Here is a 56,943-nt window from a genome sequence, read left to right on the forward strand (position 1 = left end):
CCTGATCGAGCTTGAAACCTTGCGGATAGCGGAAGCTATCGGATAAACCCTTCTTTTTGAAGCGAGGGAAATCGGCGCGTTTGGCGAAGAAGTTAGTGTAGGCTCGCTCCAGATCTTTTAGCGTTTGCTGCAAGGGTTGGGAGGGCGTTTCGGCAAGCCAAGCGGTTGAGTCTTCCGACTTCCATTGGGTGAGCTGTTTACACAGCTCCGCATAGCCGAGCTTCTTCTCGCCCTGTTCAAAGCGCTCCTGCTGCAACGCCAGCGCCTTGTTGAACACGAAACGGCATGAACCAGCGAAGCGGCGCATTCGCAGCTGTTGCTGGCCGTCTGGCCGAAGTTCATATTTGAAGGCTTGAAGTCGTTGCATGGCCATAATATACTTTGGTCTATGAGCAAAATCAATGACATTAGAACTGGCAGACACTGCGTTTTCTCTATGCATGTTCATTTGGTCTTTGTGACGAAATATCGCAGAAGAGTATTCGACAATGCCGCCATCGACCGCCTTAGAGAGCTGTTCTCCAAGATCTGCGCTGACTTTGAGGCAGAGCTAAAAGAGATGGATGGAGAGGTTGATCATGTTCACCTGCTGGTGAATTACCCGCCAAAAGTGGCAGTATCGGCGCTGGTGAACAGCCTAAAAGGGGCATCCAGTCGGGTGCTGCGAAAAGAGCGGCCAGACATCGCCGCCAAGTTCTACTACAAGGGCATGTTGTGGTCGCCATCTTACTTTGCATCGAGTTGTGGCGGCGCTCCGATAGAGATCATCCGGCAGTACATCGAGCAACAGCAAACACCTCATTAACCATGGAACGGCTACGCCATTCACACCTTATATCCCCGCCATGAATGACGGGGCTTTACGGTGCTTTTGGGTAAAGAGAGGGGGAGAGGTGACAAATGGTGCCTGACGACGGGGTGAAGCATGTTCAGGGCAGGTCAGCTCGCCCTCATCGGGAAAGCGGGCGTCGTCATTGTCACCAAAATGTGTGATTTGTGGTCAACCTCTTAAAAGATATGGCGAATTTGCCAATGGCACCGCGCTGTCGCTGGCCGATGCCTATGTTAGGATAAGGTTCGCCATTTTTCTGGCGCGCATTATTGTGTCACGGCCATGCACTGCATGGCGTGCTGCGCCGCATTCGGGGTTGGCCCGAAAGGGCGCTGGTTTCCTTCACCACAGATTCAGGAATATTGACCTTTGACAGGATGCATTTCATCCCTGCTGGCAGGGCGTTCACTGTCCGGCCCTGCGTTTCGCCGCGGCCTGCGGGTACTGGGGGTGGGCCTGTTGCTGTCGCTGCTGGCTTCGCCCGCGTTTGCCGCCAAGCTCACCTATCAGGTCAAGGGGTTGAAAGGGGAGAACAAAGATAACGTTGAAGCCTATCTCAATGCCCTGCCAGTCTATCAGGAGCGGCAATACCGCCCGGCCCGCGCCAAAATCACCGAGAGCGTGCAAAAGGCGCTGCAGGTTTATGGCTACTACCAGCCGAAAATCACCCTGAGTCGCGACAAGAAAACCCCGTCCAAAGTGGTGATTGAGGTGGACAAGGGGGAGCCGGTTATCGTCTCCCGCCTCGATATTCTGCTGGAGGGGGATGCGGGCAGCGACGAGCTCTACAGCGCCTTGCTGGACAAGTTGCCCCTCAAAGAGGGCGAGCCCCTCAATCACGCCAAATATGAATCCATCAAGGCGGATCTGGGCAGTCTCGGGCTGGCCCGCGGTTACTTTGATGCCAAGCTGAGCAAGAGTCAGGTCAAGGTGTTCCCGGACAAGGGGACGGCGGAGATCTTTATTCTGTTCGAATCGGGCCATCGCTACCGTTTTGGCGAGATCCGCTACGATGCCACCCCCGAAGCGCTTCACCTTATTCGCCCGCTTATCAACATCAAGAGCGGCGACCCCTATCTCGCCATCCGTCTGGCCGAGATGTCGCAGGATGTCTCCTCCACCAAGCTGTTCCGTCAGGTAGATATCAAGCCGGTATTGAGCGAGGCGAGCAACTATCGGGTTCCCATCGTGGTGACGCTGGATAACCGGGTCGATCACGAAATCGAGACCGGTATCGGTTATGCCACCGACGTAGGCCCGCGGATGAGTGCCACCTGGGAGAAGCCCTGGGTCAACCGCTATGGTCATCGTCTGTTTGCCACCGCCAAGGTGTCGGCGCCGGAGGCAGAGCTCAGCTTCGACTATCAGATCCCGGTGGGCAACCCGCTGCGGGACTACTACTCCATCCAGACCGGCTACCAGTACAAGGACAACAACGATACCCGCTCCGATCTCACCACTATCGGTGTGCACCGCTGGACGCGGCGGCCGGAGAGCTGGGATCGGGACGTCTTTATCCGGCTGGAGAACGAGATCTATACCCAGGGCGCCGACGAGGGGAACAGCTTGCTGCTGATCCCCGGGGTCTCTTGGTCCCGACTGCGGGTGCGCGGCACCCTGGTGCCCGACTGGGGGGATCGCCAGCAGCTGACGCTGGAGTTCTCCGATCCCAGATGGGGTTCCGACATCAGCTTTATGCGGGTGTGGGGGCGCAGCAAGTGGCTGCGTACCCTCGGCGATAACCACAGATTCCTGATGCGGGCCGAGCAGGGGGCCATCATAGGTGACAGCTTCTCGCTGGTGCCGCCGTCCTTGCGCTTCTTTACCGGTGGCGATCAGACGGTGCGCGGCTTTGGTTACGAGAGCATCTCCCCCACCGGGCCGGATGGCAAGCTGACCGGTGGTCGCTACACCAGCGTGGCCAGTCTGGAATACAACTACCGCTTCAGCGAGAAGTGGCTGGGGGCCATGTTTGTGGATGGCGGCACCTCCACCACCGATTACAGCGAGCCCTGGAAAATAGGTACCGGCGTCGGTGTGCGCTGGGTCACCCCCATCGGTCAGGTCAGGCTGGATCTGGCGGTCGGGGTATCGGAGGAGGACAAGCCCTTGCGGCTGCATTTCGCATTGGGGCCTGAATTATGATGTTGTCTAAACGCTTTTTTCTTTGGTCGCTGCGGCTGTATCTTGCGCGGGGGGCTGCATTGTGATCTGGCTAAAACGTATTTTTCTCTGGCTGATGGGGCTGGTGTTCCTGCTGCTCATCGGCGTCAGCCTGCTGGGCTTTACCCATCAGGGCAACAAGTGGTTGTGGCAACAGGCCAAGGGAGCGCTTCCTTCTCTTAAGGGGGAGCTGGTGGCGGGTCAGCTTGGCTATGGCTGGACCCTGGAAGGGGTGGGCTGGCAGGATGAGCTGGTGGATGTCACGGTGGATCGCGCCGTGCTCGACTGGGATCTCGGCAAGTTGCTGCAGGGCAAACTCTGGATCAAATCGCTTGAAGTGACTCATCCGGTGGTGAAGGTGGCCGACTCGGAGCCTGCCCCGGAAGAGCCTTCCGAACCCTTTGTCTGGCGCCCGCTGCCACTCAAAATTCAGGTCGACAGCCTCAAGGTGGCCGATCTCGATCTGGCAGTGCCCGGCGTGGCCGTGACGCTGGGGTCCCTCGATATCGGCGCCACCCTCAACCGCAAGGGGCTGATCGTGCGCGGCCCGGTGCTCGATAACCTGACGGTGACGCTGGATGACGCGGCACTCTCCAACACAGCCAAATCTGCCAAGCAGCCGGCCGCTAACGAGAAGCAAGCCGGTGCTGCGGTGGCGCACAACGACAAGGCCAGCGCCAAGACCCCCAAACAGGGCAACGGGGCGCCAGCTGCGAACACGGCAAAGGCAGCCCCCATTCTCCTGCCCGCCATTCACCTTCCTTTCCCCATCCAGCTGGAAGGGGTCAGCGCGACCCGGGTGCAATATAAGCAGGGCGAGCTGATTGAAGGGCTCGACAGGCTGCTGCTGTCGGCCACCGCCGTCGATGATCGCATCGAGGTGCGCGAGCTCTCGCTGCGCCACGCCATGGCCGATCTGGCGCTCAAGGGCCATATCCAGCTCAGTGATGACTACCCGCTGGCGGTGACGCTGGATGCCAAGGCCCGCAAGGGGCTGCTGGATGGCGAGTTGCAGGGTGAGCAGGCCACGCTGGCGCTGAGCGGTTCGGTCGGCAAGCTGGGGCTGGTGTTGTCGGCCAAGGGGCCGGTCGCCGCCAATCTCAAGGGCTCGCTGGCCGCCCTCGACCCGGATCTCCCTTTTGATGTGGCCCTCGACTGGAAGAGCCTCGGCTGGCCTCTTCACAAGCCTGCCAAAGATGAGCCGAGCTATCGGCTGGACAAAGGAAGCCTGACTGCCAAGGGCAAGCTCTCCGGCTACCAGTTTGCCCTCAATACCTCCGGCAAGGGGACCGATGTCCCCCCCTTCAAGCTTGCGCTGGACGGGAAGGGGGATCTGGAGCGGCTCAGCAAGATCGCCTTGCAGCTCAATGCCCTCAAGGGGGAATTGAAGCTCGATGGCAAGCTCGCCTGGAACAAGGGGATCGAGTGGCAGGGAACCACCCTGTTCAAGGGGATCAATCCGGCCGAGCTGCTGCCTGAGCTGAAAGGGACGCTGGCCGGTGAGCTGGAGAGCCGTTTCGTGATGAACGAAGCGGGCCACTGGGAGCTGAAACTGCCCAAGCTCAAGGTGGATGGCAAGCTCAACCAGTACCCGCTGGCCCTCAAGGGGGAGCTCAGCGGCAACGACAAGATGGAGTGGCAGATCCCGGCGCTCTCGCTGCAAAGTGGCCCGAACCAGTTGCAGGCCAAGGGCAGTATCAGCAGCGCCCAGTGGAGGCTTGATGCCAACCTGCAGGCTCCCCAGCTGGGGGGCATCTATCCCGGCCTGAAAGGGGATATCAAGGGGCAGGTGAAGGTCAGTGGCAATCAGCAGACGCCAAAAATCGATGCGGATCTCGCCTCCGAGCGGCTCTACTATGCCGGCACCGACCTGAAGGGCATTAGTCTCAAGGGCAATGTGGTGATCGGCGCCAAACCGGCCGGTGAGCTCGCGTTGTTGGTGGCGCAGCTGAAACAGGGCGAAACCAAGCTCAGCCAGCTGGCCCTGAACCTCAGCGGCGATATCAGTCAGCATCTGTTGACCCTGACCATGAAGGGTGACCCTGTTGCCGCCAACCTCAAACTGGGTGGCGGCGTGCGCGGGGATCACTGGCGCGGGGCGCTCTCCGAGTTGCGGCTGAAAACTCCGCTGCGCCGTTGGGACTTGAGCTCCCCCTGGGCACTGGATCTCGATCTGCCGCGTCAGCGGCTGGCGATGGGGGATCTTTGCCTCGGCTCCCAGGGGGCCAGCCTCTGCGTCAAGGGGAGTCAGGTCTCCGCTGCCCAGGGCACCCTGGAGTTTGCCCTGAGCGAGTTTGATCTCAAGCGGCTACGCCCCTGGTTGCCGGACAACTTCCGCTGGCAGGCGATGCTCACGGCCGATGGGCGTGCCAGCTGGCGTGGCAATCAGCCTACCTTGCATGCGGTGGTGCGTACCACGCCGGGCACTTTTGTGGCCGATGGCCTCAAGACCGACTATCAGCAGCTGGCTCTGGCCCTTGATTTCGAGCGGCAGCAGGCGGCCATTCGCCTCGATTTTGCCTCCAAACAGATCGGCAATATCGATACCGATCTGCTGATCAAGGAGCCCGCCGGTCGCGGTCTGCTCGGTGGTCAGCTCAAGTTTGATGATCTCAAGCTCAATACCTTTGCGCCGCTCATCCCTGAGGTGCGCTCCCTGCAAGGGATCATCTCCGCCGATGCCCGCTTCGACGGCACCCTGGGGGCGCCCCTGCTGTTTGGCCAGCTCAACCTGCGTGACGGTGAAGTGCAGACCCACTCCGACATGGTGACCCTGACCAAGCTGGTGACCCGCCTCAAGATCGAAGGCAACCGCGCCGAGCTCGATGGCTCCATGCTGGTGGGCAAGGGACCGCTGGCGTTGGGCGGCTGGCTCAGCTGGGCCAAGATGCCGGTCAGCGGCAGCCTCACCATTCAGGGTAAGGATCTGGAGGCGCAATATCCGGGCATGGGCCGGGTCAGAGTCTCTCCCGATATCGCGGTGTCGCTGGGTGAGGAGACCCGCATTACCGGTCAGGTGGATATTCCCTGGGCACGTATTCTGGTCAAGAGCCTGCCGGATTCGGCGGTGGCGGTCTCAGACGATGTGACCGTGGTCTATGACGATCTGCCCCCTGCTCCCAAGCAGGCAAGTCTGCCGCTGGCGATGAAGGTGGCGATCCGCCTTGGCAACGATGTGAAGCTTGATGCCATGGGGTTGAAGACCGATGTCTCCGGTGGCCTCAATATCCGTCAGGATCCCGAGAAGCCGCTGGCAGGCAACGGCCAGCTGGTGCTGACCAACGGCCGCTTCAAGGCTTACGGTCAGAACCTCATCATCAAGGAGGGGCGGATCCTCTTCTCCGGTCCGCTGGATCGGCCGTTCCTCAACATCGAGGCCAACCGGGATCCCGATACCATAGAAGGTCAGGTGACGGTCGGGGTGCGGGTGACCGGCCCTGCCAGCAAGCCGGAGATCACTGTCTACTCCGAGCCGCAGATGGCGCAGTCGGAACAGCTCTCCTATCTGCTGCGCGGCAAAGGGTTGCAGACCGGCGGTGAGGATGGCGGTTTCAACGGTCTGCTGGTGGCCGGTGCGGTGAGTCAGGCCAACGGTGTGGTGTCGAGTATCGGCGAGTCGCTCGGGATGAGCGATGTCTCCCTCGATACGGCGGGCAGTGGCGACAACACCCAGGTGACGCTGTCGGCCTATCTGCTGCCGGGCTTGCAGTTCCAGTACGGGGTCGGGGTTTTCAGCCCCATCGCCGAATTCAAGCTGCGCTACGAGGTATTGCCACGGCTCTATCTGCAGGCGATGAGCGGGGTGGCTCAGGCGGTCGATATCTTCTATCGCTTTACTCTGTAACGCTTCATCCCGTAACAGGGCTGATATGAACGTAAACGGGAGGCGCACGCCTCCCGTTTTTTTATTGCGCGATCGGTAGCAGACAAACGGCGATAAGGGACTGGAGTGCAGAGGAATAACGGATTGGGCAGACCAGAAATGCGAAAACCCGGCGCTAGGCCGGGTTTTCTGAATGATGGTGGAGGGAGAAGGATTCGAACCTTCGAAGGCAGAGCCGTCAGATTTACAGTCTGATCCCTTTGGCCGCTCGGGAACCCCTCCACGGGGTATTGCTTTCAACTTGTCGCACTTGAAATGGTGGAGGGAGAAGGATTCGAACCTTCGAAGGCAGAGCCGTCAGATTTACAGTCTGATCCCTTTGGCCGCTCGGGAACCCCTCCACAAGTACGAGGCGCATACTAACAGATCTTCCGGTTTTGTGAACCCCCAAGCAGGATTTTTCCATTAAAAGAATTGGATTTGTGGCCGATAACCAGTGAAATCGCCATTTTCGAGAGTTATCTCATGCTGCCCAGTTCAATCCGTAATCACCTGCTCGTCGATGAGGGCCAGTTGGGGCAGCGCCTCAACCGTGACCTGCAGCATGGCGATCGGGCGGATTTCCGGTTGCATCTGGCCCTGCTGACCGATGCGGTGGAGGAGCAGCCCTGGTTTGATGCCAAACCGGCGGCCACTCCCCAGAGCCGTGACTGGCGTCTGCACTTTGACCTGAGACCGGCAGAGGTGCTGGTGGCTGAAGGGGTTGGGAGTGACTGCAGTGCCATCAATGAGCGGTTGCAACAGGGGGGAAGCATGGTGGATGTGCGGCTCTGGCTGGCGCTGCAAACATCGCCGCTGGCGGTCAAACAACCGCTGCTGGATGAGGCTGTCTACGATAACCTGTCGCCGCTGGCGCGGGAGCGGTTGCAAGGAAAGCTGGCCGATATGCCGAGGCAGGAAGATCCGCTGGTATTGCTGCCGATCCTCGACCGTTTGCAAGAGGGGGTGGATACCCGGTTGCACTGGCTCAGTTGATGGCGCCTGTTCACTGGTGTAATGCTGTGCTTGTCGGCAAATCACAGGCAACAAAAAGGCGGGTGACCCCGCCTTTATGCTCTTTGAAATTTTTAGCCTTGCGGCATGCTATCAAGCGTCAGCTTCATCCGGTTGCGGCTGCTCTTTGAGCGCGGCATTGGCACGACGGGCAATTGGCTTTTCGGTGTGACGGTTGAGTTGGCGCTCCAGTTTTTGCCCCAGTTCGTTGATGGCGGCGTAGAGATCCTCATGCTCTGCCTGGGCAAACAGTTTGCCGTTGGGGATGCCAGCACTGGCTTCGACAGTGAACATCAGACGCTCTTTGGAAACAATCACATGGGGTGTGATGAGAGGCACCTGAAGACGTTCGAGCTTTTCAAAACGGGATTCGATGCGCTCGCGGATAGCCGGGGTGATGTCGATGATTTTGCTGGTAATTTCGATTTTCATATTGGCCCCCTTCGGGTCGACTTGCTTGTGTCTTCACCTTCAGATTACTCATTGGTAAAGATTGAAATGTGATCTATGTCACATAACCTTCCCTTGGCTATTCAGCAACTTATAAATTGTGATCTTTTCCGGTTTCGTGCCAAAAACAGCTTGAGCTCCATGAAACTGGCAGGCAGTATGACGGGAATAGGATCGTTTCTGTCCCTTCTTGGCAGCACTTCGTGTCGACCTCATGTCCGGTTTCCACTGCTTGATATCGCATGTTTGTACTCTTCCCTCGCAACCTCTGATCTGATGAGCGGATGCAGGGGGCGTTGCTATGCCTGATTGGACATCAAACGTGGTTGGTTGTTGTGTTGGAGTGGTAAATGAAGCAGCAGGCCACGCAAGTCATGTGGTTTTTCGATCGGCAACATGATCAGTGGAGTCTCTCTGATCAGGGGGCCTACCAGCAGTGGCAAGGGGAGGGCAATCATCCCTGGGCCGCTCGCCTGTTACCGGAAGATGAGGCAGGCTTTGCCGACTTTCTCGTCCGGCTTCATGAATCACATCTGCCTGAACAGTTCATCGGTCATCTGAAAGATGATCAGGGGCAGCTCAACCATGTGCTCTGGAGTGGCCAGTTTGTGCCCACCCAGCAGATCTGCTGTGGCTGGCTGGCCCCTCTTGATACCGCCAACAGTGCGGTCTCCTCTCTCAATCTCTCTTTGCCGTTGCTGCAAACCACCCTGCTCACCCAGTTGGCGCAGGCGCTCTCTGCCCGCACCGGGCTCGATTTCTTCAATACCCTGGTCAGCCAGCTGGCCCATATCCTCAAGGTGGATGCGGTCTGGGTGGGTGAGTTGTGCGGTGCCGACCGGGTCAAAGTGCTGGCCGCCGACGGGCTGGCGCAGAAGGACTATCCGCTGGCGGGCTCCCCCTGTCAGGAGCTCTACAAGCAAGGGGCCATCTGTTTCGAGGTGATCGACGAGTCGCAGGAGTATCAACCCTGGCTGGCGGCCGGGCAGACTTATTATGGTCAGCCGCTGTTTGATGCCAGAGGCCAACTTCTGGGCCATCTGGCGCTGCTCTATTCGGCCCCGGCAGATACCAGCAACCTCACCTCGGTGCTCAATACCTTCTCGGTACGGATGGTGGCCGAGCTGGAGCGCCTGCAATCAGATGCCCAGATGCGCCTCTCTGCCGTTGCATTCGAGACCCACGAAGGGATCATCATTACGGATCCGGGGTTCAAGATCCTGCGGGTCAACAACGCCTTCAGCCAGATCACCGGCTTTGACAGCCAGTCGGTGCTGGGCCTGCATCTGGAAGAGGATCTCTGGCCAAATCTGGGGGGGCTCGGTTACGAGCTCAATACCCTCAGCCGCTGGCAGGGGGAGACCCAGCGTCGCCATGTCGATGGTCACACCTATCCCCAGTGGGAGATAGTGACGCCGGTGCAGGATGAAAAAGGGGTGATCAGCCACTTTGTCATCTGCTTCGAGGATATCTCCGAGCGCAAGGCGGCCGAGCGACGCATTCAGGATCTCGCCTATTACGACGAGCTGACTGGATTGCCCAATCGCCGTCAGCTCCACGAGACTCTGGTGCAGACCTTCAACGAGGCGACCCGCGATGGCTTGATTGGCGCGCTGCTCTTTATCGATCTCGATCACTTCAAGACCATCAACGACTCCCTCGGCCACGCCACCGGTGACTGGCTGCTCAAGGAGGTCGCCGCCCGTCTCAAACGGCTGGTGCGACAGGGGGATTGTCTGGCCCGCCTCGGCGGTGACGAGTTTGTACTGTTGCTGCCATCGCTCTCGGCGAGCCCGCCCCAGGCGGAGATGCAGGCCGATATCATTGCCGAACGGCTTATCACCGAGATTGCCGCGCCTTATACCTATGTGGGGCAGGTGCTGCACATCGGCGCCAGTGTCGGCATTACCCTGTTTCCGGATCGGGAGCAGGGGGTCGATGATCTGCTCAAGCAGGCAGATACCGCCATGTATCAGGCCAAGTCCGCTGGCCGCAAGACCCGTCGCTTCTTCGATGCCTCGATGCAGCAGCAGGCGGATCGCCGTCTGCTCATTCACAACGAATTGCGTAACGCCCTCAGCCAGCAAGAGCTGACCCTCTACTATCAGCCCCAGCATATGGTCGATGGCGGCGATATCATTGGTGTCGAGGCGCTCATTCGCTGGCAGCCGGCCGGTCGCTCGCTGGTCTCGCCGGCCGAGTTTATCCCCATCGCCGAGGAGACGGACCTGATTGTCGATATCGGCAACTGGGTGCTGCACGAGGCGTGTGCCCAGTATGTGCTGTGGGAGGAGAACGGCATCCATATTCCGCAGATCTCGGTCAACGTCAGTGCCAAGCAGTTCCATGCCACCGATTTTGTCGAGCGGATCCACGATGTGTTGGCGCAAACCGGCATGGATCCGGCCTGCCTCAATCTGGAGATCACCGAATCCGTGGTGCTGGGTCATGCCGAGGACACCATCAGCAAGATGACCGAGCTCAAGGAGCTCGGCATCAGCTTTGCCATCGACGATTTTGGCGCCGGTTACTCCTCTCTGAGCTACCTCAAGCGGCTGCCTGCCGATGAGCTCAAGATCGACCGCTCCTTCATTCAGGACATCCCGAAAGATGGCGACAACATGGCCATCGTCGAGGCGGTGATCGCCATGGCGCGACATATGGGGTTCAACGTCACGGCAGAAGGGGTGGAGTCCCGTCAGCAACTGGAGTTTCTCAAGGCGCAGGGGTGCAGTTTCTATCAGGGCTATCTCGCCTCCAAGCCGCTGCCGGTGCCCTATCTGGAGAAATATGTACAGCGTCTGACCAGACCGGAGCAACTGCGCGAAATGCAGCTGAGCGAGTCAGAAAAATAGTCCCTGCTCCCCGCTGTAGCGCTGCCCGGCAACGGGTAGAATGAGAGGCAGTAGACCCACCGCCACCGGGCGGTGTATTGCCCTCAATGGAGATGTTCAGTGAAAGCTGTATGGGGAATTGTTTTGTCGGCGCTGTTTGTGCCGACCCTGATGGCGCAGACTGCCGACCAGACGCTCTACCGTCAGGCGTATGACGCCGTACGGGCCAATGATCAGGCCCGTTTCCAGCAAATTCGTGCCCGTTTGACCCATTACCCCCTGCTCCCTTACCTCGATTACTATCAGCTCGCCTTTCGTCCGGGGGCGGCGGATTACAACGATGTGACCCGCTTTATCCGCCAGCATGGGGATACCCCCCAGTCCAACCGGCTGGAGCGCAGCTATCTGACCTATCTGGCCCAGAGCCAGCAGTGGTCGCAGTTCCTGCGCTTCTATCCGGCCAAGCCGAGCTCCACCGACCTGCTCTGCATGCACTATCAGGCGCTCTATTACACCGGCAAGCCGAAAGAGGCGTTGCAGGGGGCGGGCAAGATCTGGATGAGCGGCCAATCCCGTCCCGATGCCTGCTCCCCGCTGTTCCAGCTGTGGCAGGCATCCGGTCAGCGAACCCAGGAGAAGATCTGGCAGCGGATGACGCTGGCGTTCGAGGCGGAAAACCCCAATCTGATCCGCCACCTTGGCGCGACCCTGGGTAGCGGCTTGCAAAGCTATGGCGATCAGATGGTGACCCTGTTTGAGCAGCCCGCCAAGGCGATGAACCCGGCCTATTTCAGCAGCAATCCCTATTCCCGCAAGCTGCTCTCCCTCGGTTTGACCCGCTATGCCAATCAGGAGCCGGAGTCGGTGCTGCGCCAGCTTGCGCTGTTTCGCAGCCGTTTCGGCCTGACCCAGGCTGAGGTGAAACCGGTAGAGCGTGCCATTGCCCGCCGCCTGCTGCTGGATCGCTCCATTGCCCAGCGCAGCTGGGTCGACAGCACGGTGAAAAAGCTGGCGGATCCCGACATTACCGAGCTGCGGGCGCGACTGGCCATCTGGGAGCAGGATTGGCGTGGCCTCTCCGGCTGGGTGAAGATGATGCCGATGGCCCGTCAGAAAGAGGATCGCTGGCGCTACTGGATGGCGCGCTCCCTTGAAGTGCAGGGGCAGCAAAAACCGGCGCGGGATCTCTATCTGGAGACTGCCAACCTGCGTGGTTTCTACGGTTTCATGGCGGCCCAGCGCACCGGTGTGCCCTATCGCATCAAGAACCAGAGCGTCAAGCATGTACCGGACTGGCGCACTGCCAGTCAGCGCTGGCCCTTCCTGTTGCGGGTGCGCGAGCTGCTGTCGATGAACGAGATTGCGGCGGCCCGCTCGGAGTGGATCCACAACATGGATCGCAATCCGGTGGCCCAGCGCATCGAGTTTGGTCATATCGCCCTCAATCAGGGCTGGCACGAGCTGGCCATTCTCGCCAGCATTCGCGCCGAAGCGTGGGATGCCCTCGACCTGCGCTTCCCGCTGCCGCTCAAGCGCACCTTCTCCCAGATGGCTCAAGAGCGTACCATGAACACCAGTTTGCTCTACGCCATCTCCCGTCAGGAGAGTGCTCTCTATCCGCTGGCCCAGTCGCCGGTGGGGGCGCGCGGTCTGATGCAACTGATGCCTGCTACTGCCAAAGAGACTGCCGGCAAGCTGGGGGTGCCCTATCGCAACGAGCAGCAACTGTTTGATCCGACGATGAATATTCGTCTGGGGAGCGCCTATCTCAAGCGCTTGCTGGATGTCTATGATGGCAACCGGATCCTGGCGGCCGCCGCCTACAACGCCGGGCCGGGACGGGTAAAACGCTGGCGAGAGCAGAGTGACAACAAGCCGATGGACGTGTGGGTCGAGAGCATCCCCTACAAGGAGACCCGCAACTACGTGCAAAACGTGTTGTCGTTCGATCTCATTTATCAGCACAAGCTGCAGCAGCCGCTGCGCTTCATGTCAGAGCGGGAGCTCAATCACGCCTATTGAGTCGGGGGCCGCCAGCCGGCCCCTGTTTTCAAATTTCCCTGCTGCCGGGTATCATCGGGTAAGGTTTTGTTACCAAAGGAAACATGCCTGGTGACCTGGCTCCGGGAATTGCATCAGGCCGCAGGGTATACTCGGGCGTCGGCACCGACAGGTTCCCCCACAATAAAGGAATGGATAGTGGCAACGATTAAAGACGTTTCTCAGCTGGCAAATGTGTCTATCTCCACCGTGTCGCGGGTTATCAACAACACGGCACAGGTAGCACCGGAAAAGCGTGAGGCCGTACTGGCGGCCATGAAGGAACTGAATTTTCGACCCAACAGTTTTGCCCAGGCACTGGTCAGCAAGCGTTCCAACTGCATTGGCGTGCTGGTTGGCGACCTCTGCGGCGGCCCCTTCTTTGCCCAGATGATGCGTGGCATCGAAACCATGGTCGATCAGGCCAACAAGTTCACCATCGTCATGTCTGGCAACCACGATATCGCACGCGAGCGTCACGCCATTCAGGCGCTGCTGCAGCGCCAGTGCGATGCGCTGATCCTCCACAGCAAGGCGCTTCCGGACGAGGAGCTGAGCGAGCTGGCGGCGGGTACCACTCCCATCGTGTTTATCAACCGTCAGGTGCCGGGCTTTGAGGATCGCTGCGTCTGGCTCGATAACCAGGCGGGGATCACCACCGCGTGCCAGCACTTGCTGGATGCCGGTCATCGCAACATCGCCTTTATCACCTCCGATGATGAAGAGTTTGTCGATGGTCAGCAGCGGATGGCCGGTTACACCCAAACTCTGGCGAGAGCCGGGATCGCCTTTGATCCTGCTCTCGTCAGCCGCGCCTATGCCGACGAAAATGGCGGATATGTGGCGATGAGTGAACTGCTGGCCCGTGGTGTCGAGTTCACGGCCGTGCTCGGTTTCAACGATGGCATGGTGGCGGGGGCGATCTCTTGCCTGCTGGAGCGGGGTTACAAGATCCCGCAGCAGGTATCGGTGGTGGGGTTCGACGATATCCCCTACGCCCGCTACATCTATCCCAAGCTCACCACGGTGCGCTACCCCATCGAGGAGATGGGCAGCCGCGCAGCCGAGCTGGCACTGCGTCTGCTCGATCACAAGCCGGTGGACGGCTTGGCGCTCAAGTTTGAAGCCCAGCTGGTGGAGCGTGAGTCAGTCGCCTGATGTGCGTCAAACAGTGAACAACAAGGTGGCCCCATCGGGGCCACACTCTTTTCTGCGTTGTCTCTCTAATCCGCTATTTATCCCGCCAGGGCGATCCGCTGTTGACGGCGCGCCTCCACCCCTTCTGCCACCATATCGAGCAGTTGCCTTGTCTGTTCCCAGCCGATGCAGCTATCGGTGATCGACTGGCCGTAGCGTAGCGGTTTGCTGCCGATATCCTGATGCCCTTCGCAGATAAAACTTTCCACCATGATGGCGGCGATGGCATGGCTACCAGCACCCAGCTGGTCGGCAATGTCACGGGCAACCAGCAGCTGGCGGGCATGCTGCTTCTGGCTGTTGCCGTGGCTGCAATCGATCATCAGCCGGAGTGACAGATGATGCTGGCGCAGCAAGTCGCCAGCCTCTGCCACATGACAGCTCTGATAGTTGGGCTGGCGGCCACCGCGCAGGATCAGGTGGCAGTCGGGGTTGCCATGGCTGCGCACCAGTGCCAGCTGGCCATTACCGGAAGGCTGGGTATAGAGGTGGGCCGCTCGGCTGGCGAGGATCGCCTCTACCGCGATCCGGATATTGCCGTCGGTGCCGTTTTTAAAACCGATGGGGCAGGGGAGGGCGGAGGCCAGTTGGCGGTGGAGCTGGGATTCGGTGGTGCGGGCGCCAATGGCACCCCAGCTGATGAGATCGCCCAGATAGAGCATGCTGGTGAGATCGAGAAATTCGGTGGCACAGGCGAGCCCTTCCTGTCCAAGTGCCAACAGTAACTCCCGAGCCTGGGTTAGTCCCTTTTCCAGTTGATCGCTGCCATCGAGGTCGGGATCGAAGATAAATCCTTTCCAGCCGAGCGTCGTGCGCGGCTTTTCGAAATAGGTGCGCATCACCAGTTGCAGCTGCTCCCCGTATTGGCCCTGCAGTTCAGCGAGCCGGCCACCATAGTCGCGGGCGGCTGCCGGATCGTGAATGGAGCAGGGGCCGATCACCAGCAGCAGGCGATCATCCTCTCCCTGCAGAATATGGCGGGCTTGCTGGCGGCTGCGAGCGATCTGGCGAGCGAGCCGTGCCGGACAGGGTCTGGCCTTTAACATCTCGTCAGGGGTGGGCAGGGTGGCAAGGGGTGAAGCATTCAGAAGTGAGGTGAACATGAGCGATCCTGATGAAAATGGAAATCTGCATGCTCTTTGCTGTCCAGTGGGGATCTTCCCCTTATTTTCTTGGTTAACAGAGCGCGGGCATGGGCCCGCGCTCTGTTATATCGACCTTGGCTACCTTAGAAGCGGGCTGAGCCGCTGACGTAGTAGCTGCGACCCGGTTCGACGTTCTGGAAGACAGTATCTTTCTCTTGCAGGCGCACGTCGGTCAGGTTGTTGATCCCCAGTCGCAGGTCAAAGTTCTCGGTGACCTTGAAGCCGGTACCGAGATCGAAGGTCTGATAGCTGGGCAGCTTGTGCAGTACGACAACCTTGTTGACGGTCTGCTCGGCAAACTGGGTGCCGGTGTAGGTGGTGCCAACGAAGGCATTGACCCGCTCGGTGGCCTGCCAGGTGATCTTGGCATTGGCCTTGTGCTCCGGCCGCTCGGGCAGTGCCTGACCCTGATCGCCTTCCGCCTTGAGGTAGGTGTAGTTGGCGCCAAGGTTGATATTGTCGGTCAGATCGAGCTTGCCGGTCAGCTCCAGCCCCTTGGTGGTGGCTTTCTCCAGGTTGTACCAGGTGCGGTCAGTGGAGTTCGGCAACTGCTTGAAGGTGAGCATGTCGTCGATGTCGGAGTAGAAGAGGGTAGCGCTGGTTTCCCAGATCCCTTCTCCTGCGATGACACCCAGCTCGTAGTTGGTGCTGGTTTCCGGCTTGACCTTGTCGCTGCCATAGATGCGGCAGCTGCCGCCGCAGCTCTCGATGCTGTAGCCGTTGGAGTACTGGTGTGGTGCCGGAGCCTTGAAGGCTTGGCTGACCCCGCCCTTGACGGTCACCACATCGTTCATCTCATAGACCAGATAGCCGCGCGGGGTGAAGTGGCTGCCGTAGATCTCGTGGTGATCGTAACGGCCGCCCAGCGTGAAGGTCAGGCTGTCGGTCAGGCCAATTTCGTCCTGAGCGAACAGCGCCTCCTGAGAGTGACTCTCCTTGCCGCCGATATCCTTGTAGCTCACCGCATCCACCAGCTCCCGATCCAGATATTCACCACCCAGGGTCAGGTAGTGGTTGGCCAGCGCCAGGTTGGTGTAGCCCTTGAGGGTCAAGGTGTTCTCTTCCAGTTCGCGCTGCTGCGGGGCCGAGTAGCTGGTATTGAAATCATCGATCTGGGAGCTTTCATAGTTGGCCATGACGGTGGTGTCACCCCAGCTCCAGTTCCCCTTGTGGGTCAGACCAAACAGGTTGCGATCGTTTTGCTGCTGGCGGCTGTGCACCTTGTTGCCGGTTTTACGGAAGATATCGAGAGGCCGCTCATCCTGGTTGTAGAGGTAATCCAGCTCGAAGCGCTGCTGCTCATCCACCAGCCAGCTGAGGGTGGAGGCGAAGTTGCGGGTCTGTTTGGCTTCGATAAGGGGGATGCCGTCAGCAGCTTCGGTGGGGGTCCAGGCTTGACGGTCATACACCTCGCCGTTCATCCGGATCAGCAGGTTGTCGGTCAGCGGGCCGGTAAAGCCCAGGTTGGTTCTGTGCTGATCGCCGCCATCCTTGCCCTCGATGGCTTTGAAGTCGGCATCGGCCGCCCCTTGCCAGGTTTTGCCCGGCTGCTTGGTGATGATGTTGATGACACCACCGATGGCATCGGAGCCATAAAGTGCCGACATGGGGCCACGGATCACCTCGACCCGCTGGATCATGCCAAGGGGCACGGGAGTGTTGTCGAAGTTGCCGCCGCGCCACAGGGCATTGGAGGAGGAGAGGCGTTTGCCATCCACCAGTACCAGGGTGTACTTGCCGGACATGCCGCGAATACCGATATCGCTGCGGCCATTGGTGTCAGCTTCAGCCTGAATGCCCACTTCGTGGCGCAGCAGGTCGGCAAGGTCATTGACGGGCGCTGCGGCGATCTGTTCGGCCGTGATGACAGAGATAGAGGCTGGCGCCGAGCGGGTATTGTGCGCCGTGGTGGTGACGGTGATCACCTCATCGACTTGAGGGGCGTTGCTGGCGGCGATCGCTTGCTGGGTCAGCAGAGTGACGATGGTGGTGGCCAGCAGGCTGGGAGCAATAAAACGGGAGGTTGAGGATTTCATTATTTACATCTTCCATAACATTCAAATGATAAGCGTTATCATTATCAAATTTAATTTGCTCCGATCGCAACTCTTTTTTATCGGCGAAGCTCAGTTTCGTTCGTCACTCTCTTTTGACTAAAAAGAAGTTAATGAAATTGATTCTCATTTGTATTGATCGTTTTTTCGCTCCTTGTTAGGATGCCGTTCACCCTGATATCTGGTGAGTCAAATGGCTCACTTTAAGTCGTGTCAGGCAGTGATTCATTCCAAGGAGTAGCACCGTCATGTGTGACCATGCACTGGAAGGAGAGTGGCCCGCCACAGCGGTCGGGCTGGATAAAGTGTGCTGTTTTGCCAGCGGTGACAGGGTACTGGTCGCCTCCGGTATCCACGACAGTTTTACCGGCATCCCGCCGGAGAAGCTGCTCGCCCATCTGCGTCAGTTGCGCCAGCAGGGGATGGTCAATCCCATCGCCATCGGCGCCATTCCGTTTGATACCCAATCTCCCTGGCATCTGGTGATCCCGGCGCAATCGCAGTGGGTCGCAAGGGATGCGCTGTTGCCCGCCAGCTGTTGCCAGCTCCATGGCGAGGTGAGCGAAGTGACCAGCTCCGCCCACTATCAGGGGGCGGTGCGGGCAGCGTTGCAGCAGTTCAGCGAGGGGCAACTCGAGAAAGTGGTGTTGTCACGCGCCATCGACGTGCAGAGCGCAGAGCAGACCTCCCCCGCACACGCCTATGGCTCTCTGCTGGCCCAGAATCCGGGCGCCTATGTGTTCCAGATCCCGCTGCCGGATGGGGAGACCCTGCTTGGTGCGAGCCCCGAGCTGCTGGTATCGCGCAGCGAGATGGCGGTGGTGAGCAATCCGCTGGCGGGTTCCCGTCCGCGCCACGCGTTTCCTGATCAACATGCGGCCAGTGCCGAACTGCTTGGGGCGCAAAAAGATCGCTATGAACATGCGCTGGTGGCCGATGCGGTTGCTGCGGCCCTCGCTCCCTTCTGCCGCGAGCTGGATGTGCCCGCGGAGCCGCAGGTGATCGCGACCCCTACCATGTGGCACCTCTCGACCCGCATCGCCGGACGGCTCCATGAGCCATCTCCCGTGCTGGCACTGGCGCTGGCGCTGCACCCGACACCAGCGGTATGCGGCACGCCGCTCTCGGCAGCGCGTCAGGCCATCGCCCGGCTTGAGGGGTACGATCGCCGCTTCTACTGCGGCGCCGTTGGTTGGATGGATGCCGATGGCAATGGCGAGTGGGTAGTCACCATTCGCTGTGGCGTGCTGGCCGGCAAGCAGCTGCGGCTCTATGCCGGCGCCGGGGTAGTGGTGGGCTCTTCGCCGGAAGCTGAGTGGCAAGAGACCGCCGCCAAGCTTGGCACCATGCTGCGGGCGTTTGGCCTCGAGAGCCGGGAGCCGGAGGTAACTGCATGAAGCCGCTGGTGCCCTTTACCCCCTGGCCCGCCGAGCTGGCAGCCCACTACCGTGCGCAAGGGTGGTGGCGCGGGCAACCGCTCACCGCCCTGCTCGATGACTCCGCCGAACGTTATCCCGAGCGCACGGCCCTGATCTGCGGTGAACGCACTCTCAGTTATGGCCAGTTAAAACGTGAGGTTGATGCGCTGGCAGTGCGGTTGGCGGCGCGCGGGCTGGGCCATGGCGATAGTGCGCTGGTGCAGTTGCCCAACTGCACCGAGTTCTATATCTGCTGGTTTGCCCTGATCCGCTGCGGCGTAGTGGCGGTGCACGCCCTCTACAGTCATCAGCGGCGCGAGCTGGTGGCCTTTGCCCGCCAAATTGAGCCCGCCTTGCTGGTACTCAGCCCCTCCCATCCCGGCTTTGCCGATGAAGCGGGGAGCTTGGCGGCCCTTGATGAGCTGGTATCGCCTTCTTGCCAGACACTGCTGTTCGAGCAGGCAGAAGGCTCCGATCTTCAGTCAGGATTTGCATGGTGTCAGCCTGACCCGATAGCCCGTGCTGATGGTTCGCTGCTGACGGCTATCGCGCCAACTCCTACCCCGGCCGATCAAGTCGCTTTTTTCCAGCTCTCCGGCGGCAGCACCGGCACCCCCAAACTGATCCCCCGTACCCACGATGACTATGGCTACAGCGTGCGCCAGAGCGTAGCGGTGTGCGGCTGGGATGAGCGGGTGATCTATCTCTGTGCCCTGCCTGCGCCCCACAATTTTCCCCTGAGCTCCCCCGGCGCACTCGGGGTGTTTTATGCCGGTGGCTGCGTGGTGTTGGCAAAGGATCCCTCTGCAGCAACCTGTCTGCCGCTGGTGCAGCGCCATCAGGTCAACTGGGCGGCACTGGTGCCACCGGCTCTGGCGCTCTGGCTGGAGGCGGCCAGCCACTATCCGCAGACCTCTCTGGAGTGTGTGCAGGTGGGCGGCGCGCGCCTCAGCCCGGCTCATGCCGAGGCGGTAGCGAGCCGCCTTGGTTGCCGCCTGCAGCAGGTGTTCGGCATGGCCGAGGGGCTGGTCAACTACACCCGCATCGAGGATGACCAGTGGCACATCGTCAATACCCAGGGCCGCCCGATGAGCCCGGGCGATGAGGTGGAGGTGCGAGGCAGAGACGGACGCCCCTTGCCCGATGGCGAGTGCGGCGAGCTCTGGACGCGTGGCCCCTACACCTTTCGCGGCTACTTCAAGGCTGATGCCCACAATCAGCGGGCTTTTGACCGGGACGGTTTCTACTGCACCGGCGATCTGGTCTGCCGCTTGCCCAGCGGTCATCTGATGGTGGTGGGGCGCAACAAGGATCAGATCAACCGGGGCGGGGAGAAGATCGACGCCCTCGAGATTGAAGAGCTGCTGCTGACCCACCCGGAGGTGCGGCAGGCGGCACTGGTCGCCATGCCCGATCCCATGCTCGGGGAGCGCAGCTGCGCCTTTTTGATGTGCCGCGAGCCCCTCAATCTGCCCCGCTTGCGCCGTTTCCTGCGCGAGCAGGGGGTGGCCGATTACAAACTGCCCGATCGCTTGGTGCTGGTGGAGCAACTGCCCCACACCCCGGTCGGCAAGATAGACAAACAGACGCTGCGCGAGCAGCTCGCCAAGGAGTGTGCATGACCATTCAATCCCTCGCCGCCTATCCGCTGCCCACCGCTGAGGATCTGCCCACCGGGCGGGTGAACTGGCCCTTCGAACCGGGCCGCGCCGCCTTGCTGGTCCACGATATGCAGCACTATTTCGTCGACTTCTACGGGCCGGACAATCCGCTAATCAATCAGGTCATCGACCATATCGCCACCCTGATCCGTCAGGCGCGTGCCCTCGGCATGCCGGTGGTCTACACCGCCCAGCCCGCCGAACAGAGTCAGGCCGATCGGGCGCTGCTCAATGACATGTGGGGACCGGGGCTGACCCGTGCGCCGGAGCGCCAACCCATCGTTCCTGCGCTGGCGCCCGAGCCGCAGGATACGGTGCTGACCAAGTGGCGCTACAGCGCTTTTTGCCGCTCACCGCTGGCCGAACTGATGGCCGGATGGGGGCGGGATCAGCTGGTGATCTGCGGCATCTATGGCCATATCGGGGTGATGCAGACGGCGGTCGATGCGTTTATGCGCGATATCCGCCCCTTCCTGGTGGCAGATGCCATCGCCGACTTCTCCCGCGAGGATCATCTGCTGGCGCTCTCCTACGTCAGCCGCAATGCCGGTCGGGTGATTACCGTGGCCGAGGTGATGGCGGCCAGCAAACGCCCCCTGACTCGCGAGTCGCTGCGTGCTCAGGTGTTGGCGCGGCTGCCCGCCGAGATGCAGCAGGAGCAGCCCACCGATGATGACAATCTGCTCGACTACGGCCTCGACTCGCTGGCGGTGATGGGGCTGGTGGAAGAGTGGCGTCAGCAGGGGCTGGTGGTGGAGCTGGCCGAGCTGGCCCGTACGCCGACCCTGGCTCACTGGTGGGCGCTCCTCTCCCGTCAGCTTAATGTCAGTCAGAACACGGCTTATCAGGTCAACGAAGAGCACATCAGCGAACCGGAGTGCACCCCATGAGCGAGTGGCAAGGCAGAACCGTCTGGGTGACCGGCGCGGCGCAGGGAATTGGCCATGCGGTGGCTCGCACCTTTGCCGAGGCGGGGGCCAGCGTGGTGGCGTTCGATCTGCAACTGGCCGAGGCGCTGCCCGGCAACGTGAAGGGGGTGGTGATCGATGTGAGCGACAGCGAGGCTGTGACCCGCTGCTGCGAACAGCTGCTGGACGAGGGGCTGGGGCCCGATGTGCTGGTCAATGTCGCTGGCGTACTGGCGACCGGCAGGATCGATGAGGTGGATGACGCCCTCTTGCAACGCACCTTCGCCATCAATACCTTCGCCCCCTTCTACCTGATGCGGGCCCTGACCCCCTGGTTTCAGGGACGGCGCAGGGGCGCCATCGTCAATGTCTCCTCCAATGCCGGTCGGGTGCCACGAGTGGGGATGGGCATCTATGGCGCCTCCAAGGCGGCGCTGGCCAGTCTCACCCAAACGGCAGGGCTGGAACTTGCTCCCTACGGCGTGCGCTGCAATCTGGTGTCACCGGGCTCGACCCGTACCCCCATGCTGTACGGCATGTGGCAGGAGGGGGAACTGCGCGAAGGGGAACTGCGCACCATCGCGGGTCTGCCCGGGCAGTTCAAGCTGGGGATCCCCCTTGGCAAACTTGGGACCCCCGACGAGGTGGCTGCTTGCGTGCTGTTTCTCGCCTCCGATGCCGCCAGCCATATCACCCTGCAGGATCTGGTGGTCGATGGCGGTGCCACATTGGGGGTCTAGCCCGCGCGCTGCCGGTCTGGCAGGCGTGACACTCTACTTTATGGAGGAGGCCTGGCCTCCTCGCTTTTCAGCCATGCGGGCAGGGGCAAGTCGCTGCCCGCTCGATGTTTGCGCAAGGACATTCCCATGGAACAGACAATGGCGATGCGCGCCACTCACCAGCGTGGTGAGCTGCCGCGCTGGCCGCTTACCACGGCTCAGGCGGGCATCTGGTTTGCCCAGCAAAAATACCCGCAGAGCCCCGCCTGCAATACCGGCGAGTACTGGTTGCTGGAGGGGACGCTGGCTCCCCATCACTTCACCCGCGCGGTGCGCCAGACCATCGACGAGATCCCCGGTCTGCACTGCGCCTTTGTGGCCACTGCTGATGGCCCGCAGATGGTGGCCAACCCCGCCTGCTGGCAGCTGGCAGAGCGGGATCTGCGCAGTGAAGCCGACCCGCTCGCAGCCGCGCAGGCCGAGATGCGTGCGCAGCTGACCGTCCCCTTCAATCTGGCCGGGGGGCCGCTGTTTGCCACCACCCTCTATCGCCTTGGTGAAGGGCGGTGGGCCTGGTTTATTGCCGTGCACCATATCGCCATCGACGGCTTTGGCCTGAGCCTGCTCTGCCAGCGTGTGGCAAATTGGTATGAGGCGCTCTGTGCCGGCGAGCAGCCTGTACCCTGCCGTTATGCATCCCAGCAGGAGTTGCTGGCTGAAGAGGCGGCCTATCAGGATTCGCCACGCGCCGCGCGGGATCGCGATTTCTTCGTGCAGCAGCTGGCCGGGGTGGAGAATCCGGCGTCGCTCTCCCGCCGTCCGGCGCAAGGGCCGGGCCCCACCTATCGTCTTGAACAGCGCCTTTCTGGCCGCCAGTGGCAGGCACTGGTGGCACGGGCGAGTCGTTCGGCCTGTCACCCCTACAGCCTGCTGCTGGCAGCAGTGGCCAGCTATGTGCAGCGGATGAGCGGTGCTGGCGAGGTAGTGCTGGGTATTCCGCTGATGGGGCGGCTGGGCTCAGCGGCGGCCGATACCCCCTGCATGAAGGTCAATGTGGTGCCCCTGCGCATCGAGCTGAGCGGCACCTGCCGGGTAGAGGAGTGGCTGGCACAGGTCGAGCGGCAATTTGCCGCCCTGCGCCGTCATCAGGGCTGCCGTCAGGAGTGGTTGCAGCAGCGTCAGCCGGGCCAGCCGCTGTTTGGCCCTCAGGTCAACCTGATGCCCTTTGCCCGCACCCTCAGCCTTGGTGAAGGACACAACCTGGTTCGTGGCGAGGTGCAGGTGCTGGCAGCGGGGCCGGTGGAGGAGTGCGCCTTCTACTTTGCCGAGGAGGCTGGTGCCATCACCCTGACCCTCGAAGCACATCAGGGGCGCTTCAGCCAACAGGAGAGTGAACGTCATCTGGCCCGGCTGGTCGCCTATCTGGCCGCCTGGAGTGAGGCGGGTGACGAGGCCGAAGCGGTGCGTTTGCCGCTGCTGCTGCCTTGCGAGCAGGCTGAGCTGGCGCGCTGGAACCAAACCGACCATCCGTTGCCGACCACCACTCTGAGCTCACTGCTGGCCGAGGGGCTGGCGGCGGCAGATCAGAGCGCCATCGCGCTGGAGTGTGGCGCCGAGCGCTGGAGTGTGGCCGAGCTGCGTCAGCGTACCCGCCAGCTGACCAGCTATCTGGCGGGAAGGGGCGTGGGTCCCGGTTGTCGGGTGGCGGTGGTGATCCCGCGCTCTCCCGAGCTTATCCTCGCCCAGCAGGCCATCATGGCGGTGGGTGCCGTCTACGTGCCCGTTGACCCTGACTATCCGGAGGAGCGGATCGGCTACATTCTCGCCAGCAGCGATCCTGCGCTGGTGTTGACCAGCCATACGCTTCAGATGCCGCTCGACGTGGCAGCGCCACTTGTCTGCCTCGATGCCCCCGGTGTGGCAGAGCAGCTGGCGGCGGTAGAGTTGGCAACGACAGCACCTTGTGAGCTGCCAGCCCCCAAACCGGAAGATGCGGCCTACATCATCTACACCTCCGGCTCGACCGGTCGGCCCAAAGGGGTAGTGGTGAGCCATGGCGCCATCGTTAACCGGCTGCTCTGGATGCAGCACATGTATCCCATCGGCCCGGCGGATCGGGTGCTGCAAAAGACCCCGGCCGGTTTCGATGTCTCCATCTGGGAGTTTTTCTGGCCCTTTATGACCGGGGCGCGGCTGGTGCTCGCCAAACCGGGCGGCCACAAGGATCCCGCCTACCTTGCCGAGCTGATTGAACAGGCCGGGATCACCACCTTGCACTTTGTCCCCTCCATGCTGCAGATCTTCGTCGCACAAGCCGAGCCTGCATGTTGCAGGTCACTGCGGCAGGTCTTCTGCTCCGGCGAGGCGCAGCCCGCCGATCTGGTGCAACGCTGGTATGGAACATTTTCAGCCCCCCTGCACAACCTCTATGGCCCGACCGAGGCGGCGGTGGATGTCACCTGGTATCCCTGCCGGGCAGACGAGGCGGTGACCAGCGTGCCCATCGGTTATCCGGTCTGGAATACCAGCATCCACATTCTCGACCCCTGGTTGCAGCCGGTGCCGCCCGGTGTGGCGGGCGAGCTCTGGATCGGCGGCGTGCAGGTGGCGGAGGGCTACTTTGGCCAGCCCGAGCTCACCGCCGAGCGCTTTATTGCCAACCCCTTCGGGGCGGGACGGCTCTATCGCAGTGGCGATCTGGCCGCCTGGCGCGAGGATGGCGCCATCGAGTATCTGGGGCGCCTCGATTTTCAGGTGAAGATCCGCGGCCAGCGCATCGAACTGGAGGAGATCGAGCAGGTGCTGCTGCGCCATTCCCGAGTGGAGCAAGCGGTGGTGCTGGCCCCCGAATTTGCCCCCGGCGATCGCCGTCTGGTGGCCTACGTAGTGGCCGCAGATAGCAGAGAGTTGACGCTGGCCGAGTTGGCACCCGCCCTTGGCGCCGCGCTGCCCGATTACATGGTGCCGGGGCTCCTGGTAAACCTGGCTGAGCTGCCCCTCACCCCCAATGGCAAGCTGGATCGCAAGGGGTTGCCGCTGCCCGATATGGCGTCGGCGGTGGGTCAGTCACTGCCGAAAACCTTGCTGGAGGAGCGGCTCTGTCGCCTCTTCGCCGAGATACTGGGGCTGGCGCGGGTCGGCGCCGACGATAACTTCTTTGCCCTCGGCGGCCACTCCCTGCTGGCGGCGCAGCTGGTGGTGCGCATTGAAGAGTCGACCGGACAGGCGCTTACTTTGGCCAGTCTGTTCGAAGCGCCGAGCCCCGCCCAGCTGGCGCGCCGTCTTGGCGGCGAGCGGGAGGCCATGCCCATGCTGTTGCCCTTGCGTGCGCCCGGTGCGCAGTCGGGCGCATCAGGCCGCACTCTCTTTTGTGTCCACCCCGCTGGCGGGCTCGGCTGGTGTTATGCGCCGCTGGTGCCCCATCTACCGACCGACATGGCGGTCTATGCCCTGCAGGCGCGAGCGCTCTGCCAGCCGGATGCACCTCTGCCTGCCAGCTTCGACGAGCTGGCCCTCGACTATGTGACCGAGCTGCGTTGTCAGCAGATCGAGGGGCCCTACTGGCTGCTCGGCTGGTCACTCGGGGGCATGCTGGTGCACCGGATGGCCGCCATGCTGCAAGAGCAGGGACAAGAGGTGGCCATGGTGCTGCTGCTCGATGCCTACCCCTGTCAGCAGTGGCAAACCCAGCCGTTGCCCGACGAGCAGCGGATGCTCGATGCGCTGCTGCGGATGGGAGGCATTGCGGTTGCGGACGATGCGCTGGACTCCCTCACTCGCGACGACGTGGTGGCCCGACTGGGGGCAGAGGGGAGTGCGCTGGCCATGCTCGACGAGCAGGTGGTGAGCGCCATGATTGAGCTGGTGGGCCACAACAACCGGCTGATCCGTGAGCCGGTCGACTACTGCTACCACGGGGAGGTGATCTTTATCGAAGCGTCAGCCTCCCGCCAGCCCTGGCTGGATGGACGTGGTTGGGAGCCGCTGACAAAAGGGGAAATCCGCTATGAGCGTTTCCCCTGCCTGCATCAGGAGATGGTGCATTCCGACTGGCTGGCAAAGATCGGCGCCCTTATTTGTGAGCGGGTCGATGGGGTCGGGCAGCAACCGCACATCCGGCAGGAGGGGGACGCATGACCCCGGTTGCCGCCATCCGGGAAGCCTTGCAGGCGGGCAAGCTGGTAGGGCTGGGGGAGCCGCACTGGCAACCGGATTTTATCCGGCGCCAGCACGCCTGGCTGTGTGATCCGGCGCTTTGGGGAGTCATGACCGATCTGGTGCTGGAGTGCGGCAACCGCCGCCATCAAGGCTTGCTCGATGCCTGGTTGGCGGGGGAGGATAGCTGGCAGGGTGAGCCGCTGACGCTGGCACGGCTCTATCCGGTCTGGCTCGACTCCTGCGCCTTTCCCGCCTGGATGGCCCCCGAGTTTCCGGCCTTCTTTGCCGCCCTGCGCCAGAGCAATCTGGCGCGCCCTGAACATATGCGGCTGCGGGTGCATCTCTGCGAGCCCTCATTCGAGTGGGAGGAGATGAGTCCGGAGCGCTGGCAGCAGCACAACAGGGGGCGGGATCAGGCGCTGGCTGACGATCTTCTTGCACTTCCCGCCCACGGCGTGGTGGTGCTGGCGGGGGCGCGTCATCTGCTCAAAGCCGCAGGGGATCCCCATTTTGCGCAGCCGACGCTGGGTCAGTTGCTGGAGGCTGCACGGCCGGGCTGGCTGCAGGTGCTTCACCCCTGGCCAATGGTTGATGAGAAGGGAGATGAGGAAGAGGAGCGGGTGTGCGATCTGGCGGGGACCGCGACTGCCGACCTCTATCCTCACTGGCCAGCGCATCCGCCGCTGGAGACCCTCATCGATCGGTTGGTGCGCGTGGCTGACCGGGGACGGGAGATGCGAATTTGCCCCACCTTGCTGGCCGATCCCTGGCGCAGCCGCTTGTTGAGTCGCGCTCACTTGCTGCCAGTTGGCATGGCCCGCCAGCTGCAACACTGGCTGGCGTAACTGCTGGTTGGAGTCACCCCTGACAGAAGTAACAGCTAACTGAAACAACTCAATGGGGGAGCAAGGCTCCCCTTTTTCACATTTTGCATCCTGCATTCAGCGCTGCAAAGTTGCACCATTTACGGCATACCTTGCCACTCATCGCCGAAAATTCAGCTCCTTCGCTACTTTAAAGAAGTTTCTACTGGTCTTACCTGAGTAAATCCCTTTGCTTTTTATTTAACAAGGTATTTACATCTAGGTGTCACCAGCATCGGTGACGCTCACAACGGCAAGGAGCCAGTTATGACCCATGTCGACATCCCTTTCCTTCGTTACCTCGATGCGGAAGGGTGCCCGGTCGCCACCTTACCGACCTGGCTGGACAAGGCGATACTGCACACTTTCTACCGCAATATGGTGATGGTGCGCAGCTATGACAAAAAAGCGATTGCGCTGCAACGAACCGGCAAACTCGGTACTTTTCCCTCCCATCTCGGCGCAGAAGCCGTGGGGATTGGCATTGGTCTGGCCATGCAGCCGCAGGATGTCTACGTCCCCTACTATCGGGACATGCCCACCCTCTATGTGCGGGGCGTACCGATGGAGAAAAACCTGCAATATTGGGGCGGTGACGAGCGGGGCAGTTATTTTCTCAAACCAGATGGGACTCCCTCTGAAGATCTCCCCATCTGCGTCCCCATCGCCACCCAGATCACCCATGCCTGCGGTATTGCCTCGGCCTTCAAACTGCGTAATCAACCGCGCGTCGCCGTAGTCACCATCGGCGACGGCGGCACCTCCAAGGGGGATTTTCTGGAGGGGCTCAATTGCGCCGGTGTCTGGCACCTGCCGATGGTCATCATCGTCAACAACAACCAGTGGGCCATCTCGGTGCCACGCAAGCTGCAATCGAGCGCTCCTACGCTGGCCCAGAAGGGGATTGGCGCCGGGGTGCGCAGTCTGCAGGTGGATGGCAACGATGTGGTGGCGGTCTACGATGCTGCCCGCAGTGCCGTCGAACGGGTCCGCAGCGGCAAGGGGCCGACCCTGATCGAGGCGGTCAGTTATCGTCTCGGCGATCATACCACGGCCGACGATGCCACTCGCTATCGCGACGGGGCCGAGGTCGAGGCCGCCTGGGCGAAAGAGCCGGTCAAGCGGCTGCGCCAGTTTATGCACAGCCAAGGCTGGTGGGATGAAGAGCAGGAGCAGAGCCTTCTGGCGGAGGCTACCCGAGAGGTCGAACAGGCGGTCGCCCGTTATGAGGCGATGGCGCCCCAGCCACCGGAGGCGATGCTCGATTATCACTATGCCAGCCTGCCCGCCGAACTTTTGCCCCAGCGCGAGCGAGTGATTGCCAAGGGGATGAAGCAGGAGGTTGGCCATGAGTGAGATCAGTTTGCTGGAAGCGGTCAACATGGCCCTTCACTACGAGATGGAGCACGACCCGGATGTGGTGGTACTGGGCGAGGATGTGGGGGTCAACGGCGGGGTGTTTCGCGCCACGGTTGGCCTGCGCGACAAGTTCGGTTTCAAGCGAGTGATCGACACGCCGCTGGCCGAGGGATTGATCGCCGGGGTAGCGGTCGGCATGGCCACTCAGGGGCTCAAGCCGGTGGCTGAGTTCCAGTTTCAGGGTTTCATCTTCCCCGGGATGGAGCAGATCATCTGTCAGGCGGCGCGGATGCGAAACCGCACCCGTGGCCGCCTCTCCTGTCCCCTCGTCTATCGCTCCCCGTATGGCGCGGGCATTCATTCGCCTGAACATCACAGCGAGAGCGTCGAGGCGCTGTTTGCCCATATTCCGGGGTTACGGGTGGTGATCCCCTCCAGCCCGAGACGCGCCTATGGCCTGCTGCTCTCGGCCATCCGCGATCCGGATCCCGTAATGTTTTTCGAACCGGACCGCATCTATCGCTCGATGAAATCCGAGGTGGTGGATGATGGTGTCGGCCTGCCGCTGGATGTCTGCTTCACCCTGCGCCCGGGCCGGGATATCACGGTAGTGGCCTGGGGGGCCTGCATTCAGGAGGTGATGCGGGCGGCGAACCTGCTGGCCGAGCAGGATATCCAGTGCGAGGTGCTGGATCTGGCCACCATCAAGCCGCTGGATATGGAGACCATCCTCACCTCGGTACGCAAGACCGGCCGCTTGCTGGTGGTACACGAGGCGTGTGGCAGCTTCGGGGTCGGGGCCGAAATTGTGGCACGGGTGACCGAGCAGGCACTTCCCTGCCTCAAGGCGCCGCCCAAGCGGCTGACCGGCGTGGATGCCGCCGTTCCCTACTATCGCAACGAGGCGTATTACCTCATCACCGAGCAGGATATCGCCGATGCCGCTCACCAGCTGATGGAGAACCAGTGGCTATGAAATTTTTCAAATTACCGGATCTGGGTGAAGGGTTGGCCGAAGCCGAGATCGTCGAGTGGAAGGTGAGTGCCGGTGATACCGTTGCTGTCGATCAGGTGCTCTTGTCGGTGGAGACGGCCAAGGCGCTGGTGGATGTGCCCTCACCAGTGGCTGGGGTGATCGCCCGTCTCTGCGGCGCCGAGGGGGATATCCTCCATATCGGTGCGCCGCTGGTGGAGTTCGAGGGGGGGGGAGGATGATGGCACCGTGGTGGGAAAGGTGAGCGCCCATCAGCAGCATATCGAGGATCACTTCGTGGTAGGGGCCATTGCCCCGGGGGGATCGCTGGTGCAAGCCATGCCTGCCGTGCGCCTGCTGGCACAAAAACTGGGTCTGGATATCGACCGGATCAAGGGAAGTGGCAGCGGCGGCATGGTGACCGAGCTGGATGTGCAGCAGGCATTCGAGGCCCAGCAGAGCAGTGGCAACGAATTCCTCAAAGGGTCGCGCAGGGCCATGGCCAAGGCGATGGAGCTCTCTCATCAGACTGTGGTGCCAGTCAGCATCACCGATGAGGTGGATTTGCGTCACTGGCGGCCTGATGAGGATGTGACGGTGCGCCTTATCAAGGCCATTGGCGTGGCGTGCCGCGCCGAGCCCTCGATGAACGCCTGGTTTGATGGTGAAACCCTGTCACGGCGGCTGTTCAAAGAGGTCAATGTAGCCATCGCGGTGGATTCAAAGCATGGCCTTTATGTGCCGGTGATGGAGAACGTGGCCGAGCGGGAGGGGGCAGATATCCGGCAGGGGCTGGATCGGATGATCGCCGATGTGAAGGCGCGCGCCGTGCCGCGCGAGATGTTGCAGGGGGCGACCATTACGCTCACCAACTTCGGTGCCATCGCAGGCCGTTATGCCAGCCCCATCGTCACGCCGCCGCAGGTGGCCATCATAGGGGCAGGCAAACTGTTCGAAAAAGTGGTGTTCATCCACGGTGAAGCGCGTCCCGTCAGGGCATTGCCGCTGTCGATGACATTTGACCACAGAGCCTGCACCGGCGGCGAGGCGGCTCGTTTTCTCAGAGCGCTGGTCGAAGCGTTGGAAGCGGCCACCTTATAACGGTTTGTGCCCTGCCGTTGGCAGGGCACAAATTTGTTTGCGTAATCTACAAAGCCACGTATAATCCAAACCAGCTTGAAAGGGCGATAGTTATGTCAATGAATACGATGTTTCACATCTTGTCCTGTTGTTCATAAGTTAATCCCGTTTTTTGAGCTTTACCCGCTGAAAAGCATAAGTAATTATTTTGAATACAGGTTTAAAAGATATGTCTAACATGATCACCGGTACCGTTAAGTTTTTCAACGAAACCAAAGGTTTTGGCTTCATCCAGCAAGAAAACGGCCCGGACGTTTTCGTTCACTTCAGCGCCATTCAAGGTAACGGTTTCCGTACCCTGGCTGAAGGTCAGCGCGTACAGTTCTCTGTGACCCAAGGTCAGAAAGGCCCGCAGGCTGAGAACGTAACCGCTCTGTAATTCTTACAGAATTTAAGAAAGCCGTGGTACCTCTGGTGCCACGGCTTTTTGTTTATATGGCTTCTGCTACTGACTCCCATGTGCTGAATCATGCTGCTATCGCTCCTGCTTGCTGCCACCTTGACTCCGTCGTCCGATGCGCCGGTACCGGTTCAATCCGCGATGGAAGCGCAGGTGATCTGCCAGCAATTTGTCCAGGTCCGGATGGGCGCTGCGCTGCAACCCGATGAGGTAAATGCGCGACTGGTACCTGAAAGGGAGGGGGAGTGGCTGGTGGATGGCAAAGTAAAAGGACCCGAAGGTCCTTTGCTGTTTGCCTGTCATCTTCACCAAGGGGAGCGCTGGGAGCTACTCAACTTTTCACTCTGGGCACCACAGCCGGTCAAAGCGGTTTGAGTGCGACTAGCAGATGTTGCAGGTGTTCAACCATGGTCATGCCAAACGGGGTGAGATAGCCGCCATCTTCTGCGCTGATGAGCCCCTGTTGATGCAGACGGGCTGCCGCCTGGCACAACTCTTCAGACATATCGCTGCGTAATTTAATCCCCAGGCTCATGTTGGCCGGATCAAAGCATGCCAGTATTTTCAAATCGTTCACGAATTCGTTAGAAACCTGGTCGATCCCAATCATGGATTTACTCCTTACGCTAAAGATGTATGCAAACTAGCATCCCCAGATCCACTTTAGTGGGCGCTGGCTCAAATTATTGACCTTTGACTGGATGCTGCGTTTCAAATGCTGTTTTTTTCGGCGTAATCAGATGGTTGGCTGACAGCTTCGCCAAGGGCCGAGCCGGACCAAACGTGGTAGGATAGGGCACTTCTTTATATCGGACGGTCTATTGGTGGCTGTTCGCCCTGTTCAAGGTATCGCTCATGGTCAAGATCACTCTGGTATCCCTGCTGCATTCACTTTGTACCCGCTTTCCGGTTTACCCCGCTGCTTCGTTGACCTCCCTGCTGGATGCCCATCAGGGCGAGGTATGGTTACCTGCACGCAAGGGGGCCGACATTGCGCTGTTACGCAAGCATGCCAAGGGGGCTCATGAGCTGGCGTCACTCGATGCGGGCTGGTGTGATTTTGCCGCCAGCGACAGCGGCGATACGCCAGAGCTGGATGCACTGGCCAACTACGACAGCGAGATGATGGATAACCTGCTGATGTACTGGCACACCGCCGCCAAGATCAACAGCCCGATCACCGATAACCTGTTCGAGCTGCGTCGCGAAGTGGTGGATGAAGCCCACGGTGCCAAACTCGCTGCCGCCTGGGAGCAGCAACAACAGCTGCGTTTTGAGCAACTGATGGCGATGGCGGCCAATGGCCGGGATCTGCTCTGCTTTGTCGAGGTGGAGTCCGCCTACTGGCTGCGGCAAAAACTGAGCGAGCAGCCTGATGTGGAGCTGATCACCCCTGCGCTGTAAAAGGGGCAATATGATGGCTGGCGGTCTCGCTATCGAGGAGGCTGCTCTATCCTTATTTGCGTCATTGCCCTCCCCATCCGGTGCCAAGGGGCTGCAAGCTGGACAAGCTGACGACAAGATGTGAACATGGCGCCCTTTATCGAGAGAGAGACTTGGCCAATGAGCTATGAACTGAGCGACACCGAGCGCAATGCCGCGCTGCAACTGAACGCTGATTACCGTTACGATCACTTCATCAGCAAGCTGGTCGAGCATGAAGAGCTGTTCGTCCTGACTGACGAGCATGGCGTCATGATGCTGACCACCGACGATGAAGATTGCATCCCGGTATGGCCGCACCCGGAGTACGCCAAGGCGTGGGCCGAAGGTGAGTGGGCCGATTGCAAGCCGCAGTCCATCACCCTCAAGGTGTGGCTGGAGCGCTGGGTTGACGGTATGGAGCAGGACGAGCTGTGTGTTGCCGTGTTCCCGACCCCGGATCAGGAAGGCATCGTACTGGAGCCGGCTGACGTGGCTGACGCCATTGCCGAGAAGCAGGCCAAACGCGGCTGAGCACCGAGCTATTCGCAACACCGGTTGCCAACAAAGACCCCGCTATCTGGCGGGGTCTTTTGTTTTAAGGACTTTTGCCGATGGGCTGATGCAATCAGGGCTGGCGATAAGTGGTGTCGATGATAGGCTCGGCCGGGAAAGTCTTGCCACTCTTGATGGCTGCCCTGGTCTCGGATTTTAGCTCTTCATCAATCCATAGCAGACCGCCATAGCTGTAACCGCTGTTGTCGCCCCCAAGAGGCCAGTAGAGCTGCTCGCTCTTGGGTGTTGCAGGTACTTTTGGCAGTTTTATCCAGCGCCAGGCGCCTTCGCGGGTGTAGGGCACCTGATAGGCGGGGACGAAGCTTGCCAGCTCATAGAGCCGCTGCTGGATCTGCCGTGACAGGGCCGCCTTTTTGGCAAAGTCGAACTCCTTGTCATACTGCTCCACCAGAGCCGTGATGGCATCGTCATCGATGTTCATGATGTTGTTGGTCTGGGGCTTGTTGGCGTTGACCTTGTGGAAGAACTCCCAATAGGCGGGATAGCGGCTGCCCGCCCAGGCCATCCAGGCGCTCTGGTGCTTTTTCTCCAGCATCGATTTGAAACCGGCCGATGCATCCATCAGGTTGAGCTCCAGATTAAGCCCCGCCTTCTTGGCCTCTTCCCGCAACAGCGTGAGCCGCTGGGCGTGCTCCGCCGTGGTGTAGGTGATAGCGAGGGTAAGTGACTGCCCCTTGTCGTTTTGCAAAATTCCCTGCGGCCCCACTTTGTTGAAACCGGCTTTGGCAAAGTATTCCCGTGCCAGTTTGGGAGCGAACGGACGGGCCTTGATCTCGCTGTTGGTAAACTCCCCCTGACCTGAGCTATAGCTGTTGAGGCGTTGGTAATCCCCCCGCAGCAGGGTGGCGAGCATTCTGTCGAAATTGAGGGCATGCTGGATGCCGAGGCGAACATCGAGATTGCGCAGCAGCGGATCGGCGGTGTTGAGATAGAGCCCCATCGGCGGTTGCGGGGTCTGGTTGTAGAACCATGTGCGCGCGATATAACCCTTCTCGAACTCGGCGGTTTTGGTCTTGTCGTGCCACCAGTTGGGGATCACCAGCGGGAAGCTGTCGAGATCGCCGCGCAGGAAGTGCTGCCAGGCGATGTTCAGATCCCTGAGCACCTTGATTTCGATCCGCGCAGGATTGAAGCGATGCTGGAAGTAGCGCTCGTCATCCCCCCACCAGTTTTCAATCCGCTTGAAGGTGACCGATTTACCCTTTTTCACCTGATCGATCTGATAGGGGCCGGTGACTGGCAACACCTTCCAGTTGTACTCCTTGACCCAGTTGGCGGTGAGCTTGATGGCGTGGCTCGGCTCCGGGCTGATGGGCAGTGACTCAAGCAGATCCTGGCGGCTCTTTTCGGTGCCGCTGGTGATGGCCAGGGTGTGATCATCAAACTTGGTAATGTCTGCTATCTGGGTGCTGTAGTAGTTGTTGTACCAGGGGTCGTTTATCTCCTTGCTGCGCATCATCTTGAGGGTAAAGAGCCAGTCATCGGCGGTGACCGGTTGGCCATCTGACCAGCGCGCTTTGGGATTGATGCGAAAATAGAGGGTCTTGTTGTCGGCGCCGAAGGCCCACTCGTTTGCCAGCATCGGCATGGGGTTGCCGGTGACGGGGTGAGTGCTCAGCAGAGGCAGGTTGGTTTCCCGCACGTAACCGGCAAAGCCGCCGTTGGAGTCGGGGCCATATTTGCGCAGGGTCAGGGGGAAGCTGGTCATAAAGGTGCGAAAGGTGCCGCCGCGTTTGGCGGCCGGATCGGCATAGAGAGGATCCTGGTTGTTGCTCTCCCACTTCAAGTCGGCAGGCAGCGTGGCACTCCAGCCAAACGGGCTCCAGCACAGGGTCAGGGTGATGGCGGTGGCGCGAATGATAGGGGAGAGTCGGCGCTCCCCGGCGGTGATGGTCGATGGCATGTCCTTGCTCTCCTGAAGTCTGCTTCCTGCAGATCACGCACTGGTGATGTCAGTCCCGATGGGGACTGGCTCATCATGAAAATTTTATTCTGTCAGGTCAATGAAATAGCGTGAATTAGCGGGTGGCCTAGGCCGCAACGCAGTGCAGGGTGATCCCCTTGGCCGCGATGGCTGCCCGCATGGGGGCGGGCAGGGCATCGTCGGTAACCAGCACGTTGATCTGGCCCGGCGCGCCAAGCTGGCTCGGGTGGATGGCGCCAAATTTGCTGCTGTCGGTGATCACCACATTGGTCATCCCCTTGGCCAGCACGCTGTTGACCACGTCGGCCCGCATCATGTCGCGGCCGGTGAAACCCATCTCGGGATGAAAGCCATCCACCCCGATAAAGGTCTTGGAGAAGTGCACCTGCTCGATGCAGAGGCGCGTGAGCGGCCCCACCACGCTCTCGCTCTGATGCTGGAACAGCCCGCCGAGCAGCACCACCTGAGCCGGGGTGTCTTTGAGCAGATGAGCGATATAGCTGCTGATGGTGATGATTGTGACCCGTTTGTGCAGGGCCAGATGGCGGGCCAGCAGGGCGTTGGCGCTGCCCCCCTCGATAAAGACCGTCTCGCCATCTTCCACCAGCTGGGCGGCCCGCTCGGCGAGGCGATCCTTGAGCAGGTAATTGATGTTCATCCGGGCATCCGGGTCATCGGTCTCCAGCGCCATGGCCGAGCCGTGTACTCGTCTGAGCAGTCCCTGCTTCTCCAGCGCGGTGAGGTCGTTGCGCACCGTCACCTCAGATACGCCGGTATGTCGGGAGAGTTCACTCACGCTCATCTTGCGAGCCTGATGGACCAGAGTGAGGATCAGTTGGTGGCGTGGATTCATGGTGCGCTCACATAGAAGGTGGTGGATAGCGGCAAGCCACCCGAGGGTGGCTTGCCAATCATATGACGTCACAGGCGCCATGGGGGGGCGCCCCGTCAGAGACTGTGCTCGGTGCGGGCGATGATATCATCTTGCGCATCCGGGGATAAGGCGGTGAAGAAGGCCGAATAGCCCGCCACCCGTACCACCAGATCCCGGTACTGATCCGGATTGGCCTTGGCCGCCAGCAGGGTTTCGCGCGAGACGATGTTGTACTGCACGTGCCACCCCTTGTGCACCTCGAAGAAGGTGCGCAGCAGGCTCATCAGCTTGGCCTTGTCCCGCTCGTTCTCAAGGCTGGCCGGGCTCAGCTTCTGGTTGAGCAGCACCCCGCCGAGGATAGCCGCCGTGGGCAGCTTGCCGATGGAGTTGAACACCGCCGTCGGGCCGAGACGATCCAAGCCCGAGGAGGGGCTGGCCCCTTCCGCCAGCGGCGTGCGGGCGTGACGACCATCCGGGGTGGCCATGGTGGCGGCACCGAAGGGCACGTTGGCGGAGATGGAGGAGGTGCCCGCATAGTAGGTACCGCCGATGGGGCCGCGGCCGAAGCGGGTGTTGTGCAACCCCTTGAGCTCGTCGATGTAGCTCTGGTAAGCCTGCACCAGCAGCAGGTCAACCTCGTCCAGATCGTTGCCATATTTGGGGGCGGCGTTGGTGAGGCGCTGACGCAGCTGCTCCCCTGCCAGTCCTGAAAAATCTTGCTCGAGTGCTTCGGCCAGCTCTTGCTGATCCACAATCCCCTGCTCGAACACCAGTTTCTTCAGGGCAGCCAGGCTGTTACCGAGGTTGGCAATTCCCACCTGTAGACCTGAGACCCAGTCATAGACGGCGCCCCCCTCCTTGATGGTTTTGCCGCGCTCGATGCAGTCATCCACCAGGGTGCTGCAGAGGATGTCATGGGCTTGAGCCTCCAGCACGCTGTCGACCACGCAGTCGATCTCGATGGATTTGCGGGTGAAGTAGCGCACCTGCTCATCCCAGTGGGCCATCACCTCGTCAAAGTTGCCAAAGCTCCCGTCTCGCAGCGACTGGGGCTGGGGCAGGAATACCTTGCCGGTTGTGGCATCGCGGCCGCCATCAAGGGAGGCCAGCAGGATGCGGGCGAAGTTGATAAAGCTCATGCCGGTGCAGCGATAGCCCCATTTGCCGGGCACGGCGGTCTCGATGCAACCGATGGCGGCGTAGTGGTGGGCATCTTCCACGCTCACCCCGAGCTTGATGAACTCGGGGATCACCACCTCGTCGTTGTTGAAGGCGGGCATGCCAAAGCCGCAGCGGATCACCTGAATGCAGGCGTCGAGGAAATCCTCGCTCATCCCGGCATGGTAGCGCACCGAGAGGTTGGGTTGGGTGGATCGGAGCTGGCCGCAGGACTCCAGAATCGCGTAGGAGAGGCCGTTGACTGCGTCATGGGCAGTGCCATCCCGCCAGTTCTGGCCGCCGATGGTGACGTTTTGATAGAGCGGGCTGCCGGCGGAGGCCTTGGAGTGGGTGCCGGAGCGGATCTTGTTCACCTCCAGCAACTTGAGCCAGCACCCTTGCAGCAGTTCGATGGCGCGTGTCCGAGGCAGGGATTCCGACAATTCCACCTCGCGGCGATACCAGGGGTAGAGGTACTGATCCATCCGGCCAAACGACACCGAGTGGCCGTTGGATTCGATCTGCAGAATGAGCTGGATGAAGTAGCAGAGCTGCAGCGCCTGCCAGAAGGTCTCGGGGGGCTGGTGGGCGATGTGGGCGCAGTTGAGCGCGATGGTCTCAAGCTCGTTTCGGCGCTCGGGGCGAGATTCTTGTGCTGCCATATCATGGGCAAGTGCGGCGTAGCGCGCGATGTGATCGCTGACCGCATCCAGAGTGATGGCGATGGCGTGCAGGAACTGCTCGCGCTGCAGATCGGCCCAATCCGCCAAATCCAGCCGACTCCGCCGCTCAGCCACCTTGGCCTTGAAGCCATCGAGCCCCAGCGTGAGCAGCTCCTCATAATTGACCGCGAGGTGGGCATCCCCCGAGGTCATGTTGCCCTCGGCCTTGATGATGCCGCTCTCCAGCAGCGCTTTTTGCTCGTCGGTAACGAGGCCGAAGCAGCGATCCTGCACCGTCTGGCCGCGCCAGAAGGGGGTGAGGGCGTGGATGATCTCCTTGTCGGTTTCGCTGACCGCAAAGCCGGCGCCGGGGCGGTCGGCCAGCTCGTCGATCTCCATCTCGATCCAGCTCACCGTGTATTCCGGAAACAGCGGCGCCGCCCGTACCTGACGGGCCTGATTGCCGACGATAAGTTCGTCGTGCTTGATCCAGATGGTGCGCTCCTTGAGGTGATGGGCCAGCGCAAGAGCGCGGCGCACCGGCAGCGGCCGGGCGAGATGAGCCTGATAGGCCTCGGTGTAGTGGCGGGCACGCTCGGTGCAGACCGGTGGCTGAACGATGTGGATCAGGCTCTCTTTGTGGGCGCGGATCCGCGGGCTGAGTGTATTGAGGTCGAGCTGGGTCATGATCTTATCCTCTGGTCACAGGGGTCAGCCCCTGACGTTGGGCGTATGCGTGGGCAAAGCTGAGTAAATAGGGGTCATCGAGCGGTGTCTCCGGCGCCTGATAGGGCAGATCCAGCAGGGCATATTTGCCCATCCCCAGGGTGTGGTAGGGGAGGAAGTGGATCTCCTGCACCGTGCCGAGGCTGGCGGCGGTGTCGGTGATGGCGCTGATCGATGCGCGGTCGGCATTGAAGCCGGGAATGAGCGGCACCCGGATCTGCATCGGCACGCCGTGCTCGGCGAGGCGTTTGAGGTTCGCGATGGGCAGCTCCACCTTGCCGCGGGTCCAGTGGAAGAAACGTTCTTTATCCACGTGTTTGAGATCCGCCAGCAGCAGATCCAGTGAGGGGAGGCTTGGCTCAATCTGGTGCCATGGCACATGGAGGCAGCTCTCGACCGCGGTGTGCAGCCCTTCGGCCTTGCAGCGGGCCAGCAGGGACGCTGCAAAGTCGGGCTGCATGAAGGGCTCACCGCCGGAGAGGGTGATGCCACCGCCGCTGCGCTCGAAGAAGGGACGATCCCGCAAGATGGTGTCCATCAGGGTGTCCAGCGTTTCATCGCGGCCGCACACCTGCAGCGCTTCGCTCGGACAGAGGCCGCGCAGCCGTTCCATATCATCGGCCTTGAGGGCAGAACGGCTGAGCTGGATGCCCTCGCTGTCACGCAAGATTGCCGGACACGCCTGGCTGCAGAGCTGGCATCCCTCGATGCACTGGCGCCGGTCGAGTAGTATGTCCTGCTTGGGAGAGCGGCTTTCCGGGTTTTGACACCACAGACAGGCCAGCGAGCACCCCTTGAGAAACACCAGGGTGCGAATGCCGGGGCCATCGTGAGTTGAATATCGTTGCAGGTCGAAAATCACACCGCCTCCTTTTGTTTTTTATTCTATTTGCTTTCATTCGAAAGTTGATTTGATTTCGATCAAGCTATTTGCAGATGTTTTATCGCTAGAATGGCGACATATTGAACATCCCGTTAAGGAGTTAGAGATGGAGCTGTATCTCGATACCGCTGATGTGGCAGCAGTGCGTCGCTGGTCACGGATCCTGCCGTTGGCCGGTGTCACCACCAATCCTTCCATTACTGCCGCCGGGGGATTGCCGCTCTGTGAGCTGCTGCCCGCCCTGCGCGACGTGCTGGGGCCCAAGGCGCGCCTGTTTGCCCAGGTGATGGCCAAAACCGAAACCGAGATGGTGCGCGAGGCATTCGCCCTGCGTGAACTGGACCCGGATCTGGTGGTCAAGATCCCGGTGTGCGTAGAGGGGCTGGCTGCCATCAAGAGCCTGACCGCCAACGGTGTGCCGACTCTGGGAACTGCGGTATACACTCCGTTGCAAGGCTGGCTGGCGGCGGTGGCGGGAGCGGATTATGTCGCACCTTATGTCAACCGGCTGGATGCCCAGGGGGGCGATGGCATCGCCACCGTGCAGGAGCTGCAACAGCTGCTTGAGCTGCACGCCCCGAACAGCAAGGTGCTGGCGGCGTCATTCCGCACTCCCCGTCAGGCCCTTGACTGCCTGCTGGTCGGTTGCCAGTCCATCACCTTGCCGCTCGATGTGGCGGAGCAGTTGCTGAACGTGCCGGCGGTAGATGCGGCGCTGGTGAAGTTTGATCAGGATTGGCAGCGCGCCTTCGGTCGCTGATTGCAGTGACAAGCGGATTGCCGTGATTGAGGGGGGGGGGGGGGTGAAGAAGCGCGGGTGATGGGGATTGACCGACTAGACTGGAAACAGGTGGCTACATTCGCTGGCCGCCTTGCAGTCCACCGGAGGTATTCCATGAGCGACCATCTGCTACTCCCCCATGGTGAAGATTTGCGTCGTGCGGTGCGTTGGCTCAGCGAGCATCATCAGCACGATATCGCCGCCATTGAAGAGGCCAGCCTGCGTTTTGATCTCTCGCCGCTAGATGAGGAGTTTCTGATCCAGCACTGGCTCGACAGCCAGCGCCCATCATGAATATCTGAGGTGAGAGATTTAGAAGAAGTTGGCGAGGTTGATGCCAAACTCTTTGGGGTCGACCGTGTTTTCGATGCTCTCCTGCACCCCTGACTTGGCCAGATCCAGCCACTGTACCTCGAGGTAGTGACGCTGGGTGGCGTGATAGATCACCTTGACCACCGGCTTGAGCGGCTGCTGCTCGTTGCGCTGCATCACGATAGCCAGGCGCTGGTTTGAGAGCTGTACCAGAGTGCCCACCGGATAGACTCCCATGCACTTGATGAACTTGGTAACCAGTTCGGCATCAAAGTGCTGATTGATCCCCTTGAGCAGAATGCGGAAGGCCTGGGTCGGCTGCATACCCGCTTTGTAGACCCGATCCGCGGTGATGGCATCATAGACATCGACGATGCCGCTCATCCGGGTATAGAGAGAGAGCTGCTCCCCCTTGAGTCGCTGCGGATAGCCGGTGCCATCGAGCCGTTCGTGGTGGTTGGCGGCTACCTCCAGCATGGTGGGGGTGATGCCCGGGGTATTGCTGAGGATCTCGTAACTGTGCACCACATGCTGGCGCATGATGGCGAACTCCTCATCGGTCAGCTTGCCCGGTTTATTGAGCACCTCGTCCGGGGTCATGATCTTGCCCACATCGTGCAGCAGGCCACCCAGGGTCAGCTCCTTGAGTACGCTGCGCTCAAGCCCCAGATAGCGGCCGAAGTTGGCCAGCAGAATGGCCACGTTCATGGAGTGCTCCATCAGGTAGGCATCCTTGGCGCGAATACGGGCCAGACAGAGCATGGCATCGCCGTGGGTGAACATGGTGTCCACCATCTCTTCGGCGACTTCGGCCAGCGGGGTGATGTCGATAGGCTCACCCGCTTTGAGGTGGCGAATGAACTTGCCTTGCAGCTCGCGCGCTTCCTGATAAAGGCGGCGGATTTTAAGCTCCCGCCCTTCGCCGTTGGCACTGGCACGGCGCCCTACCTGGGCGCTGTTGGCATTGAGATCGGGGGAGGTAACGGCATCACTTTCGGCACTGCCCAACTTGCTGCGGGCCAGATCGATGCGTACCGTGAGCACCCCCTGACGTACCAGATTGGCAATTTGCGCCACGCTGGTCACCAAGCCCATCTGGGCGATCTCCATCCCACCTGTCTGGCTGGCGATAGCAATGACATACATGCCGGGTTTCAGCTGGTTGATGGGAATGACGGGATAGGATGCTTGAGACTTCATGAGGGCTTCCTGACTCTTATTATTATGAGTATCGTTCGGATGGGTTACACCGGAGAAGTGTAACATCGGATGACCAGTTCGTCATAATTGGCAACCCCTTAACAGTGGCGTTGTCGCCCCCGCCCGATATAATGACGCCCCTTTACTTGTTGGACTCCGAGGTTGTGAATGCGGCTTGATAAATTTCTGTGCGATTGTTCGGATTTGACCCGCTCGCTGGCAGGCAAACTGATCCGTCAGGGTGAGGTCATGGTGGATGGCATTGTGGTCAAGCAGCCCGCCTTTCATATCAATGAGCAGAGCCAGATCGAGTTTGACGGCGTGCTGCTGACGCTGGAGCAGCGCAACCGCTATTTCATGCTGCACAAGCCGGAAGGTTACGTCTGCTCCAATGAGGATCCGGATCACCCGACAGTCTTCTTCCTGATGGATGAACCGGCGATGGGCAAGCTGCACGTAGTGGGTCGCCTCGACCTCGATACCACGGGTCTGGTGCTGGTGACCGACGACGGTCAATGGTCCCACCGCATCACCTCGCCGCGCCACGAGTGTGCCAAGACCTATCACGTCTGGCTGGCCGATCCGGTGAGCCCGGATGCAATCGAGCTGTTCGCCGAAGGGGTCTACCTGCGTAACGAGACCGATAAAACCCGTCCTGCCCAGCTGGAAATTCTCGGCGAGTGCGAGGCCCGCCTGACCATCCACGAAGGCAAGTACCATCAGGTCAAGCGGATGTTTGCCTCCATCGGCAACAAGGTCGTTGGCTTGCATCGCGAGCGGGTGGGCGGTCTGACGCTGGATGAAGAGTTGGCACCCGGTGAATACCGTGAGCTGACCGCTGAGGAGATTGACCTGTTCTGATCAGGGATGGTGCCGGGGGTCAGTGAGTGCTGAAACCCAGCACCAGCGCCGTGCCCAGGGTGGCAATCAGTGCCCCCGCCCAGGCGGCAACGGATGGCCGCTCCCCCGAGTGCCACCACAACAGCGGCAGCAGCAGTACCGGCGTGGTAGAGGAGAGAATGGCCACCATGCCCACCTCGCCCTGCCGCAGCGCCATCAGGATCAGCGTCATCCCTAGCCCCATCGCCAGAAAACCGTTGGTGGCAATCATGGCGAGGATCTGGCGATTGACCGGTTTGAGCGGCATGGCCAGCGGCAAGCGCCCCAGCCGCAGGACGCAGTGGGCCAGCAGGGCACTGCCCATCCGGATACCAGATGCACTCACCGCATCCACCTCACCACTCATCATCACCGGTTTGGCGATGATGGCTCCCACGCTCTGACACAGTGCCGCCGTCAGGCCAAGGCCAATTCCCAGCGCCAGATTGCCACGGATCTGCTCCCACTCGTTGCTGCTACTGCGTCTGCCAAACAGGATCGCCAGCATCACGCCAGCAAAGACCAGCATGGCCCCCAGCAGTCGCCAGCCTGTCAGCTGTTCATTAAAGAGCCAGAGCCCAAGCAGGGCGGAAAACAGCGCATGGCAAGAGAAGAGCAGGGCACTGCGTCTTGGCCCCAACCGGTTCATGCAGGCAAACAGCGCCGTATCGCCCACGAAGATGCCGACCAGCCCCGAGATGGCGAGCAGGGGCAGGGCGCTTGCGGTGAGGGTTTGCCAGCCACCGGTGAGCAGACTCATGGTGCCGAGCATCAGGCTGACCAGAAACATGCGCCAGCGGCTGTAGGCAAATGCGCCGAGATGACGGGCCGGTTTGACCGAAATTAGCGCTGCAACTGCCCATAAACTGGCCGACGCGAGGGCCAGCCACTCATAACCCATAAAAACTCCTGAAAAAATTAACCCGAAAGACTCCATCTCCCGGGCAAGCCCGATACAATACGGGGCGTTTTCGGGGATAACAAGAGCGGTATCAGGCATTCATCAGGCGCGCCGTCGGCCTTCCCCTCCTGCAGTGGTTTTATTCGAGGTTTTGTCATGAGGTATGGTTTCTTCCCCAAGCTGGCGCAACGCTGGCTCTCCCCGCTATTGCTTGCCTTGCTGGCTGGGCCCCTGGCCCATGCCACCACCGTTGAGCAGCAGCCTCTGCTTGCCGATCGGCAAACCCTGGTAAAGGGCAACGGTGCCGAGCCGGAGTCGCTGGATCCGGCGCTGGTGCGATCCGGTTTTCCGGGGGAGGCGGTACTGGTCGATCTGTTTGAAGGGCTGGTCAGCGAAGATGGGCAGGGGCATATCGTCCCTGCTCAGGCACAGCGCTGGGAGGTGAGTGAAGATGGGCTGGAGTGGCGATTCTTCCTGCGCCCTCAACTGAAGTGGTCCAATGGCGAGCCGCTGGTGGCCGCTGATTTCGTCTATGCCTGGCGCCGTCTGCTCGATCCGGCCATCAACTCTCCTTCTGCCGGATTGCTGCTGGCGACGGGGATCAACAATGCGCAATCCATCTATGCCGGTGCGCTGGAGCTCGGCAATCTGGGCATTGAAGCGCAAAGCGATCAGATCCTGAAAATCACTCTGGAGCGGCCGGCTCCCTATTTCCTGCAACTCATCAGTCAGCGCCCCTTTGTGCCAGTCAACCAGAAGGCGATAGCCAAATTTGGCAAGCAGTGGACCGAGCCCGGCAAGCTGGTGAGCAATGGTGCTTACCGGCTGGCAAGTTGGACGCCAAACGAGCGGATCGAAGCCGAGCGCAATATTCACTACTGGGATGACCTTCACACCCGTATCGGACGGGTCACCTACCTGCCGATCACCTCGCAACATGCCGAACGGCTGCGCTACGAGGCTGGTGAAATCCAGCTTACCAACAAGGTCTCCCTCGGCTATTACCAAAAGATGAAGCGCGAGTCTCCGGAGCGGCTCTGGGGCTTGCCGCTGTTTGGCACCTATCTCTATGCGTTCAATCTGAAGCGCCCCGAACTGCAGGATGTGCGGGTGCGTCAGGCGCTCTCCATGGCGGTTGATCGACAGCAGCTCATTGGATCGGTGAGCGGGCAGGATGAACAGGCGGCATGGTCGCTGTTGCCGGAGATGCCGGGTTACCCCCGGGTGATATTGCCTGTGGCGCTTGAAGATATGCCAACCCGCCAGGCCAAAGCGGCAGCGTTGTTGTCAGCGGCCGGGTATAACAGTGCCAATCCACTCAAGCTGAGCATTACCTACAACAGCGCCGAAACCCACAAGCAGATGGCGATGGCCATTGCCGCCATGTGGCAGAAGCTGGGGGTGCAGGTCACCCTCAACAGTCTGGAGTGGGGCGCCTATCAGGTGGCAAAGGATAGCGGTGATTTTCAGGTGGCCAGAAGCTTCCTGTTTGGCGATTACGTGGAGCCGTCAGCCATGCTGGGCAGCTTCCGTTGTCAGGATCTGCGCAACGAGAGCGGCTACTGCAATCCCGACTTTGATCTGCTGCTGGAGCAGGCAGCCAATACGCTGGACAGCGCGAGCCGGGTTGAACTCTACCGGCATGCCGAACAGTTGCTGCTTGAGGAGGCGCCGATCCTCCCCGTGTATCATTACAATCAGATGAGACTGGTCGATCCCGCGCTGCGAGGGCTGCCCAGCCAGAATTTGAAAGGGACGATTGCCACCAAGGATCTCTATTTCAGCCCGCAGTGAGGAGCATTTCATGAAACTTGCCATCATTTCCGACATCCACGGCAGCATCATTGCGCTGGAGCGGGTGCTGACCCAACTTGAGCCCTGGCAGCCGGACCACTATCTGCTGCTCGGCGATCTGCTCAACCATGGCCCGCGCAATCCTCTGCCGGAAGGGTATAACCCGGCCGCGGTGGCCGATCGGCTCAACGAGCTGGCGCCACAGATCATCGCGGTGCGGGGCAATTGCGATTCCGAAGTGGATCAGATGCTGTTGCGCTTTCCCATCACAGCCCCCTACAACCAGTTGCTGATCGATGAGCGGCGCTGGTTTGTCAGCCATGGCCATCTTTATCGCCCGGACGAGGTACAGCTGCCTGTGGGCAGTCTGTTCCTGAGCGGCCATACCCATGTGCCGGTGCTGGAGTGGCAGGGGGAGCGGGTATTGATGAACCCGGGGTCGATCTGTTTCCCGCGCGGCGAGTTGCCTGCCAGTTACGGGAGCTATGAGGACGGGGTACTGCGCGTTAATGCGTGTGAGGACGGGCGAGAGTTGTTGCGACTGGTGCTTTAAAACCGAGAGCAAAAATGCAAGGCCTGATAAGAGATGTCAGGCCTTGATACCGTAGGAGCGGGTGCCAGAGCGAGTGTTACCCTTGGCGTCATAGGTCAGGCTGTTGCGATCGCGCAGCTGACTCAGAAAGGTTGCCAGACGACGGTTGGAGACGATGCTCAATTCAAGCAAGCGACCGTTGATATCATTTTGTGCCTGGCAGGCATCCAGTTTTGCACGAAGCTGTGCCATCTCGTCGGGATAGGCTGCCAGCTGCAGTGCCAGTTCCGGCATCTCTGCGAGAGTCTTGTCCAGAGTTTCTATCGCAGCAAGCAACTGCTGTTTGCGCTCGGTCAGTGCGGGCAGGGCCAGTGCCTGATGCTGTTCGAGCAAGCTGAACTCCTCTTCCAGAATGCCTTGCATCTGGCTGAGATAATCATCTTGGGTGTGCAGTAACGAAGGTAAGTCCATCATCCCAGAACTTTGTCCAGATTGGCCTCAAAACTGAACATCTTCTTGGCCACAGCGTCGCTGTTAACCTGATATTCGCCACTCGCGACGGCTTTTTTCAGCCGTTCGACCTTGCTCTCATTGCCGGTCGAGGCGGTATTGAGGTTTTGTTGCATCTTTTGCAATTGTTGCGCCTCACTGGTCAAGGAGACGGAGTCCAGCTTGACAGTAGCCGCTTTGTTTTCGGGCGATGAGGTGACTGACTTGCTGCCTGTCCCCTGGCTATTAGCGGTATTTTGCAACCGATTATTCGCCAAGTTGTTGATATTGTTGATGGCCATTTTAGTTACCTTCGTCTGCTTTAAGGTTTGCTTACCTGTATATCGGTGCGGCAGATCAAAACTTTAGAAAAAAGTTGTCAAGGATCCGGATTTAAAAAGTGACCGATACGGCACCTACTGCACTGACTTTACCCTCAACGGTTTTGCCGGAGCGAATATTGACGAGTTTGATGATCTCTCCGAAGCTGCCATCTTGCAAGGCTCGGGCCATGGTTTTGATCTGGAAGTTGCTGTTTTCTGCCGTCAGGGTGACCTGATCCCCTTTGCACACGACACAAACCTGGCTCAAACGGATGGGTTGCCCCGGTTTTAACTCCCTCTTGCTGCGTACTCCGACAAGAGGGGCTGTGTCAGTCAGGTAGTCGCCGCGGATCAGGGTCTGATCCTGATAGGCCAACACCAGCTGGCTTTCACTCAGCAGGTCCCCCTTGGCGATGGGGTTGGTCACAGTGACATAGGGCTTTTGAATGCTGACCCGCACCGGGAGATAGACGTCCCAGGGTTTGTCTTCCTCACACTTAAGGTAAACTGTTGTATTACGGCGAATTTCCATTTTTGCTGGTAAGCTGATAGTGAGCAGGTCTTCGCAGCGGGTCAGTGGGAGCCGTTCATCCAGTGTGGCAGAGGTAACCTCGGCTCTGGCATCCAACGGAATATCCAGCTGGCTGTAAACGAACTCTTGTGCCTTTTCTTGCAGATAAGTAGTGACGTCCGAGGCGTAGCTGGGAGATATGCTGCCAAAAAAGAGGCTGATGAGTAAAAGTCGGTTAATCATTTTCGCTCGTTGGTCGATAAGTTGTTCACGCATATCACCATATTTAACTATGATTGCTTCAGAATCTGTTCGTTGTCACATCGATAGTCTGACGCAATCCATCACGCATGCATGATTAATGCCAAGCGTTTTTAGGGAGTGTTTATGGCCAGTATCCTGGACTCGGTCAACCAACGTACCCAGCTAGTGGGGCAAAACCGGCTGGAGTTGTTGTTGTTTCGTCTCAATGGACGTCAAAGATTTGGCATCAACGTATTCAAAGTGCGTGAAGTGTTGCAGTGTCCCCCCTTGACCGTGATGCCCAAACTGAACTCCTGCATCCGCGGGGTCGCACATATTCGTGGCCAGACTATCTCGGTCATCGACCTCAGCATGGCGGTTGGCAAACGCCCGATTGATGATCTGAGCAAATGCTTCATTATCATCTCCGAGTACAACCGCTCTATTCAGGGCTTTTTGGTGCATTCGGTCGAGCGCATTATCAATATGAACTGGGAATCCATCCTGCCTCCGCCTAAAGGTGCGGGTCGCATCAACTACATGACAGCCGTGACAGAAGTCGATGGCGAGTTGGTCGAAATCCTCGATGTTGAGCGGATATTGAACGAAATTTCGCCGGTTGCAACGGATGTGAGTGAGGAGTTGGTTCAGGCCAGCGTCGACCACCCGACTCTGGGGCGTCCTGTTCTTGTTGCGGATGACTCCTCAGTGGCACGCAAACAGGTACAACGTGCGCTTCAGGCTATCGGTGTCGAGTGCGTGTTGGCAAAAGATGGCCGCGAAGCATTGAACATGCTGCTGGAAATGACCAAAAATGGTCCTATCAAGGATCAGGTTGCGCTGGTTATTTCGGATATCGAAATGCCGGAAATGGATGGCTATACCTTCACTGCCGAGATCCGGAATAATCCCAATCTCAAGGATTTGCATGTTATTCTGCATACCTCGCTCAGTGGAGTATTCAACCAGGCAATGGTGCAGAAAGTTGGTGCGAACAATTTTATCGCCAAGTTCCAGCCTGATGAATTGGCCAAGGCCGTACAAAACGCACTCTAATAAAGAAGAACAGCTGCATGAAGACACTTTCGGACGACTTATACAAACAGTTCAGCAACTTTCTGGCGGTACAGAGCGGAATTGTGCTGGGGGATAACAAACAGTATCTGGTGAAGAGCCGTCTTTCACCTTTGATGGCTCAGTTTGGCATCGAGAGTCTGTCTGATCTGGTTACCCGTGCAATGAGTGTGCGAGAGCGTGACCTGAAAATGGCCGTGGTGGATGCTATGACGACCAACGAGACCCTCTGGTTTCGTGATACCTATCCGTTTCAGCTTCTTACCGACAAGATTTTCCCCGAGTTGGGGAAAAGTGGCCGCCCCATCAAGATCTGGTCGGCTGCATCCTCGTCAGGTCAGGAACCCTATTCCATTGCCATGACGGCACTGGAACAGCAGATGAAAAAGCCGGGGACCTTGCCTGGTGGCGTGCAGATTGTCGGGACGGATATTTCGACGACCATGCTCAATCAGTGTAAGGAAGGCGTTTACGATAGCCTTGCTCTGGCGCGCGGTTTGTCACCGGAGCGCAAGAAGATGTTTTTTGAGCCTTACGGTGATAACAAGATGCGGGTTGCCGAGCGAGTCAGAAAATTGACCACCTTCCGGCCACTCAACTTGCTGGAGAGTTATAGTCTGCTCGGCAAGTTTGACATTATCTTTTGCCGTAACGTGCTTATCTATTTTGCGCCGGAAGTGAAGTCGAAGATCCTCAACCAGTTTGCTGCCAGTCTCAACCCCGGTGGATATCTGATGTTGGGCGCGTCGGAGTCACTGGCCGGGTTGACCGACCGGTTCGAGATGATCCGCTGCAATCCGGGGATTGTCTACAAGGTCAAATAGGCCTGATGGCCTTGATATTCGGGGTCTGCCGAATATTGCCAGTTCATGCAAAGAGGGAAGCTACGAGCTTCCCTCTTTCTTAATCTACAGCTCAGTCTTTCTATTTACCTACCATATCTCGCCACTGTAAAAGTGGTTGCAACCTTAAGGTGGCCAAATGATGCCGTCTGACTCAAGGCACGAGATGCTCCTGCTGTTTTCGGTCTGAAATGTGCTCATACCCAAACCATCGAACTGAGAGATTTGCTTATGGCACACCTCTTGCAGACAAAATAAACCAAGCAGGAGGTGTGCTATGGCTCTTTCATTTGACAAGGCATTCGGTGTGCATCAACACACCATAAGCGTTCGCGCCAAGCGTGCTGAGGTGCTTTCCAGCAATATTGCCAACGCAGATACCCCGGGCTTCAAAGCCAGGGATATCAATTTTGCTCAGGCATTGCAGGAGGCTCAGTCGCATCAGGGTTTTGGTTTGGCAACGACCAGCGAAAAGCACTTTGCCTTGAATATGGACGCCCCGGGTACCGTGCAATATCGCAACCCGCTGCAACCGGATACCGGTGACGGCAATACAGTCGATGTGCAGCAGGAGCGCAGCGAATTTCTGCGTAATAGCCTCGAGTATCAAACCTCCCTTGAATTTATGAATAGCAAGATCAGTGGCCTGCTAAAGGCCCTGAAAGGAGAGCAGTGATGAGTTTGTTCAAGGTCTTTGACATAGCAGGCTCGGCTATGAGCGCACAGTCAGTGCGCCTCAACACGGTTGCCAGCAACATGGCCAACGCGGACAGCGTCAGCTCCAGTGTGGAAAATACTTACCACGCCAGGCGGCCAGTCTTTGCCGCCCAGCTCGAGCAGGCGATGTCTGACAAGCAGGGCTCAGTCGGGGTTGAGGTGAAGGGGATTGTCGAGAGCAAGGCGCCACTGCTCAAGGAGTACAATCCCAACCACCCGATGGCGGATAAAGACGGTTTTATCTTCAAGCCAAACGTCAACATGGTTGAAGAGATGGCCGACATGATCAACGCCTCGCGCAGCTACCAGACCAACGTACAGGTTGCAGATTCGGCCAAGAAGATGCTGCAGCAGACGCTCCAGCTTGGCAAGTCCTGATAGGAGGGATGCAGCATGGTCGATACAACCAACAGTGCTAACGGTATAAGCCGTACCACGACCCAGGCGACAGGCACCACCACGACGCCCAAGAAAGAGCTGGATCAGGCTTCCTTTCTAAAGCTGCTGACCATGCAGCTGTCGTATCAGGATCCTTTCAAGCCTGTTGATAACGCCCAGATGCTCTCCCAGATGGCATCCATGTCGACATCTGAGGGGATCAGCAGTTTGTCCACTCAGATGGGTAAGCTTAATGACCAGATGATCTCCAGTCAGGCGCTGCAAGCCTCCGCATTGGTGGGACAAAATGTGCTGTTGCAGAGCAATACCGGCTATCTGGATAAGGAGGGCTCTCTCCCCGGTGTTGTGGCTGTGGGAACGACGAATAAATATTCGAGCGTCAAGGTCACCATCGAAGATGAAAAAGGCCAGGTTATCAAGGAATTCTCTCTCGAAGGGGAGCAGCGAGGCAACGTTGAAGTTGCCTGGGATGGCACAGACAAAGATGGAAAGCGGGTCAAGTCAGGTAAATATGTGATTAAGGCAAGCGGTACTCTGGATGGCAAATCCGAAAGTATTGCTGCTTATGCTTACGGCAAGGTGGATAGTGTGGCGCTGGGCAATGCGAGCAATCCGACAATGCTTAACGTGAAAGGCTTGGGTAGCACGCTGTTGAGTAGCATCTTGCAAATTTCAGGAACTAATTCAAACCAGACGGTTACACCGTCAAAAACCACGTCGACAGCATCGATCTAAGGAGCTGGATATGTCATTTAACAATGCCTTGAGCGGTGTCAACGCGGCACAAAAAGACTTGAACGTCACCGCCAACAACATTGCCAACGTTAACACCATGGGCTTTAAAGAGTCCCGTGCCGAGTTTGCGGATGTCTACGCCAACTCCATTTTTGTCAATGCCAAGACCCAGGTCGGTAACGGTGTGGCGACAGGTGCGGTTGCTCAGCAGTTCCACCAAGGGGCGCTGCAATTTACCAATAACGCACTGGATCTGGCTATTCAGGGTAACGGCTTCTTTGTGACCTCTGACGGTCTGACCAATCTGGATCGCACCTACACCCGTGCCGGTGCCTTCAAGCTCAATGAAAACAGCTATATGGTCAACAATCAGGGCCATTATCTGCAAGGTTACGAAATCAACGCCGATGGCACGCCTAAGGCGGTAAGTATCAATGCGACCAAGCCGATTCAGATACCTGACAAGGCCGGTGAACCAATCAAGACAACCAAGATTGACGCCAGTTTCAACCTGCCATCGACAGCGGCGCCCCTGCCCGCAGGTAATGCGGTGGGTGATGCCTCTACTTTTGACCCCAAAGATTCGAAAACATATTCCTCTTCAACTTCTGTGGTGATTTATGACTCACTGGGTGAGCCGCATACCATCACGCAATATTTTGTCAAAGAGGCTGACCCGGCAGATCTGACCAAACCCGCCAATCCTACAGCTTGGCGTATGTACCTCTACCAAGGTGATAAGCCTATTGATATTGTCGGTGGTGTCACACCCACTATGGCAACTGGTTTGAGTCAGGCGCCTGCTGGTGCAAGAGTGACCTTCGGGGCTGATGGCAAGATGATTACCCCGACTACACCGGCGACCATCAAGACAGAGCAATTGGGAGCCGCGCCCCCGGCAGGTGCTGGCATTATCACCAATGGTGCAGATCCCACTCAGCAGGTGGATATCAACTTCGGAACGGTGACCCAGTATGCTTCACCGTTTGAAGTCAACAAGTTGACTCAGGATGGTTCCACTGTCGGCCGTTTGACCAAGGTGGAGATCACTCCGGACGGCATCGTGTCCGCGACTTACAGTAACGCAACCACCATCAAAGTGGCCATGGTGGCAATGGCAAAATTTGCCAACTCGCAAGGATTGACTCAGGTTGGCGATACCTCCTGGCGTCAGTCTCTGCTCTCTGGCGATGCCTTGCCGGGGACGCCGAACTCGGGTACTTTCGGGACCATCAAATCATCGGCGCTGGAGCAGTCCAACGTGGATTTGACCTCCGAGCTGGTGGACTTGATCACTGCCCAGCGTAACTTCCAGGCCAACTCTCGTTCTCTGGAGGTCAACAGTTCGCTGCAGCAGACCATCCTGCAGATCCGTTAATCGCGCAATAAATGATAATGAGAGGGGGCTTGGCCCCCTCTCTGTTTCTGTCGCATTCCCATCCTCCTTCTCCCCCCATATCTCTGCTGTTGGCACTCTAATTGCATTTCTCCTGTCAGAGTCATCTGTTTGACGGAGAATTCCATGGATCACCTGCTTTATATCGCCATGTCCGGGGCCAAAGAGACCATGAACAGCCTGGCTGTTCGGGGCAACAACCTCGCCAATGCCAATACCACCGGTTTCAAGTCCGATTTTGAGCAGGCCAGAAGCATGCAGGCGTTCGGAGAGGGCTTGCCAAGCCGGGTGTTTGCCATGGCTGAGCGCCCGGGTCAGAACCTGCAGCATGGCATGTTGATGACCACCGGACGGGATCTGGACGTGGCGGTGGATGGTCCGGGCTGGATTGCCGTGCAGGATCCAAAGGGCGGCGAGGCTTATACCCGCATGGGGAATTTGCAGGTCAATGCGACCGGCAACTTGCAAACCTCGACCGGCCTGAATGTGGTTGATGACGGCGGTCAGCCAATCGTGTTGCCGATGCCGATGGAGAAACTCGAGATCAATCGGGATGGCACCATCAGCGGTCGACCGGAAGGGGCTGCCGCCAACTTGCCGGAAGATTTTCAGCGGATCAAGCTGGTCAACCCTGCCGCCGATGCGGTGGAGAAGGGCCAAGATGGTCTGTTTCGCCGCAAGGATGGCCAGAATGAACCCGCCTCGGCCAATGTCGGCCTGATTGCTGGCTCCCTTGAAGGGAGCAACGTCAATGTGGTGGATGAGATGACCAACCTGATCCGGCTGCAACGCCAGTTCGAAACCCAGGTCAAAATCATGAAGACGGCCGAAGAGAATGATGAAGCTCAAACCCAACTGCTGCGAATCAGCTAATCAAGGAGTTACACTATGAATCCTGCACTCTGGATCAGCAAGACCGGGTTGGATGCACAGCAGACCAATATTTCGGTTACCTCGAACAACCTGGCGAACGCCAGCACCGTGGGCTTTAAAAAGTCACGGGCCATCTTTGAAGATCTGCTGTATCAAAACATCAACCAGCCTGGTGGCCGCTCTTCTGCCGATACCGAGCTCCCCTCCGGCTTGATGCTGGGGGCGGGTGCCAAGGTGGTGGCGACCCAGAAAAACCACAGTCAGGGTAACGTACAAACCACTGACAACTCGCTCGATTTGATGATCAGTGGTCGTGGCTACTTTGAAATTCAGCTGCCGGATGGCAGTGCGGCCTATACCCGTAACGGTCAGTTCACCCTCAACGATGAAGGGACCATAGTGACGCCGGGTAATGGCTACCCGCTGCAACCGGAAATCCAGATCCCGGAAAACGCCCAGAGCGTTACGGTGGGTGAAGATGGTCAGGTCTCGGTGCAGCTCAAGGGCGATGGCGCTTCTCAGGTCGTCGGTCAGATCAACATCTCCGACTTCGTCAACGCCAGCGGCTTGCAGCCGATGGGGGAGAACATGTTTGTCGAGACCCAATCCAGTGGTGCTGCCGCTCAGGGGACTGCCGGTGCCGATGGCTTGGGGGTGATCAAGCAGGGGATGCTGGAGACTTCCAACGTCAACGTGACCGAAGAGCTGGTGAACCTCATTCAGGCTCAGCGGGTCTACGAGATGAACTCCAAGGTGCTCTCCGCCGTGGACGGCATGATGTCCTTCCTGATCCAGCGTACCTAATTAGGAGGTGCATGATGAAAGCCGTATGGATGCTGGGATTGTTGGTGCTGGGAGGGTGTAGCAGCACTCCCAATACGCCCAAGCCTGATGATCCCGAGTTTTCCCCCGTCTACGGGGAGTCGGAGCCGGTGTCGGTGCGACCGACAGGGGCGATTTTCCAGCCGGATCAGGTCAATGGCATCTATTCGGATATCAAGGCACACAAGGTAGGCGACATCATTACCATCGAGTTGTCGGAGTCGACCTCCGCCTCGAAAAAGGCCAATACCCAGAGTGGCAAGAATAACAAGTTCAATCTGGACCCGGTCAAGTTGGGTGGCGTGCCCGTGACCGCCAGCCCCTATGATCTCTCAGCCTCCATTGCTCAAGACAGCGCGTTCAAGGGCCAGGCCAAGGCGGATCAGAGCAACAGCCTGCAGGGCAATATTTCGGTCAGCGTGGCCAAGGTACTGCCCAACGGCAATCTGGTGGTGCGCGGCGAGAAGTGGATCATGCTTAATAATGGCAATGAATATATCCGGATCACCGGCCTTATTCGCCCGGAGGACGTGACGTCTGATAACAGTGTTTCGTCCCAGAAAGTGGCCAATGCCCGCATTTACTACGGTGGTACCGGCGATCTGGCCAATAGCCAGGAGCAAGGGTGGCTTACCAGCTTTTTCAATGGTCCCTGGTGGCCGCTCTAGGAGATGTTATGAAGTCACTCCGTCTTGTCACACTGCTCTGCTGTCTGCTGCCCTTGGGCGTGGCCAATGCGGCCCGGATCAAGGACATCAGCTCGGTTGAAGGGGTGCGTAACAACCAGCTGATTGGTTACGGTCTGGTGGTGGGGTTGCCCGGTACTGGCGAGAAGAACAACGCCTTCACCGAGCAGACCTTCCGTACCATGCTAAACAATTTTGGCATCAAGGTGCCGGATAACATCAAGCCCAAGATCAAGGATGTGGCGCCGGTGGCGATCCATGCCGACCTGCCCCCCTTCTCCAAGCCGGGCCAGACCATCGACGTGACGGTCTCTGCCATTGGCGAGGCCAAGAGCCTGCGGGGCGGCACTCTGCTGCAAAGCTTCCTGAAAGGGCTCGATGGGCGGGTCTATGCGGTCGCGCAGGGTAGTCTGGTGGTTGGTGGTCTGGGGGCCGAGGGGGCTGATGGTTCCAAGGTAGTGATCAATACCCCGACCGTCGGGCGGATTGCCAACGGTGCGACCGTGGAGCGGGAGGTGCCCAACTCCTTCAGTCAGGGGGACACCATCACCTTCAACCTTAACCGACCCGACTTTACTACGGCGCGCCGTCTGGCCGATGTGGTCAACGATCTGGTGGGGCCCAATACCGCTCAGGCGCTCGATGCTACCTCGGTCAAGGTCTATGCCCCGAGGGATCCGGGTCAGCGGGTCTCATATCTCGCGACCATCGAGAATCTGGAAGTGGATCCGGCCAACGAGGCGGCCAAGATCATCGTCAACTCCCGCACCGGCACTATAGTGATCGGCAGTCAGGTCAAGCTCAAACCTGCGGCCATCAGCCATGGCGGGTTGACGGTGACCATCGCCGAAAACCAGCAGGTCTCCCAGCCCAACCCGCTGGCAGGAGGAGAGACGACGGTGACCAACAACTCGACCATCAATGTCCAGCAGGAGCCGGGGCGAATGTTCAAGTTTGATACCGGTGCGACCCTGGACGATCTGGTCCGGGCGGTCAATCAGGTCGGGGTCGCCCCCGGTGATTTGATGGCCATCCTTGAGGCGCTGCAGCAGGCAGGCGCCATCGAGGGGCAACTGGTCATATTGTAACAAGCGGCAAGTGGTTGCCACGGGTGGCAATGAGGTAAGCAAAATGGCGGAGTTTGACAGCAACAGCGGCATGAATCTCGGGATGGTACAGGACATCAAGAACCTGGACCGTCTGCGCCAGATGAGCCAAAGCAAAGAGGGACAGGCCGAAGCGCTCAAGAGTGCGTCACGCCAGTTCGAGTCAATCTTTACCCAGATGCTGTTTCAGAGCATGCGTCAGGCCAACGGGGTGTTGACTCAGGACAACCCGATGAACAGCAGCTATACCCAGTTCTATGAAGGGATGCTGGATGAGCAGCGGGTTGCCGACATGTCCAGCAAGGGGGGACTGGGATTGGCTGACATGGTGGCCAGGCAGCTCTCTCCCGAGACCTTTACCCATCAGGATGGACGGGTGCTCAAGATGCCGCAGCGCACCGAACGGACCTACAAACCCTATCAGCCCCCCACGGCGGCGGCCGATGATTTGATCGCAGCATCAAAAGTTGGCAAAGATTTTGCTGAAAAAGAGATGACCGAGGAGGTCAAGGAGAGCCACGCACTCACTATGCCCCGTCGACCGCACCGCAGCATTCCGCCCATGGGACGCATGGCCAGCGAAGAGGGCAGTGCCACCGGTAGTGGGGGCAAGGAGTTCGATACGCCGGAAGAGTTTGTTAATCGCCTGATGCCGCTGGCCAAGAAAGCGGCCGACAAGCTGGGGTTAAGCCCGGCGGTACTGGTCGCTCAGGCGGCACTGGAGAGCGGTTGGGGCAAGCGGGTGATCAAGGATGGCGAGGGGCAGGTGACCCATAACCTGTTTGGCATCAAGGCCGATCCGCGCTGGGAAGGGCCAAAGGCGGTGGTCAGCACGCTTGAGTATGAGCAAGGCGTCGCCTCCCGCCAGAAAGCGGCATTTCGCTCCTATGAGTCGTTTGAAGAGAGCTTCAAT

At 59.5% G+C, this 56,943-nt stretch carries 49 protein-coding genes, 2 tRNA genes and 1 pseudogene (1 of these 52 only partly in view); 36 read left to right on the forward strand and 16 right to left on the reverse strand.

Going from position 1 to position 56,943, the window contains the following annotated elements; genetic code table 11:
• Positions 1-424: RNA-guided endonuclease InsQ/TnpB family protein (locus tag AB5Y90_RS11140; RefSeq protein ID WP_368166724.1), on the reverse strand; the 424-nt coding region annotated here is incomplete at its 3' end.
• Between AB5Y90_RS11140 and tnpA the strand changes: the two genes are divergently transcribed.
• From tnpA to AB5Y90_RS11155, 3 genes are all read left to right on the forward strand, one after another.
• A complete protein-coding gene (gene tnpA, locus AB5Y90_RS11145; RefSeq protein ID WP_064338318.1) occupies positions 389-805 on the forward strand; it encodes an IS200/IS605 family transposase in 417 nt (138 codons plus the stop codon). The genes AB5Y90_RS11140 and tnpA overlap by 36 nt on opposite strands.
• 396 nt (positions 806-1,201) lie before the next feature.
• On the forward strand, positions 1,202-2,977 hold the full coding sequence (locus AB5Y90_RS11150; RefSeq protein WP_270660748.1) for an autotransporter assembly complex family protein: 1,776 nt from the start codon (positions 1,202-1,204) through the stop codon (positions 2,975-2,977).
• A 61-nt stretch (positions 2,978-3,038) separates the two neighbouring features.
• Positions 3,039-6,839, forward strand: a complete 3,801-nt coding sequence (locus AB5Y90_RS11155; protein ID WP_270660749.1) for a translocation/assembly module TamB domain-containing protein — start codon at positions 3,039-3,041, stop codon at positions 6,837-6,839.
• A 176-nt stretch (positions 6,840-7,015) separates the two neighbouring features.
• Here AB5Y90_RS11155 and AB5Y90_RS11160 read toward each other — a convergent pair.
• Both AB5Y90_RS11160 and AB5Y90_RS11165 read right to left on the reverse strand, forming a co-directional pair.
• Positions 7,016-7,100 (reverse strand) — tRNA-Tyr (locus AB5Y90_RS11160).
• Positions 7,101-7,134: 34 nt separating this feature from the next.
• Positions 7,135-7,219, reverse strand: a tRNA-Tyr gene (locus tag AB5Y90_RS11165).
• A 124-nt stretch (positions 7,220-7,343) separates the two neighbouring features.
• On the opposite strand from AB5Y90_RS11165, the gene AB5Y90_RS11170 reads away from it, so the two are divergent.
• Positions 7,344-7,853: a VC2046/SO_2500 family protein gene (locus AB5Y90_RS11170; RefSeq protein ID WP_307895153.1), complete on the forward strand. Its 510-nt coding sequence runs from the start codon at positions 7,344-7,346 to the stop codon at positions 7,851-7,853.
• A gap of 111 nt (positions 7,854-7,964) precedes the next feature.
• Here the strand turns inward: AB5Y90_RS11170 and raiA are convergent, their stop codons facing one another.
• On the reverse strand, positions 7,965-8,303 hold the full coding sequence (gene raiA / locus AB5Y90_RS11175; RefSeq protein WP_005334257.1) for a ribosome-associated translation inhibitor RaiA: 339 nt from the start codon (positions 8,301-8,303) through the stop codon (positions 7,965-7,967).
• A gap of 368 nt (positions 8,304-8,671) precedes the next feature.
• Here raiA and AB5Y90_RS11180 point away from each other — a divergent pair, with 368 nt between their 5' ends.
• The 3 genes from AB5Y90_RS11180 (at position 8,672) to AB5Y90_RS11190 (ending at position 14,353) form a co-directional block, all read left to right on the forward strand.
• Entirely contained in the window at positions 8,672-11,176 is a 2,505-nt protein-coding gene (locus AB5Y90_RS11180; RefSeq protein WP_021231088.1) for a bifunctional diguanylate cyclase/phosphodiesterase, read from the forward strand.
• 99 nt (positions 11,177-11,275) lie between these two features.
• The gene (locus AB5Y90_RS11185; protein ID WP_040066126.1) at positions 11,276-13,177 is read left to right on the forward strand and encodes a transglycosylase SLT domain-containing protein; all 1,902 of its coding nucleotides are present in this window, start codon (positions 11,276-11,278) and stop codon (positions 13,175-13,177) included.
• A gap of 177 nt (positions 13,178-13,354) precedes the next feature.
• Entirely contained in the window at positions 13,355-14,353 is a 999-nt protein-coding gene (locus tag AB5Y90_RS11190) for a LacI family DNA-binding transcriptional regulator (RefSeq protein ID WP_227094893.1), read from the forward strand.
• Between the two features lie 77 nt (positions 14,354-14,430).
• Here the strand turns inward: AB5Y90_RS11190 and AB5Y90_RS11195 are convergent, their stop codons facing one another.
• Positions 14,431-15,495, reverse strand: coding sequence for a 3-deoxy-7-phosphoheptulonate synthase (locus AB5Y90_RS11195; protein ID WP_270656593.1), 1,065 nt, complete (start codon positions 15,493-15,495; stop codon positions 14,431-14,433).
• 125 nt (positions 15,496-15,620) lie between these two features.
• Positions 15,621-17,573 (reverse strand): TonB-dependent receptor, encoded by a 1,953-nt coding sequence (locus AB5Y90_RS11200; protein WP_216955108.1) that lies wholly within the window; start codon positions 17,571-17,573, stop codon positions 15,621-15,623.
• A 266-nt stretch (positions 17,574-17,839) separates the two neighbouring features.
• On the opposite strand from AB5Y90_RS11200, the gene AB5Y90_RS11205 reads away from it, so the two are divergent.
• From AB5Y90_RS11205 to AB5Y90_RS11255, 11 genes and pseudogenes are all read left to right on the forward strand, one after another.
• Positions 17,840-18,988 (forward strand): isochorismate synthase MenF, encoded by a 1,149-nt coding sequence (locus AB5Y90_RS11205; RefSeq protein WP_270819010.1) that lies wholly within the window; start codon positions 17,840-17,842, stop codon positions 18,986-18,988.
• Entirely contained in the window at positions 18,985-20,631 is a 1,647-nt protein-coding gene (locus AB5Y90_RS11210) for a (2,3-dihydroxybenzoyl)adenylate synthase (protein WP_307895152.1), read from the forward strand. The genes AB5Y90_RS11205 and AB5Y90_RS11210 overlap by 4 nt, the downstream gene beginning before the upstream one ends.
• Positions 20,628-21,560: an isochorismatase family protein gene (locus AB5Y90_RS11215; RefSeq protein ID WP_270819012.1), complete on the forward strand. Its 933-nt coding sequence runs from the start codon at positions 20,628-20,630 to the stop codon at positions 21,558-21,560. Before AB5Y90_RS11210 ends, AB5Y90_RS11215 begins: the two co-directional genes overlap by 4 nt.
• Positions 21,557-22,318: a 2,3-dihydro-2,3-dihydroxybenzoate dehydrogenase gene (dhbA, locus tag AB5Y90_RS11220; protein ID WP_270819013.1), complete on the forward strand. Its 762-nt coding sequence runs from the start codon at positions 21,557-21,559 to the stop codon at positions 22,316-22,318. Before AB5Y90_RS11215 ends, dhbA begins: the two co-directional genes overlap by 4 nt.
• A 126-nt stretch (positions 22,319-22,444) precedes the next feature.
• Positions 22,445-26,434, forward strand: a complete 3,990-nt coding sequence (locus AB5Y90_RS11225) for an amino acid adenylation domain-containing protein (RefSeq protein ID WP_368166882.1) — start codon at positions 22,445-22,447, stop codon at positions 26,432-26,434.
• Positions 26,431-27,300 (forward strand): hypothetical protein, encoded by an 870-nt coding sequence (locus AB5Y90_RS11230; protein WP_368166883.1) that lies wholly within the window; start codon positions 26,431-26,433, stop codon positions 27,298-27,300. The genes AB5Y90_RS11225 and AB5Y90_RS11230 overlap by 4 nt, the downstream gene beginning before the upstream one ends.
• Before the next feature lie 285 nt (positions 27,301-27,585).
• A complete protein-coding gene (gene pdhA, locus AB5Y90_RS11235) occupies positions 27,586-28,674 on the forward strand; it encodes a pyruvate dehydrogenase (acetyl-transferring) E1 component subunit alpha (RefSeq protein WP_270819016.1) in 1,089 nt (362 codons plus the stop codon).
• Positions 28,667-29,653 (forward strand): alpha-ketoacid dehydrogenase subunit beta, encoded by a 987-nt coding sequence (locus AB5Y90_RS11240; RefSeq protein ID WP_041209833.1) that lies wholly within the window; start codon positions 28,667-28,669, stop codon positions 29,651-29,653. Before pdhA ends, AB5Y90_RS11240 begins: the two co-directional genes overlap by 8 nt.
• A pseudogene (locus tag AB5Y90_RS11245) lies at positions 29,650-30,751 on the forward strand (dihydrolipoamide acetyltransferase family protein). The gene AB5Y90_RS11240 and the pseudogene AB5Y90_RS11245 overlap by 4 nt, the downstream one beginning before the upstream one ends.
• A 208-nt stretch (positions 30,752-30,959) precedes the next feature.
• Positions 30,960-31,169 (forward strand): cold-shock protein, encoded by a 210-nt coding sequence (locus tag AB5Y90_RS11250; protein ID WP_005302803.1) that lies wholly within the window; start codon positions 30,960-30,962, stop codon positions 31,167-31,169.
• A 90-nt stretch (positions 31,170-31,259) separates the two neighbouring features.
• Positions 31,260-31,565 (forward strand): hypothetical protein, encoded by a 306-nt coding sequence (locus AB5Y90_RS11255; RefSeq protein ID WP_270819017.1) that lies wholly within the window; start codon positions 31,260-31,262, stop codon positions 31,563-31,565.
• On the opposite strand, the gene AB5Y90_RS11260 is transcribed toward AB5Y90_RS11255, so the two are convergent.
• Positions 31,552-31,800 carry a TIGR02647 family protein gene (locus AB5Y90_RS11260; protein ID WP_005334209.1) on the reverse strand — a complete coding sequence of 83 codons (249 nt, stop codon included), beginning with the start codon at positions 31,798-31,800 and terminating at the stop codon, positions 31,552-31,554. The genes AB5Y90_RS11255 and AB5Y90_RS11260 overlap by 14 nt on opposite strands.
• A 245-nt stretch (positions 31,801-32,045) precedes the next feature.
• Between AB5Y90_RS11260 and AB5Y90_RS11265 the strand changes: the two genes are divergently transcribed.
• Positions 32,046-32,594, forward strand: coding sequence for a hypothetical protein (locus tag AB5Y90_RS11265; RefSeq protein WP_108540237.1), 549 nt, complete (start codon positions 32,046-32,048; stop codon positions 32,592-32,594).
• 159 nt (positions 32,595-32,753) lie between these two features.
• Positions 32,754-33,146, forward strand: a complete 393-nt coding sequence (locus AB5Y90_RS11270; RefSeq protein ID WP_005334204.1) for a DUF2750 domain-containing protein — start codon at positions 32,754-32,756, stop codon at positions 33,144-33,146.
• Positions 33,147-33,240: 94 nt separating this feature from the next.
• Here the strand turns inward: AB5Y90_RS11270 and AB5Y90_RS11275 are convergent, their stop codons facing one another.
• The 4 genes from AB5Y90_RS11275 to AB5Y90_RS11290 all read right to left on the reverse strand — a co-directional run bounded on the left by AB5Y90_RS11275 (position 33,241) and on the right by AB5Y90_RS11290 (position 39,394).
• A complete protein-coding gene (locus AB5Y90_RS11275; RefSeq protein ID WP_270819018.1) occupies positions 33,241-35,091 on the reverse strand; it encodes an extracellular solute-binding protein in 1,851 nt (616 codons plus the stop codon).
• A gap of 127 nt (positions 35,092-35,218) precedes the next feature.
• On the reverse strand, positions 35,219-35,965 hold the full coding sequence (locus AB5Y90_RS11280) for a DNA-binding transcriptional regulator YciT (protein ID WP_270819019.1): 747 nt from the start codon (positions 35,963-35,965) through the stop codon (positions 35,219-35,221).
• A gap of 95 nt (positions 35,966-36,060) precedes the next feature.
• Positions 36,061-38,493, reverse strand: a complete 2,433-nt coding sequence (locus tag AB5Y90_RS11285; RefSeq protein WP_368166884.1) for a formate C-acetyltransferase/glycerol dehydratase family glycyl radical enzyme — start codon at positions 38,491-38,493, stop codon at positions 36,061-36,063.
• Between the two features lie 4 nt (positions 38,494-38,497).
• Entirely contained in the window at positions 38,498-39,394 is an 897-nt protein-coding gene (locus AB5Y90_RS11290; RefSeq protein WP_270819021.1) for a glycyl-radical enzyme activating protein, read from the reverse strand.
• A gap of 127 nt (positions 39,395-39,521) precedes the next feature.
• Here AB5Y90_RS11290 and fsa point away from each other — a divergent pair, with 127 nt between their 5' ends.
• Positions 39,522-40,175 carry a fructose-6-phosphate aldolase gene (fsa, locus tag AB5Y90_RS11295; protein ID WP_270819022.1) on the forward strand — a complete coding sequence of 218 codons (654 nt, stop codon included), beginning with the start codon at positions 39,522-39,524 and terminating at the stop codon, positions 40,173-40,175.
• A gap of 135 nt (positions 40,176-40,310) precedes the next feature.
• Positions 40,311-40,490, forward strand: a complete 180-nt coding sequence (locus tag AB5Y90_RS11300; protein ID WP_201951526.1) for a hypothetical protein — start codon at positions 40,311-40,313, stop codon at positions 40,488-40,490.
• Positions 40,491-40,508: 18 nt separating this feature from the next.
• Here the strand turns inward: AB5Y90_RS11300 and AB5Y90_RS11305 are convergent, their stop codons facing one another.
• Entirely contained in the window at positions 40,509-41,708 is a 1,200-nt protein-coding gene (locus AB5Y90_RS11305) for an HD-GYP domain-containing protein (protein ID WP_270819023.1), read from the reverse strand.
• A gap of 168 nt (positions 41,709-41,876) precedes the next feature.
• On the opposite strand from AB5Y90_RS11305, the gene rsuA reads away from it, so the two are divergent.
• Positions 41,877-42,569: a 16S rRNA pseudouridine(516) synthase RsuA gene (rsuA, locus tag AB5Y90_RS11310; protein ID WP_270819024.1), complete on the forward strand. Its 693-nt coding sequence runs from the start codon at positions 41,877-41,879 to the stop codon at positions 42,567-42,569.
• Between the two features lie 19 nt (positions 42,570-42,588).
• On the opposite strand, the gene AB5Y90_RS11315 is transcribed toward rsuA, so the two are convergent.
• Positions 42,589-43,488, reverse strand: a complete 900-nt coding sequence (locus AB5Y90_RS11315) for a DMT family transporter (protein WP_042057436.1) — start codon at positions 43,486-43,488, stop codon at positions 42,589-42,591.
• 156 nt (positions 43,489-43,644) lie between these two features.
• On the opposite strand from AB5Y90_RS11315, the gene AB5Y90_RS11320 reads away from it, so the two are divergent.
• On the forward strand, positions 43,645-45,282 hold the full coding sequence (locus AB5Y90_RS11320; RefSeq protein WP_368166885.1) for a peptide ABC transporter substrate-binding protein: 1,638 nt from the start codon (positions 43,645-43,647) through the stop codon (positions 45,280-45,282).
• A gap of 10 nt (positions 45,283-45,292) precedes the next feature.
• A complete protein-coding gene (gene yfcE, locus AB5Y90_RS11325; protein WP_158111119.1) occupies positions 45,293-45,835 on the forward strand; it encodes a phosphodiesterase in 543 nt (180 codons plus the stop codon).
• A 36-nt stretch (positions 45,836-45,871) separates the two neighbouring features.
• Here the strand turns inward: yfcE and AB5Y90_RS11330 are convergent, their stop codons facing one another.
• The 3 genes from AB5Y90_RS11330 to flgA all read right to left on the reverse strand — a co-directional run bounded on the left by AB5Y90_RS11330 (position 45,872) and on the right by flgA (position 47,380).
• Positions 45,872-46,288, reverse strand: coding sequence for a flagella synthesis protein FlgN (locus AB5Y90_RS11330; protein WP_040066163.1), 417 nt, complete (start codon positions 46,286-46,288; stop codon positions 45,872-45,874).
• Positions 46,285-46,605 (reverse strand): flagellar biosynthesis anti-sigma factor FlgM, encoded by a 321-nt coding sequence (gene flgM, locus AB5Y90_RS11335; RefSeq protein ID WP_005334177.1) that lies wholly within the window; start codon positions 46,603-46,605, stop codon positions 46,285-46,287. The genes AB5Y90_RS11330 and flgM overlap by 4 nt, the downstream gene beginning before the upstream one ends.
• Positions 46,606-46,696: 91 nt before the next feature.
• Positions 46,697-47,380: a flagellar basal body P-ring formation chaperone FlgA gene (gene flgA, locus AB5Y90_RS11340; protein WP_270819060.1), complete on the reverse strand. Its 684-nt coding sequence runs from the start codon at positions 47,378-47,380 to the stop codon at positions 46,697-46,699.
• A 144-nt stretch (positions 47,381-47,524) separates the two neighbouring features.
• On the opposite strand from flgA, the gene AB5Y90_RS11345 reads away from it, so the two are divergent.
• The 11 genes from AB5Y90_RS11345 to flgJ form a co-directional block, all read left to right on the forward strand.
• Positions 47,525-48,436: a chemotaxis protein CheV gene (locus AB5Y90_RS11345; RefSeq protein ID WP_368166886.1), complete on the forward strand. Its 912-nt coding sequence runs from the start codon at positions 47,525-47,527 to the stop codon at positions 48,434-48,436.
• Positions 48,437-48,453: 17 nt separating this feature from the next.
• Positions 48,454-49,278, forward strand: a complete 825-nt coding sequence (locus tag AB5Y90_RS11350; protein WP_005350656.1) for a protein-glutamate O-methyltransferase CheR — start codon at positions 48,454-48,456, stop codon at positions 49,276-49,278.
• Between the two features lie 295 nt (positions 49,279-49,573).
• The gene (flgB, locus tag AB5Y90_RS11355) at positions 49,574-49,972 is read left to right on the forward strand and encodes a flagellar basal body rod protein FlgB (protein ID WP_005334169.1); all 399 of its coding nucleotides are present in this window, start codon (positions 49,574-49,576) and stop codon (positions 49,970-49,972) included.
• Positions 49,972-50,391, forward strand: a complete 420-nt coding sequence (gene flgC, locus AB5Y90_RS11360) for a flagellar basal body rod protein FlgC (protein ID WP_194496725.1) — start codon at positions 49,972-49,974, stop codon at positions 50,389-50,391. Before flgB ends, flgC begins: the two co-directional genes overlap by 1 nt.
• 15 nt (positions 50,392-50,406) lie before the next feature.
• The gene (locus AB5Y90_RS11365) at positions 50,407-51,147 is read left to right on the forward strand and encodes a flagellar hook assembly protein FlgD (protein WP_110302906.1); all 741 of its coding nucleotides are present in this window, start codon (positions 50,407-50,409) and stop codon (positions 51,145-51,147) included.
• Between the two features lie 10 nt (positions 51,148-51,157).
• Entirely contained in the window at positions 51,158-52,525 is a 1,368-nt protein-coding gene (flgE, locus tag AB5Y90_RS11370) for a flagellar hook protein FlgE (protein ID WP_100654063.1), read from the forward strand.
• A gap of 144 nt (positions 52,526-52,669) precedes the next feature.
• Entirely contained in the window at positions 52,670-53,416 is a 747-nt protein-coding gene (flgF, locus tag AB5Y90_RS11375; protein ID WP_005334159.1) for a flagellar basal-body rod protein FlgF, read from the forward strand.
• A gap of 15 nt (positions 53,417-53,431) precedes the next feature.
• Complete coding sequence (gene flgG, locus AB5Y90_RS11380; protein ID WP_005334158.1) at positions 53,432-54,220, forward strand: flagellar basal-body rod protein FlgG; 789 nt, start codon at positions 53,432-53,434, stop codon at positions 54,218-54,220.
• 14 nt (positions 54,221-54,234) lie between these two features.
• The gene (gene flgH, locus AB5Y90_RS11385) at positions 54,235-54,906 is read left to right on the forward strand and encodes a flagellar basal body L-ring protein FlgH (RefSeq protein WP_005350662.1); all 672 of its coding nucleotides are present in this window, start codon (positions 54,235-54,237) and stop codon (positions 54,904-54,906) included.
• An 8-nt stretch (positions 54,907-54,914) separates the two neighbouring features.
• Positions 54,915-56,012: a flagellar basal body P-ring protein FlgI gene (locus AB5Y90_RS11390; RefSeq protein ID WP_005350664.1), complete on the forward strand. Its 1,098-nt coding sequence runs from the start codon at positions 54,915-54,917 to the stop codon at positions 56,010-56,012.
• Positions 56,013-56,055: 43 nt separating this feature from the next.
• A protein-coding gene (gene flgJ, locus AB5Y90_RS11395; RefSeq protein ID WP_270819026.1) for a flagellar assembly peptidoglycan hydrolase FlgJ crosses the window boundary here: on the forward strand, positions 56,056-56,943 show its 5' portion. Its footprint extends 186 nt past the window's final position; 888 of the gene's 1,074 nt are visible here — the first part of the coding sequence; the start codon lies at positions 56,056-56,058; its stop codon lies beyond the right edge, outside the window.

The sequence above is a fragment of the Aeromonas sp. R4-1 genome (genome assembly GCF_040908325.1).
Taxonomy (GTDB): Bacteria; Pseudomonadota; Gammaproteobacteria; order Enterobacterales; family Aeromonadaceae; genus Aeromonas; species Aeromonas veronii.

Coding starts and splice junctions, on each gene's coding strand:
- AB5Y90_RS11365 (WP_110302906.1), top strand. CDS start 50,407: ATGGTCGATACAACCAACAGTGCTAACGGTATAAGCCGTACCACGACC.
- flgH (WP_005350662.1), top strand. CDS start 54,235: ATGAAAGCCGTATGGATGCTGGGATTGTTGGTGCTGGGAGGGTGTAGC.
- pdhA (WP_270819016.1), top strand. CDS start 27,586: ATGACCCATGTCGACATCCCTTTCCTTCGTTACCTCGATGCGGAAGGG.
- AB5Y90_RS11195 (WP_270656593.1), bottom strand. CDS start 15,495: ATGTTCACCTCACTTCTGAATGCTTCACCCCTTGCCACCCTGCCCACC.
- AB5Y90_RS11320 (WP_368166885.1), top strand. CDS start 43,645: ATGAGGTATGGTTTCTTCCCCAAGCTGGCGCAACGCTGGCTCTCCCCG.
- AB5Y90_RS11260 (WP_005334209.1), bottom strand. CDS start 31,800: ATGATTGGGATCGACCAGGTTTCTAACGAATTCGTGAACGATTTGAAA.
- AB5Y90_RS11275 (WP_270819018.1), bottom strand. CDS start 35,091: ATGCCATCGACCATCACCGCCGGGGAGCGCCGACTCTCCCCTATCATT.
- AB5Y90_RS11330 (WP_040066163.1), bottom strand. CDS start 46,288: ATGATGGACTTACCTTCGTTACTGCACACCCAAGATGATTATCTCAGC.
- fsa (WP_270819022.1), top strand. CDS start 39,522: ATGGAGCTGTATCTCGATACCGCTGATGTGGCAGCAGTGCGTCGCTGG.
- AB5Y90_RS11270 (WP_005334204.1), top strand. CDS start 32,754: ATGAGCTATGAACTGAGCGACACCGAGCGCAATGCCGCGCTGCAACTG.
- AB5Y90_RS11350 (WP_005350656.1), top strand. CDS start 48,454: ATGAAGACACTTTCGGACGACTTATACAAACAGTTCAGCAACTTTCTG.
- AB5Y90_RS11305 (WP_270819023.1), bottom strand. CDS start 41,708: ATGAAGTCTCAAGCATCCTATCCCGTCATTCCCATCAACCAGCTGAAA.
- AB5Y90_RS11240 (WP_041209833.1), top strand. CDS start 28,667: ATGAGTGAGATCAGTTTGCTGGAAGCGGTCAACATGGCCCTTCACTAC.
- AB5Y90_RS11315 (WP_042057436.1), bottom strand. CDS start 43,488: ATGGGTTATGAGTGGCTGGCCCTCGCGTCGGCCAGTTTATGGGCAGTT.
- flgE (WP_100654063.1), top strand. CDS start 51,158: ATGTCATTTAACAATGCCTTGAGCGGTGTCAACGCGGCACAAAAAGAC.
- dhbA (WP_270819013.1), top strand. CDS start 21,557: ATGAGCGAGTGGCAAGGCAGAACCGTCTGGGTGACCGGCGCGGCGCAG.
- AB5Y90_RS11210 (WP_307895152.1), top strand. CDS start 18,985: ATGAAGCCGCTGGTGCCCTTTACCCCCTGGCCCGCCGAGCTGGCAGCC.
- flgF (WP_005334159.1), top strand. CDS start 52,670: ATGGATCACCTGCTTTATATCGCCATGTCCGGGGCCAAAGAGACCATG.
- rsuA (WP_270819024.1), top strand. CDS start 41,877: ATGCGGCTTGATAAATTTCTGTGCGATTGTTCGGATTTGACCCGCTCG.
- flgB (WP_005334169.1), top strand. CDS start 49,574: ATGGCTCTTTCATTTGACAAGGCATTCGGTGTGCATCAACACACCATA.
- AB5Y90_RS11285 (WP_368166884.1), bottom strand. CDS start 38,493: ATGACCCAGCTCGACCTCAATACACTCAGCCCGCGGATCCGCGCCCAC.
- tnpA (WP_064338318.1), top strand. CDS start 389: ATGAGCAAAATCAATGACATTAGAACTGGCAGACACTGCGTTTTCTCT.
- flgM (WP_005334177.1), bottom strand. CDS start 46,605: ATGGCCATCAACAATATCAACAACTTGGCGAATAATCGGTTGCAAAAT.
- flgG (WP_005334158.1), top strand. CDS start 53,432: ATGAATCCTGCACTCTGGATCAGCAAGACCGGGTTGGATGCACAGCAG.
- AB5Y90_RS11200 (WP_216955108.1), bottom strand. CDS start 17,573: ATGAAATCCTCAACCTCCCGTTTTATTGCTCCCAGCCTGCTGGCCACC.
- AB5Y90_RS11250 (WP_005302803.1), top strand. CDS start 30,960: ATGTCTAACATGATCACCGGTACCGTTAAGTTTTTCAACGAAACCAAA.
- AB5Y90_RS11170 (WP_307895153.1), top strand. CDS start 7,344: ATGCTGCCCAGTTCAATCCGTAATCACCTGCTCGTCGATGAGGGCCAG.
- AB5Y90_RS11300 (WP_201951526.1), top strand. CDS start 40,311: ATGAGCGACCATCTGCTACTCCCCCATGGTGAAGATTTGCGTCGTGCG.
- AB5Y90_RS11345 (WP_368166886.1), top strand. CDS start 47,525: ATGGCCAGTATCCTGGACTCGGTCAACCAACGTACCCAGCTAGTGGGG.
- AB5Y90_RS11225 (WP_368166882.1), top strand. CDS start 22,445: ATGGAACAGACAATGGCGATGCGCGCCACTCACCAGCGTGGTGAGCTG.
- AB5Y90_RS11280 (WP_270819019.1), bottom strand. CDS start 35,965: ATGAATCCACGCCACCAACTGATCCTCACTCTGGTCCATCAGGCTCGC.
- AB5Y90_RS11255 (WP_270819017.1), top strand. CDS start 31,260: ATGCTGCTATCGCTCCTGCTTGCTGCCACCTTGACTCCGTCGTCCGAT.
- AB5Y90_RS11180 (WP_021231088.1), top strand. CDS start 8,672: ATGAAGCAGCAGGCCACGCAAGTCATGTGGTTTTTCGATCGGCAACAT.
- flgA (WP_270819060.1), bottom strand. CDS start 47,380: ATGATTAACCGACTTTTACTCATCAGCCTCTTTTTTGGCAGCATATCT.
- AB5Y90_RS11215 (WP_270819012.1), top strand. CDS start 20,628: ATGACCATTCAATCCCTCGCCGCCTATCCGCTGCCCACCGCTGAGGAT.
- AB5Y90_RS11230 (WP_368166883.1), top strand. CDS start 26,431: ATGACCCCGGTTGCCGCCATCCGGGAAGCCTTGCAGGCGGGCAAGCTG.
- raiA (WP_005334257.1), bottom strand. CDS start 8,303: ATGAAAATCGAAATTACCAGCAAAATCATCGACATCACCCCGGCTATC.
- flgC (WP_194496725.1), top strand. CDS start 49,972: ATGAGTTTGTTCAAGGTCTTTGACATAGCAGGCTCGGCTATGAGCGCA.
- AB5Y90_RS11205 (WP_270819010.1), top strand. CDS start 17,840: ATGTGTGACCATGCACTGGAAGGAGAGTGGCCCGCCACAGCGGTCGGG.
- yfcE (WP_158111119.1), top strand. CDS start 45,293: ATGAAACTTGCCATCATTTCCGACATCCACGGCAGCATCATTGCGCTG.
- AB5Y90_RS11265 (WP_108540237.1), top strand. CDS start 32,046: ATGGTCAAGATCACTCTGGTATCCCTGCTGCATTCACTTTGTACCCGC.
- AB5Y90_RS11390 (WP_005350664.1), top strand. CDS start 54,915: ATGAAGTCACTCCGTCTTGTCACACTGCTCTGCTGTCTGCTGCCCTTG.